Source organism: Cryobacterium sp. TMN-39-2, from assembly GCF_004402745.1.
Taxonomy (GTDB): Bacteria; Actinomycetota; Actinomycetes; order Actinomycetales; family Microbacteriaceae; genus Cryobacterium; species Cryobacterium zongtaii.
In genome coordinates this window covers 1-56513 of record NZ_SOFX01000003.1, presented here as the reverse complement: position 1 = coordinate 56513, position 56513 = coordinate 1, and the positions used below count along the sequence as shown (strand labels likewise).

Annotated in this window: 52 protein-coding genes (1 of these 52 running past the window's edge); 22 read left to right on the top strand and 30 right to left on the bottom strand. The window is 67.9% G+C overall.

The window, feature by feature from the left end; all coding sequences use genetic code 11:
- The 5 genes from E3O57_RS00395 to rpoB form a co-directional block, all read right to left on the bottom strand.
- Positions 1 to 2287: the 5' portion of a bifunctional diguanylate cyclase/phosphodiesterase gene (locus E3O57_RS00395; protein WP_103478896.1), read on the bottom strand. 602 nt of this gene lie to the left of the window's left edge; only the first 2287 of its 2889 coding nucleotides appear in the window; it begins with the start codon at positions 2285 to 2287; its stop codon lies off the left edge, out of view.
- Between the two features lie 205 nt (positions 2288 to 2492).
- The gene (locus E3O57_RS00390) at positions 2493 to 3248 is read right to left on the bottom strand and encodes a hypothetical protein (protein WP_134456541.1); all 756 of its coding nucleotides are present in this window, start codon (positions 3246 to 3248) and stop codon (positions 2493 to 2495) included.
- A 368-nt stretch (positions 3249 to 3616) separates the two neighbouring features.
- Positions 3617 to 4315: a hypothetical protein gene (locus E3O57_RS00385; RefSeq protein WP_103478894.1), complete on the bottom strand. Its 699-nt coding sequence runs from the start codon at positions 4313 to 4315 to the stop codon at positions 3617 to 3619.
- A 114-nt stretch (positions 4316 to 4429) separates the two neighbouring features.
- The gene (locus tag E3O57_RS00380; RefSeq protein WP_088457226.1) at positions 4430 to 8326 is read right to left on the bottom strand and encodes a DNA-directed RNA polymerase subunit beta'; all 3897 of its coding nucleotides are present in this window, start codon (positions 8324 to 8326) and stop codon (positions 4430 to 4432) included.
- Between the two features lie 44 nt (positions 8327 to 8370).
- A complete protein-coding gene (gene rpoB / locus E3O57_RS00375; protein WP_103429995.1) occupies positions 8371 to 11862 on the bottom strand; it encodes a DNA-directed RNA polymerase subunit beta in 3492 nt (1163 codons plus the stop codon).
- Between the two features lie 642 nt (positions 11863 to 12504).
- Here rpoB and E3O57_RS00370 point away from each other — a divergent pair.
- The gene (locus tag E3O57_RS00370; RefSeq protein ID WP_088457228.1) at positions 12505 to 13374 is read left to right on the top strand and encodes a spermidine synthase; all 870 of its coding nucleotides are present in this window, start codon (positions 12505 to 12507) and stop codon (positions 13372 to 13374) included.
- Positions 13375 to 13412: 38 nt separating this feature from the next.
- Here the strand turns inward: E3O57_RS00370 and E3O57_RS00365 are convergent, their stop codons facing one another.
- Positions 13413 to 14324, bottom strand: a complete 912-nt coding sequence (locus E3O57_RS00365; RefSeq protein WP_165787887.1) for a metallophosphoesterase — start codon at positions 14322 to 14324, stop codon at positions 13413 to 13415.
- Between the two features lie 99 nt (positions 14325 to 14423).
- Complete coding sequence (locus E3O57_RS00360) at positions 14424 to 16205, bottom strand: CotH kinase family protein (RefSeq protein ID WP_165787886.1); 1782 nt, start codon at positions 16203 to 16205, stop codon at positions 14424 to 14426.
- Between the two features lie 87 nt (positions 16206 to 16292).
- On the opposite strand from E3O57_RS00360, the gene E3O57_RS00355 reads away from it, so the two are divergent.
- From E3O57_RS00355 to E3O57_RS00345, 3 genes are all read left to right on the top strand, one after another.
- Entirely contained in the window at positions 16293 to 16985 is a 693-nt protein-coding gene (locus E3O57_RS00355) for a hypothetical protein (protein ID WP_241990247.1), read from the top strand.
- Positions 16986 to 17064: 79 nt separating this feature from the next.
- Entirely contained in the window at positions 17065 to 18225 is a 1161-nt protein-coding gene (locus E3O57_RS00350; RefSeq protein ID WP_241990246.1) for a sorbosone dehydrogenase family protein, read from the top strand.
- Positions 18225 to 18716 (top strand): SprT-like domain-containing protein, encoded by a 492-nt coding sequence (locus E3O57_RS00345; protein ID WP_088457232.1) that lies wholly within the window; start codon positions 18225 to 18227, stop codon positions 18714 to 18716. The genes E3O57_RS00350 and E3O57_RS00345 overlap by 1 nt, the downstream gene beginning before the upstream one ends.
- 93 nt (positions 18717 to 18809) lie before the next feature.
- On the opposite strand, the gene E3O57_RS00340 is transcribed toward E3O57_RS00345, so the two are convergent.
- Entirely contained in the window at positions 18810 to 20387 is a 1578-nt protein-coding gene (locus tag E3O57_RS00340; protein WP_103478891.1) for a glycoside hydrolase family 68 protein, read from the bottom strand.
- Positions 20388 to 20776: 389 nt separating this feature from the next.
- Between E3O57_RS00340 and E3O57_RS00335 the strand changes: the two genes are divergently transcribed.
- Both E3O57_RS00335 and E3O57_RS00330 read left to right on the top strand, forming a co-directional pair.
- Positions 20777 to 21634: a choice-of-anchor L domain-containing protein gene (locus E3O57_RS00335; protein ID WP_133159729.1), complete on the top strand. Its 858-nt coding sequence runs from the start codon at positions 20777 to 20779 to the stop codon at positions 21632 to 21634.
- A 4-nt stretch (positions 21635 to 21638) separates the two neighbouring features.
- A complete protein-coding gene (locus E3O57_RS00330; protein ID WP_103478890.1) occupies positions 21639 to 23324 on the top strand; it encodes a glycoside hydrolase family 32 protein in 1686 nt (561 codons plus the stop codon).
- A 6-nt stretch (positions 23325 to 23330) separates the two neighbouring features.
- On the opposite strand, the gene E3O57_RS00325 is transcribed toward E3O57_RS00330, so the two are convergent.
- The 3 genes from E3O57_RS00325 to E3O57_RS00315 form a co-directional block, all read right to left on the bottom strand.
- Positions 23331 to 23885, bottom strand: a complete 555-nt coding sequence (locus E3O57_RS00325) for a 2-phosphosulfolactate phosphatase (RefSeq protein WP_103459128.1) — start codon at positions 23883 to 23885, stop codon at positions 23331 to 23333.
- A gap of 102 nt (positions 23886 to 23987) precedes the next feature.
- Positions 23988 to 25253 (bottom strand): hypothetical protein, encoded by a 1266-nt coding sequence (locus E3O57_RS00320; protein WP_103478889.1) that lies wholly within the window; start codon positions 25251 to 25253, stop codon positions 23988 to 23990.
- A 224-nt stretch (positions 25254 to 25477) separates the two neighbouring features.
- Positions 25478 to 25942 (bottom strand): EVE domain-containing protein, encoded by a 465-nt coding sequence (locus E3O57_RS00315; RefSeq protein WP_088458116.1) that lies wholly within the window; start codon positions 25940 to 25942, stop codon positions 25478 to 25480.
- 25 nt (positions 25943 to 25967) lie between these two features.
- Here E3O57_RS00315 and E3O57_RS00310 point away from each other — a divergent pair, with 25 nt between their 5' ends.
- The 5 genes from E3O57_RS00310 to E3O57_RS00290 all read left to right on the top strand — a co-directional run bounded on the left by E3O57_RS00310 (position 25968) and on the right by E3O57_RS00290 (position 30827).
- Entirely contained in the window at positions 25968 to 26519 is a 552-nt protein-coding gene (locus E3O57_RS00310) for a hypothetical protein (RefSeq protein WP_174776291.1), read from the top strand.
- Positions 26520 to 26523: 4 nt separating this feature from the next.
- Positions 26524 to 27159 carry a DUF1684 domain-containing protein gene (locus tag E3O57_RS00305; protein ID WP_088457238.1) on the top strand — a complete coding sequence of 212 codons (636 nt, stop codon included), beginning with the start codon at positions 26524 to 26526 and terminating at the stop codon, positions 27157 to 27159.
- A gap of 311 nt (positions 27160 to 27470) precedes the next feature.
- Entirely contained in the window at positions 27471 to 29015 is a 1545-nt protein-coding gene (locus E3O57_RS00300) for a DEAD/DEAH box helicase (RefSeq protein WP_088457239.1), read from the top strand.
- Between the two features lie 253 nt (positions 29016 to 29268).
- A complete protein-coding gene (locus E3O57_RS00295; RefSeq protein WP_088457240.1) occupies positions 29269 to 29760 on the top strand; it encodes a GNAT family N-acetyltransferase in 492 nt (163 codons plus the stop codon).
- A 98-nt stretch (positions 29761 to 29858) separates the two neighbouring features.
- On the top strand, positions 29859 to 30827 hold the full coding sequence (locus E3O57_RS00290; RefSeq protein ID WP_103478888.1) for a nucleoside hydrolase: 969 nt from the start codon (positions 29859 to 29861) through the stop codon (positions 30825 to 30827).
- A 72-nt stretch (positions 30828 to 30899) separates the two neighbouring features.
- On the opposite strand, the gene E3O57_RS00285 is transcribed toward E3O57_RS00290, so the two are convergent.
- Positions 30900 to 31487 (bottom strand): NUDIX hydrolase family protein, encoded by a 588-nt coding sequence (locus E3O57_RS00285; protein ID WP_088457242.1) that lies wholly within the window; start codon positions 31485 to 31487, stop codon positions 30900 to 30902.
- A 204-nt stretch (positions 31488 to 31691) separates the two neighbouring features.
- On the opposite strand from E3O57_RS00285, the gene E3O57_RS00280 reads away from it, so the two are divergent.
- The gene (locus tag E3O57_RS00280; protein WP_103478887.1) at positions 31692 to 32369 is read left to right on the top strand and encodes an alpha/beta hydrolase; all 678 of its coding nucleotides are present in this window, start codon (positions 31692 to 31694) and stop codon (positions 32367 to 32369) included.
- A gap of 107 nt (positions 32370 to 32476) precedes the next feature.
- Here E3O57_RS00280 and E3O57_RS00275 read toward each other — a convergent pair whose 3' ends face one another.
- Positions 32477 to 32917, bottom strand: a complete 441-nt coding sequence (locus E3O57_RS00275; protein WP_088457244.1) for a DUF5997 family protein — start codon at positions 32915 to 32917, stop codon at positions 32477 to 32479.
- A 131-nt stretch (positions 32918 to 33048) separates the two neighbouring features.
- On the opposite strand from E3O57_RS00275, the gene E3O57_RS00270 reads away from it, so the two are divergent.
- On the top strand, positions 33049 to 33846 hold the full coding sequence (locus E3O57_RS00270; RefSeq protein WP_103478886.1) for a LysR family substrate-binding domain-containing protein: 798 nt from the start codon (positions 33049 to 33051) through the stop codon (positions 33844 to 33846).
- 37 nt (positions 33847 to 33883) lie between these two features.
- Here E3O57_RS00270 and E3O57_RS00265 read toward each other — a convergent pair whose 3' ends face one another.
- From E3O57_RS00265 to E3O57_RS00250, 4 genes are read right to left on the bottom strand one after another with little or no spacing between them, the layout of a single operon-like run.
- Entirely contained in the window at positions 33884 to 34519 is a 636-nt protein-coding gene (locus tag E3O57_RS00265) for a GyrI-like domain-containing protein (protein ID WP_103459266.1), read from the bottom strand.
- Positions 34520 to 34524: 5 nt separating this feature from the next.
- Positions 34525 to 34911, bottom strand: coding sequence for a VOC family protein (locus tag E3O57_RS00260; protein ID WP_103478885.1), 387 nt, complete (start codon positions 34909 to 34911; stop codon positions 34525 to 34527).
- Positions 34912 to 34945: 34 nt separating this feature from the next.
- The gene (locus E3O57_RS00255; protein ID WP_088457247.1) at positions 34946 to 35788 is read right to left on the bottom strand and encodes an ABC transporter permease; all 843 of its coding nucleotides are present in this window, start codon (positions 35786 to 35788) and stop codon (positions 34946 to 34948) included.
- The gene (locus E3O57_RS00250; RefSeq protein WP_103459122.1) at positions 35785 to 36780 is read right to left on the bottom strand and encodes an ATP-binding cassette domain-containing protein; all 996 of its coding nucleotides are present in this window, start codon (positions 36778 to 36780) and stop codon (positions 35785 to 35787) included. The genes E3O57_RS00255 and E3O57_RS00250 overlap by 4 nt, the downstream gene beginning before the upstream one ends.
- An 84-nt stretch (positions 36781 to 36864) precedes the next feature.
- Here E3O57_RS00250 and E3O57_RS00245 point away from each other — a divergent pair, with 84 nt between their 5' ends.
- The gene (locus E3O57_RS00245) at positions 36865 to 37506 is read left to right on the top strand and encodes a TetR/AcrR family transcriptional regulator (RefSeq protein ID WP_088457249.1); all 642 of its coding nucleotides are present in this window, start codon (positions 36865 to 36867) and stop codon (positions 37504 to 37506) included.
- A 5-nt stretch (positions 37507 to 37511) separates the two neighbouring features.
- On the opposite strand, the gene E3O57_RS00240 is transcribed toward E3O57_RS00245, so the two are convergent.
- The 3 genes from E3O57_RS00240 to E3O57_RS00230 all read right to left on the bottom strand — a co-directional run bounded on the left by E3O57_RS00240 (position 37512) and on the right by E3O57_RS00230 (position 40694).
- Positions 37512 to 38474: a hypothetical protein gene (locus tag E3O57_RS00240; RefSeq protein ID WP_103478884.1), complete on the bottom strand. Its 963-nt coding sequence runs from the start codon at positions 38472 to 38474 to the stop codon at positions 37512 to 37514.
- A 67-nt stretch (positions 38475 to 38541) separates the two neighbouring features.
- On the bottom strand, positions 38542 to 39561 hold the full coding sequence (locus tag E3O57_RS00235) for a hypothetical protein (RefSeq protein WP_103478883.1): 1020 nt from the start codon (positions 39559 to 39561) through the stop codon (positions 38542 to 38544).
- 50 nt (positions 39562 to 39611) lie between these two features.
- Positions 39612 to 40694, bottom strand: a complete 1083-nt coding sequence (locus E3O57_RS00230; RefSeq protein ID WP_133159728.1) for a hypothetical protein — start codon at positions 40692 to 40694, stop codon at positions 39612 to 39614.
- Between the two features lie 180 nt (positions 40695 to 40874).
- On the opposite strand from E3O57_RS00230, the gene E3O57_RS00225 reads away from it, so the two are divergent.
- The 4 genes from E3O57_RS00225 to E3O57_RS00210 all read left to right on the top strand — a co-directional run bounded on the left by E3O57_RS00225 (position 40875) and on the right by E3O57_RS00210 (position 43656).
- On the top strand, positions 40875 to 41546 hold the full coding sequence (locus E3O57_RS00225) for a potassium channel family protein (RefSeq protein ID WP_088457253.1): 672 nt from the start codon (positions 40875 to 40877) through the stop codon (positions 41544 to 41546).
- 229 nt (positions 41547 to 41775) lie between these two features.
- Complete coding sequence (locus tag E3O57_RS00220; protein WP_066597804.1) at positions 41776 to 42276, top strand: CarD family transcriptional regulator; 501 nt, start codon at positions 41776 to 41778, stop codon at positions 42274 to 42276.
- 40 nt (positions 42277 to 42316) lie between these two features.
- Entirely contained in the window at positions 42317 to 43144 is an 828-nt protein-coding gene (locus tag E3O57_RS00215; protein WP_103478881.1) for an endo alpha-1,4 polygalactosaminidase, read from the top strand.
- A 110-nt stretch (positions 43145 to 43254) separates the two neighbouring features.
- Complete coding sequence (locus E3O57_RS00210; protein WP_103478880.1) at positions 43255 to 43656, top strand: SPW repeat protein; 402 nt, start codon at positions 43255 to 43257, stop codon at positions 43654 to 43656.
- A 247-nt stretch (positions 43657 to 43903) separates the two neighbouring features.
- On the opposite strand, the gene E3O57_RS00205 is transcribed toward E3O57_RS00210, so the two are convergent.
- The 3 genes from E3O57_RS00205 to E3O57_RS00195 all read right to left on the bottom strand — a co-directional run bounded on the left by E3O57_RS00205 (position 43904) and on the right by E3O57_RS00195 (position 45595).
- Positions 43904 to 44692 carry a membrane protein insertase YidC gene (locus tag E3O57_RS00205; protein ID WP_103459117.1) on the bottom strand — a complete coding sequence of 263 codons (789 nt, stop codon included), beginning with the start codon at positions 44690 to 44692 and terminating at the stop codon, positions 43904 to 43906.
- A gap of 91 nt (positions 44693 to 44783) precedes the next feature.
- Complete coding sequence (locus E3O57_RS00200; RefSeq protein WP_103478879.1) at positions 44784 to 45131, bottom strand: DUF6412 domain-containing protein; 348 nt, start codon at positions 45129 to 45131, stop codon at positions 44784 to 44786.
- Positions 45132 to 45205: 74 nt separating this feature from the next.
- Positions 45206 to 45595, bottom strand: a complete 390-nt coding sequence (locus tag E3O57_RS00195; protein WP_103478963.1) for a DUF6855 family protein — start codon at positions 45593 to 45595, stop codon at positions 45206 to 45208.
- A gap of 139 nt (positions 45596 to 45734) precedes the next feature.
- Here E3O57_RS00195 and ppk2 point away from each other — a divergent pair, with 139 nt between their 5' ends.
- Positions 45735 to 46592: a polyphosphate kinase 2 gene (gene ppk2, locus E3O57_RS00190; RefSeq protein ID WP_240632267.1), complete on the top strand. Its 858-nt coding sequence runs from the start codon at positions 45735 to 45737 to the stop codon at positions 46590 to 46592.
- 7 nt (positions 46593 to 46599) lie between these two features.
- On the opposite strand, the gene E3O57_RS00185 is transcribed toward ppk2, so the two are convergent.
- The gene (locus E3O57_RS00185; protein WP_103478962.1) at positions 46600 to 46827 is read right to left on the bottom strand and encodes a three-helix bundle dimerization domain-containing protein; all 228 of its coding nucleotides are present in this window, start codon (positions 46825 to 46827) and stop codon (positions 46600 to 46602) included.
- Between the two features lie 96 nt (positions 46828 to 46923).
- Positions 46924 to 47487 (bottom strand): TetR/AcrR family transcriptional regulator, encoded by a 564-nt coding sequence (locus E3O57_RS00180; RefSeq protein ID WP_103459115.1) that lies wholly within the window; start codon positions 47485 to 47487, stop codon positions 46924 to 46926.
- A 92-nt stretch (positions 47488 to 47579) separates the two neighbouring features.
- On the opposite strand from E3O57_RS00180, the gene E3O57_RS00175 reads away from it, so the two are divergent.
- Positions 47580 to 48416, top strand: coding sequence for an alpha/beta fold hydrolase (locus E3O57_RS00175; RefSeq protein ID WP_103459114.1), 837 nt, complete (start codon positions 47580 to 47582; stop codon positions 48414 to 48416).
- Positions 48417 to 48520: 104 nt separating this feature from the next.
- Here E3O57_RS00175 and E3O57_RS00170 read toward each other — a convergent pair whose 3' ends face one another.
- The 4 genes from E3O57_RS00170 to E3O57_RS00155 form a co-directional block, all read right to left on the bottom strand.
- Positions 48521 to 49975: an NAD(P)/FAD-dependent oxidoreductase gene (locus E3O57_RS00170; protein ID WP_103459113.1), complete on the bottom strand. Its 1455-nt coding sequence runs from the start codon at positions 49973 to 49975 to the stop codon at positions 48521 to 48523.
- Between the two features lie 71 nt (positions 49976 to 50046).
- The gene (locus E3O57_RS00165; protein WP_241990245.1) at positions 50047 to 51219 is read right to left on the bottom strand and encodes an AI-2E family transporter; all 1173 of its coding nucleotides are present in this window, start codon (positions 51217 to 51219) and stop codon (positions 50047 to 50049) included.
- 157 nt (positions 51220 to 51376) lie between these two features.
- Complete coding sequence (locus E3O57_RS00160; RefSeq protein WP_103459111.1) at positions 51377 to 53131, bottom strand: pyruvate dehydrogenase; 1755 nt, start codon at positions 53129 to 53131, stop codon at positions 51377 to 51379.
- A gap of 124 nt (positions 53132 to 53255) precedes the next feature.
- On the bottom strand, positions 53256 to 53957 hold the full coding sequence (locus E3O57_RS00155) for a hypothetical protein (RefSeq protein WP_103478878.1): 702 nt from the start codon (positions 53955 to 53957) through the stop codon (positions 53256 to 53258).
- Between the two features lie 83 nt (positions 53958 to 54040).
- Here E3O57_RS00155 and E3O57_RS00150 point away from each other — a divergent pair, with 83 nt between their 5' ends.
- Positions 54041 to 54796 carry a phosphotransferase gene (locus E3O57_RS00150; protein ID WP_103478877.1) on the top strand — a complete coding sequence of 252 codons (756 nt, stop codon included), beginning with the start codon at positions 54041 to 54043 and terminating at the stop codon, positions 54794 to 54796.
- Positions 54797 to 54845: 49 nt separating this feature from the next.
- Here E3O57_RS00150 and E3O57_RS00145 read toward each other — a convergent pair whose 3' ends face one another.
- Positions 54846 to 55901: a substrate-binding domain-containing protein gene (locus E3O57_RS00145; protein WP_341476128.1), complete on the bottom strand. Its 1056-nt coding sequence runs from the start codon at positions 55899 to 55901 to the stop codon at positions 54846 to 54848.
- Between the two features lie 240 nt (positions 55902 to 56141).
- Between E3O57_RS00145 and E3O57_RS00140 the strand changes: the two genes are divergently transcribed.
- The coding region (locus E3O57_RS00140; protein WP_174776290.1) for a class II aldolase/adducin family protein at positions 56142 to 56513 on the top strand (372 nt) is incomplete at its 3' end.

Sequence of the window (56513 nt, the reverse complement as noted above, 5' to 3'; positions counted from 1 at the left end):
AGATCAGCCCACGCTCGGGTCGCCGCCAGCGCGCGAGGGCCTCGGTCGCCACGACTCGGTTTTCCTGCAGGTCCACGATGGGCTGGTACCACGTCTCGATCTCGCCCTGAGCGACGGCGTCGCGCAGAGCCAGCTCGGTGTCGAGCCGCTGGTGAATGCGGTAGCGCAGGTCGTCGTCGAAGACTTCGTATCGGGCGCGGCCCCGTCCCTTGGCCAGATACATCGCCTGATCAGCGTTGCGCAGCAATGACTCGGCGTCGTCATGACCGAGCCCGAATGCTATGCCGATACTGGCGTCTACGGATGCGATCTGGTCACCGAACTGGATCGGCGCTGAGATGGCCTTCTGGAACGCCTCGGCGATCTTGTTGACATCCCCGCTGCGGCCGACATCCGGGCAGATGACCACGAATTCGTCCCCGCCGATGCGGGACACCGTGTCGGTCGCCCTGGCGTGCTGGCGCAGCCGGAGCCCAACCTGCATCAGGACGGCGTCGCCGGCGTGATGGCCGAGGCTGTCGTTGACGAACTTGAATCGGTCGAGGTCGATGAACAACACGGCGACGCCGGTACCGCGACGCGACGCCTGGAGGAGAGCCTGGTTCAGCCGGTCGAGGAGCAGCAGGCGATTGGGCAGGTTCGTCAGCGGATCGTGGAAAGCGAGGTGCTCGACCCGGGCTTCGGCCAGGCGCCGGGCGGTGATGTCCTCGAGTTGGTACAGGAACCCGCCGGCCTGCTCACCCTCGTTGATCTCGGCGATGCTGACCTTGACCCAGGTTTCCTCACCGTCGTCGCGTCGCATCCGACGATCCATGCGGCGGCCCGTCGGGCCGTCGACGCCGACCGTCGCGGATGCTGCGCCGTCCCCGGCATTCGCCGGACTGAACATCGACTCGATGGGCTGATTCACCACCGGGATCAATGATCCGGCCAGGTCGAAGAGCCGTTTGTTCGCCTCGACGACTATTCCGTCCAGCGACACGATGGCTGTTCCGAGCGGCGACGAGGCGAAGGCGGCCTCGAAGCGGGCACTCGCCGCCGATGCCGCGTGTTCGGCAGCGCGCAACGCGGTCACGTCGGTCACGCTGGCAAGGTGCCCGAACACATCGTTCGCATCCGTCATCGGGGCGGTGCTCACCTGCACCCAGTTGACCTGCCCGGAGGGAGTGCGGAATCGCATGGTCGTCTCGTACGCCTCCCCGGCGTCGACGTACTGTTGCCATTCCTGACGCACTCGGTCGGCGTCGTCGGGGTGCATGGCCGCGACCCAGCCGTCGCGCCGCGACTGGCGCTTCGTGAGCCCGCTCAGCTCGAGCCACTGGTCGTTGGCCGAAATGATTCCGCCGGCAGCATCCAGTTGCACGATGCCAACCGGTGCGATCTTGATCAGCGTGTGGAGCGTGTCCGCCGTCTCCGCCAGCTGCCGGGTGCGAGCGTCGACCGTCTCCTCGAGGGTGTGGTTGGCCTCGGCGAGGGCCTGCATGGCCGCGTCCCGCTGGCGATCGAGGGTGCGCAGCCGGCGCGCCGCGATCCAGGCGAGCCCGGTGCCGAGAACTGTCATGACCGCGATCAGGATGGCGACGCCGAACACCGTGTCGTACCAGCCCAGGCGGCGGCCCGCCAGGTCGGCCAGCCCCAGGACGAACGGGCCGAGGAACAAGACAGGAATGACCGGGCGGAGCAGATGCCCCGCGCTGCCCGGGTCGCCCAACAGCGCGATCAGACCGTTGGCGGGACGCTGCAGCAGGATCGACAGCGACAAAACGGCCAGTCCAAGCGCCGAGGGCAGCGCCATGCTCGCGAACCCGCCGACACTGTAGAGGGAGGAGACCCCGTAGGCGTAGCCGAGAATCGCGATCAGGCTGATTATGAGCGTCCCGAAGGCCAGTCCGAGCATCACGCTCGCGCGGGCGAGCCGGCTGGCGACGACGGATGCCCCGAGCAGCAGCAGCGACACCGCCGTGGCCGGCGCCATGCGCGCGGTCTGCCCGTCGAAGTCGATACCCGCAAGCTCGTCAATGCCGAGTGATATCCCGAAGATGTACTCGGCCAGGGTGAGCGCACCGATCATGGCAACAGCGAGACCCAGACCCAGAGTGACTCGGCGCCGGTCCAGCATTGCCACGGCAACAGAGACGAGAATAAAGCCCACGGCGGTCATCGGCTTGATCGTCCACAGGCCGGTGATGGCCCCGGGTATAGCGCCCAGCCCGACGTACCATCCGATCAGGAGGAGCACACCAACCGCTCCGGCGACGGCCGCTCCGGTGAGACTGGCCAACCGCATGATGTGCCTCTGCTCCCGTTGGCAGGAGCGCCACTCGTCATGATGATTCTACCGGGCTGCCGTTCCTCGGACCCCACGCCGTTGGTTGAGCTTGTCGAAACCCGGTGACCATGCCTGTGTTGCGAGGCGGGGTCACGGNGGGGGGGGGGGGGGGGGGGGTCTCGACAAGCTCGATCAGCGAGTGCCGCGGGGCCGCATGGCGGCGTTACCCCGCGCCGCCACCGCCGGGACCGAACACGAAGATGACCGCCAACAGGCCCGCCATCACGGAACCGACCACGCCAAACAGCGCGATATAGAAGACCATCAGGTTGGTCAGCGGGTGAAGCTCGAGCCAGGTGAAATAGTCCGGCTCGCGTTTCGCGAGCGCCCAAGGGCTGAGCTCCCCCTCCGGGACGCGCAGCGTCGCGGGCATTGCCTCGGCGATCGTGAGCAGGTCGGTCATCGTCCACACCCACATGCTCAGCCGCAGCACCGTTGTGTCGCCGTTCCGCAACACCGCCCACTTTTCATCGACGACACCGATCGGCGTTCGGAGTGGCCGATACGGTCTGCCGCCCGACCCCGTGACATCCCAGTACCAGATGATCTCGGTGGTGTTCGTGGGCTCGATGCGGCGCCGCCGACCGAACAGGTCCCGATACTCGAGGTAGCGGTCCGGCGCGATGGTCAGGGAGCGACTGCGCGTCCGGGCGTAGCCGGTGAGGATGAGTCCCGGAACAAGGAAGAACAGTCCGAGCCAGCTGAAAGGGTTCTCTGGCGGGTGGACGAGAAGAACCACGGCCGGCACGGCCCCAACCACGGTTAGGCCGACGCCGGCCCAGGTGCGTGCCTGCTTCGGACGAAGCGTGATCAATCCTCCGCCAGCGGATGTGTCAATCAGCGTGGCGTCGCGCTTATCTGGGTCGTTGCCGATTTGAGTGAAACCGCCGCCGGGGCGCACACGGGCCCGGGGACTCACGATGATTGTCCGGCTTCTTGCTGCAGCCAGTCGGCGAAGGAATGGAGCGTTGAAGCTGCCGCCAGCGGGGCTGCGGGAGCCCGTTCTTCGATGTTCATCCGTGGTGTCCCCCTGGATCGCGGCCATCGCCGTGTGGTGGCGCGGGGCCAGACCCGCTGTGGGATTAGCGTCGCCCGCCCCGGCCGCGTTGAGGCTAAAGGTAGCGGACAGGATTGGTATCAACGGTGGAATCATGCTGGTGGTGGGCGCCTTTTGCCCGGAATGGGGGTGCGCGGTCTCAGCGGAGGTGCGGAGGATAGCGACAAGCTCGACCGCCGAGACGGTCCCGGCCGACGAGGGGCCCGACCGACCACGAAGCCACAAACGGGTCAGTCCCCCGGCGCCATGGGCCAGAGGTTGTTCACAATGTCGAGCGTGTAGCCCTCTGGGCCAGCGTTGGAGTACTCCGTGGCCACCCAGATGCCGTCGCGCAGGAAGTGCGACTCACCGAAGTAGCCCTCGTCGTCGGACCCCTCCGTGGTGCACCGCAGCCCACCCTGCTGTTCGAAGCAACTGTAGCCGCGGTCGGCCAGAAGGGCCTGGATGGTGGCGCTGTCCTCGGCATCCACCCACACCACTGCGGTGGAGACCCCGGCGCCGGACGGCCCCTCTGGCATGCCCCACTGGCAGAGGAGGGAGTCATTCGCCTCGATGACCTGCTGCTGCACGGGGTCGTCCTCGCCGATCCGCATTTCCAGCTCGGGGTCGTTCAGCCAGGCCGGGTTGAGCACCATGCTGCCGAATGCGGCGACCATCTCGGGGCTGTACAGGTCGTCGCAGGATTCCGGCCGAGGCGTGCCCTGGGCGGCCGAGCTGCCCGGGGTGGGGGTCGGAGTGGGTGTGGCCGGCGCCACGGTTGCTGACGGCGTGGGCCGGGCCGCCTCTGTAGCGGCCGGGGTGACCTCGCCACGCGGCCAGAACAGACCGGCGAGGATCGTCGCGGCCGCGAGCAATACAGCGAACACCCCGATGATCACCCACAGCCGGCGATTCGCCGGAGAGGGTGCCGATGAATGCGCAGCGCCCATGAGTGACTTCCTCGCGGTTTCCGCCCAGCATAGTCCGGCCGCCCAGCGGCGTCACCGTTAACGGGGAATGGCCCCCTGCCGAAGCAGGGGGCCATTCTCGGAAATCACACTCGGTTAGTTGTACGTACCGGGGGTGAAGTCGTCCGACGAGAAGCTGTCGAAGTCGACGAAGCTCAGGTCACCCTCGGTGAACGCTGCATCATCGGTGAAGATGCGGTTCGGGTAACGCTCAGCCTTGGCTTCATCCGTTGCCTCGACGTTGACGTCGCGGTAACGGGGAAGACCGGTGCCGGCCGGGATCAACTTACCGATGATCACGTTCTCCTTCAGGCCCATCAGCGGGTCGCTCTTGCCTTCCATGGCCGCCTGGGTCAGAACCCGGGTGGTCTCCTGGAAGGAAGCGGCCGACAGCCACGACTCGGTTGCCAGCGAAGCCTTGGTGATACCCATGACTTCCTGACGAGCCGAAGCCGTCTTCTTGCCCTCGGTGAGTGCGGTGCGGTTGAGTTCGTTGTACTTCAACCGGTCAACGAGCTCGCCCGGAAGCAGGCCGGTGTCGCCGTGCTCCACGACAGTCACCTTGCGAAGCATCTGACGAACGATGACCTCGATGTGCTTGTCGTGAATCGGCACGCCCTGCGAACGGTAGACATCCTGCACGCCACCAACGAGGTGCTTCTGCACCGCACGGACACCCTTGACGCGAAGAACTTCCTTCGGGTCGACGGCGCCGATGATGATCTGCGTGCCGAGCTCCACGTGCTGGCCATCCTCAACGAGGAGGGTCGCGCGCTTGAGCACCGGGTAGGCGATTGCTTCGTCACCGTTGTCGGGGGTCAGGATCACCTTGCGGCTACGATCCGTGTCCTCGATGGTGATGCGGCCAGCAACGTCGACGATCGGCGATGCACCCTTGGGGGTACGCGCCTCGAAGAGCTCCTGCACCCGGGGCAGACCCTGGGTGATGTCGTCTGCGGATGCGGAACCACCGGTGTGGAAGGTACGCATGGTCAGCTGCGTGCCGGGCTCACCGATCGACTGTGCGGCGATGATGCCGACGGCCTCTCCGATGTCCACGAGCAGGCCGGTAGCGAGCGAACGGCCGTAGCAGACCGCACACACACCGACAGCAGACTCGCAGGTCAGCACCGAGCGCACCTTGATGTTCTCGACGCCGGCGGCAACCAGCTTCTCGATCATCACGTCACCGACGTCGTCTCCGGCGTCAGCAACGACCTCACCCTTGGCGTTGACCGCGGGGGCGGCGAGGCTGCGGGCGTAGACCGCGTTCTCCACGTTGGGGTGACGTGAGAGAGCGCCGGCGGCGTCGACCGTGGCGATCGGCAGTTCCAGACCCTTGGTCGTACCGCAGTCGTCTTCGCGGATGATGACATCCTGCGAGACGTCGACGAGACGACGCGTGAGGTACCCGGAGTCTGCGGTACGCAGAGCGGTGTCGGCCAGACCCTTACGAGCACCGTGAGTAGCAATGAAGTACTCGGCGACGGACAGGCCTTCGCGGTAGCTCGAGATAATCGGGCGAGGGATGATCTCACCCTTCGGGTTGTTAACCAGACCACGCATACCGGCGATGTTTCGCACCTGCAGCCAGTTACCACGAGCACCAGAGGTAACCATCCGGTTGATCGTGTTGTCGGCCGGGAAGTTCGCCTGCATGGCCGCGGCGACGTCTTCGGTCGCCTTGGTCCAGATCTGGATGAGCTCCTGACGACGCTCGAGGTCGGTCGTGAGACCCTTCTCGAACTGCGACTGAACCTTCGCGGCCATCTTCTCGTAGGTACCGACGATCTCCTTCTTGTTCGGAGGCGTCAGGATGTCACTGAGCGCGACGGTCACACCGGAGCGGGTGGCCCAGTAGAAGCCGGCGTCCTTGATGCGGTCCAGCGTTGCCGCTACTTCCACCTTCGGGTACCGCTCTGCGAGGTCGTTCACGATGGCCGAGAGGGTGCCCTTGTCGGCAACCTTCTCGAAGTACGGGTAGTCAGCCGGCAGCGCCTCGTTGAAGATGGCGCGGCCCAGCGTGGTGTTCACCAGTACGGTTCCGACGGCCTGACCATCGACCAGCTCAACACCATCGGGCTGAGTGCCCTCGGTGAAGTACAGGTCGCTGATGCGGATGCGCACCTTGGCGTTCAGGTCGAGCGACTTCTGGTCGTGGGCCAGGATGGCCTCCGAGACAGAGGTGAACGCGCGGCCTTCGCCGGTGACGCCGTCCTTGAGCGTGGTCAGGTGGTGCAGACCGATGATCATGTCCTGGGTGGGCAGGGTCACCGGGCGACCGTCAGACGGCTTCAGGATGTTGTTCGAGGCGAGCATCAGGATGCGTGCTTCGGCCTGGGCCTCCATGGACAGCGGCAGGTGCACAGCCATCTGGTCACCGTCGAAGTCGGCGTTGAACGCCGCACAGACGAGGGGGTGCAGCTGGATGGCCTTACCCTCCACGAGCTGAGGTTCGAAGGCCTGGATACCGAGGCGGTGCAGCGTGGGTGCACGGTTCAGCAGAACCGGGCGCTCACGGATGATCTCCTCGAGCACGTCCCAAACCTGGGGGCGGCTGCGCTCGACCATGCGCTTGGCGGCCTTGATGTTCTGAGCGTGGCTCAGGTCGATCAGGCGCTTGATCACGAACGGCTTGAAGAGCTCCAGAGCCATCTGCTTGGGCAGACCACACTGGTGCAGCTTCAGCTGCGGGCCGACAATGATGACCGAACGGCCGGAGTAGTCAACGCGCTTACCGAGCAGGTTCTGACGGAACCGACCCTGCTTACCCTTGAGCATGTCGCTCAGGGACTTGAGGGCGCGGTTACCGGTACCCGTGACGGGACGGCCACGACGACCGTTGTCGAAGAGCGCGTCAACGGCCTCCTGCAGCATCCGCTTCTCGTTGTTCACGATGATCTCGGGGGCACCGAGGTCAAGCAGACGACGCAGACGGTTGTTGCGGTTGATCACACGACGGTAGAGGTCGTTGAGGTCGGAGGTCGCGAAACGGCCACCGTCGAGCTGCACCATCGGGCGCAGTTCCGGCGGGATGACCGGCACGACGTCGAGCACCATCGCGGCCGGCGAGTTGCCGGTCATGATGAAGGCGTTGACGACGCGCAGACGCTTGATGGCGCGGATCTTCTTCTGACCCTTGCCCTCGGCGATCTGCAGGTGCAGGTTTTCGCTCTCGGTGACCAGGTCGAAGGCCTCAAGGCGCTTCTTGATGGCCTCGGCGCCCATGAAGGCCTCGAAGTACATGCCGAAGCGGTCCTGGAGCTCGTGGAAGACGGAGTCTTCCGGCTTCAGGTCGCCGACCTTGAGGGTGCGGAAGTCTTCCCAGACACGCTCGAGGTGAGCGATCTGCTCGTCGAGGGCCTTGCGGACCTGCGACATCTCCTTCTCGGCGGCGTCCTTGGTGCGCTTCTTCTGGTCGCTCTTGGCGCCTTCGGCCTCCAGTGCTGCGAGGTCGGTTTCGAGGCGCTGCAGGCGGTCGGCGATGCGGGAGTCGCGGCTGCCTTCGAGGGTCTTGATCTCGAGACGCAGTTCGTTCTCCAGCCCAGGCATGTCCTGGTGGCGACCGTCTTCGTCAACCTCGATGACCATGTAGGCAGCGAAGTAGATGACCTTTTCGAGGTCCTTCGGAGCCATGTCCAGCAGGTAACCGAGACGCGAGGGAACACCCTTGAAGTACCAGATGTGGGTGACCGGGGCGGCGAGTTCGATGTGGCCCATGCGCTCACGGCGCACCGACGACTTCGTGACCTCTACGCCACAGCGCTCACAGACGATGCCTTTGAAGCGCACTCGCTTGTACTTGCCGCACGAGCACTCCCAGTCGCGGGACGGTCCGAAGATCTGCTCTCCGAAGAGACCGTCCTTTTCCGGCTTGAGTGTGCGGTAGTTGATGGTTTCGGGCTTCTTGACCTCACCGTGCGACCAACGACGGATGTCGTCAGCGGTGGCCAGGCCAATGCGAAGCTCGTCAAATGTTGTTACGTCGAGCAATTTCTCTCCTTGGAAAGTTTTCGAGTATTCGTCAGTGGCCTGGTTTAGATGTCGTCGATTGACGACGACTCAAACCGGGTGGAAATGTTGATGCCCAGTTCCTCCGCTGCGCGGAAGACCTCGTCATCCGTGTCGCGCAGGCTGACTGCGGTTCCATCGGCCGAGAGCACCTCGACGTTCAGGCACAGCGACTGCATTTCCTTGATCAGAACCTTGAAGCTCTCGGGGATACCGGGTTCCTGGATGTTCTCGCCCTTGACGATGGCTTCGTACACCTTGACGCGGCCGAGGATGTCGTCCGACTTGATGGTCAGGAGTTCCTGCAGGGCGTAAGCGGCTCCATATGCTTCGAGCGCCCACACCTCCATCTCACCGAAACGCTGTCCACCGAACTGCGCCTTACCACCCAGCGGCTGCTGCGTGATCATGGAGTACGGGCCCGTCGAACGTGCGTGGATCTTGTCGTCGACGAGGTGGTGCAGCTTCAGGATGTACATGTATCCGACCGCGATGGGCATCGGGTACGGCTCGCCGGAGCGGCCATCGAACAGCTGCGTCTTTCCGGTCGAGTCGATCAGGCGGTCCCCGTCACGAGTCAGAGTCGTCGAGTCGAGCAGACCGGCGATTTCTTCCTCGAGCGCGCCGTCGAACACCGGGGTCGCGACCTTGGTGTTCGGGGCGGCGCTGTGCGCGGCTTCGGGAAGACGGCCGGCCCACTTGGGCTTACCCTCGACCTGCCAGCCCTGCTTCGCGATCCACCCGAGGTGGGTCTCCAGCACCTGACCGAAGTTCATGCGGCCCGGGATACCCAGCGGGTTCAGGATGATGTCAACCGGGGTTCCGTCGGCGAGGAACGGCATGTCCTCGACCGGCAGGATCTTCGAGATGACACCCTTGTTGCCGTGACGACCGGCGAGCTTGTCACCCTCGGTGATCTTGCGCTTCTGGGCGATGAAGACGACAACACGCTGGTTGACGCCCGAGCCGAGCTCGTCGTCGCCATCCTGCGAGTCGAAGACCTTGACACCGATGATGGTGCCACGCTCACCGTGGGGAACCTTCAGGGAAGTGTCGCGAACTTCGCGGCTCTTCTCGTTGAAGATCGCGCGCAGCAGGCGCTCCTCGGCGGACAGCTCGGTCTCGCCCTTCGGCGTGACCTTGCCCACGAGGATGTCGCCGGGGCGAACCTCGGCGCCGATGCGGATGATGCCACGCTCGTCCAGGTCTGCAAGCAGGTCCGGGGAGACGTTGGGCAGGTCGCGAGTGATCTCTTCCTTGCCCAGCTTGGTGTCGCGCGCATCCACTTCGTACTCTTCGATGTGAATCGAGGAGAGAACGTCGTCCTTCACCAGGTTCTGGCTCAGGATGATGGCGTCCTCGAAGTTGTGACCCTCCCATGACATGAATGCCACGAGGAGGTTCTTTCCGAGTGCGAGCTCACCGTTGTCGGTAGCGGGACCATCGGCGATGACCTCGCCGGCCTCGATACGCTCGCCGGCGTTGACGATGACGCGGTGGTTGTAGCTGGTGCCCTGGTTGGAGCGGCTGAACTTGCGCAGGTAGTAGTCCTGCGTTCCGCCCTCGTCGAGCTGGATGGTGACGACGTCAGCCGACACCTCCATGACCACACCGGACTTCTGTGCGGTGAGCACGTCGCCGGCGTCGATGGCCGCGAAGCCCTCCATACCGGTTCCGACCAGCGGGCTGTCACTGAGCAGCAGCGGCACAGCCTGACGCTGCATGTTGGCACCCATGAGTGCGCGGTTAGCATCGTCGTGCTCGAGGAAGGGGATGAGCGAGGTCGCGACGGAAACCATCTGGCGCGGCGAGACATCCATGTAGCCGATGTCTTCTGCCGGGAAGAGGTCAACCTCTCCACCCTTCTTACGCGCGAGAACACGGGTCTCGGCGAAGCGGGCGGCCTTGGTCAGCGGGGCGTTGGCCTGCGCGACGATGTACTCGTCTTCCTCACTTGCGGTGAGGTAGTCGATCGTCGTGGAGACGACACCATCGATGACTCGACGGTACGGGGTCTCGATGAAACCGAAGGCGTTGATCCGCGCGAACGAGGCGAGCGAACCGATCAGGCCGATGTTCGGGCCTTCCGGGGTCTCAATCGGGCACATGCGGCCGTAGTGCGACGGGTGAACGTCTCGCACCTCGACACCTGCGCGGTCACGGGACAGACCACCCGGGCCCAGCGCGGACAGGCGACGCTTGTGCGTCAGTCCGGCGAGCGGGTTGTTCTGGTCCATGAACTGCGACAGCTGCGACGTACCGAAGAACTCCTTGATCGCGGCGACGACGGGGCGCACGTTGATCAGGGTCTGCGGGGTGATCGCTTCGATGTCCTGCGTGGTCATGCGCTCGCGAACGACGCGCTCCATGCGGGACAGACCGGTGCGGACCTGGTTCTGGATGAGCTCGCCGACGGCGCGGATACGACGGTTACCGAAGTGGTCGATGTCGTCGATGTCGATGCGGATGTCGGTCTCGACGCCGTCGCGGGTGCCGCGGATCGTGGTCTGGTTGTCGTGCAGCGCAACCAGGTACTTGATCGTGGCCAGGATGTCCTGCAGCGTGAGAACGGAGTCGGTGAGCGGCGCCTCGAGGCCCAGCTTGCGGTTGATCTTGTAACGACCAACCTTGGCCAGGTCGTAGCGCTTGGAGTTGAAGAAGAAGTTGTCCAGCAGCGCACGCGCGGCCTCGGCGGCGACCTGTTCTCCCGGGCGCAGCTTGCGGTAGATGTCCTTGAGGGCTTCTTCCTTGGTGAGGATGTTGTCCTTCTCAAGGGTGAGCTCGATGGACGCGAAGCCCTTGAACTCCTCGAGGATCTCTTCGGAGGTGAGTCCGAGGGCCTTGAGGAACACCGTGACGGACTGCTTGCGCTTGCGGTCGATGCGAACGCCGACCTGGTCGCGCTTGTCGATCTCGAATTCGAGCCAGGCACCACGGCTCGGGATGACGCGGGCGGAGTAGATGTCCTTGTCGGAGGTCTTCTCCTGTTCGCGGTTGAAGTACACACCGGGCGAACGCACCAGCTGCGACACGACGACACGCTCGGTGCCGTTGATCACGAAGGTGCCCTTGGGGGTCATCAGCGGGAAGTCGCCCATGAACACGGTCTGGGTCTTGATCTCACCGGTGAGGTGGTTCATGAACTCAGCGTTCACATACAGCGGTGCGGAATAGGTCTTGCCCTTTTCCTTGCACTCGTCGATGGTGTACTTCTCCGGCTCGAGCTCCGGGTTGGTGAAGGACAGCTGCATCGTCTCGCTGAGGTCCTCGATCGGAGAGATCTCCTCGAAGATCTCGTCGAGACCGGTGCGAGCGTTCAGGTCGTGACGACCGGCAGCCTGGGCCTCGGCGAGGCGAGCTTTCCAGATGTCGTTTCCGACGAGCCAGTCAAAGCTCTCGGTCTGCAAGGCGAGCAGATCGGGAACCGTGAGGTTGTCAGAAATCTTTGCGAACGAAAGACGGCCAGCAGCTCGTCCGTTCTTGGGTGAATTGGTGGTTGCGTTGCGCGCAGCAGCCAAGGAAGTAACCTCCGTGGACCCCGTCAGGTCTAATCACTGTTAGTAATTTGGTATGGACTCCGCAGATCCTGAGCAGGGATGTCCATCCTGAGATATGAGGACATCCGGCTCAGAAATGTGCTGCAAGGTGGCTTGAGCACGCAAAGCCGACCGCAATATGAAGGCAGAGTTAAATCTGGGAGCGCAAAGGTCAACTATATGCCGTTGTTGCGCCCGTGTCTACTGGAATGTTGACCTTCGCCAAATTCTCAGGTATAACCCGGTTTCACCGGCCGGCTGGAGCGGCGGGCGGGGTGTTGAGTTGCTCCATTGTGCCTCATCCGGCAGCGTCCTGCTGCGGCCATCGAGCGCGTGTCGTCTGTATGGCGCAGCCATCCGCTCCGGGTGTGGCCGCCGACTTGCCAGTTGGCGCCCTGTGGCGGGCCCTGAAGGGGCGTCAAGTGGCACCTCACCGCAACGACGGCCGCATCGTGGCCCCCGATTTGCCGCAAAGTACCCCTTCAGCACCCGCTAAGGGTGCTTTCGGCGCAAGTCGGCGGGCGGGTTCTGCGCGACTTGCCGCAAAGTGCCCCTTGCGGGCCCGCTAAGGGTGCATTTGGCGCAAGTCGGCGCACGGATGCGCGGGGCTGTCAGACTGGGGGGATGAGCAGGGGCGAGCACGAACATCCGACGATCACACTGAAACTGAGCGGGCACCAGGCCGTCATCGAGCCGGACCGGTTCACGCCGGGCAGCTACCAGCTGGTGGTGGACGGCACCCCGCAGTCGCACGTGAACATCGACAACCCCGACGAGTTGTTCTTCGAGTACATCCAGCGCATCGGGCACGTCATCGACTTGATCGGCGACCCCGGCGAAGCCATCACGGCCGTGCACCTGGGCGCCGGCGCGCTCACCCTGCCCCGCTATGTCGAGGCGACCCGGCCCGGCTCCCGCCAGCAGGTTGTGGAGATCGAGAGCGACCTCATCGACTTCGTACGCGCCGAACTGCCCTGGGACAAGCGCGCCAACCTGCGGGTGCGGCACGGTGACGCCCGCGAGGTGCTGGGCAAGTTGCCCGCCGGGCTGCACGGCTCGGTGGACCTCGTGGTCGTCGACATCTTCTCGGGCGCCCGCACCCCGGCGCACGTGACCAGCCGAGAGTTCTACGAGCTCGCCGCTCCCCTGCTGTCGCCGCGCGGCGTGCTCGCGGTGAACGTGGCGGATGGGCCGGGCCTCGCGTTCGCCCGCAGCCAGGCCGCCACGCTGTCGGCCGTGTTCGGGCACGTCATCGGCCTCGCCGAGACGCAGGTACTCAAGGGGCGCCGGTTCGGCAACATCGTCTTCGTGGCCGCGCACACCCCGCTCGACCTGCACTGGGTGCCGCGGCTTCTGGCCGGCGGCCCGCATCCGGCCAAGGTCGTCGAGGGCGCCGAGCTGGCCCAGTTCATGTCGGCCGCGTCGGTGTCCACGGATGCTACCGCCACGCCGTCGCCGCTGCCCGGCCGCACCGTGTTCCAGATCGGCAACTGAGCGCCCTCGCTCACGGTTCTCAGGACCAGGCCAGCGCGCTAGCGGCTGAGCCGGATGGTGTCCCCCAGCGTTGCCGTGCCCTCCGCATCGGGACGGTAGTACTGGAGCACGAACTCATCGGCCGTCGCCTCGATCACGCTCGCCCCGGTCCCCTCCAGGCAGAGCCGACTTCCCTCTCGCAGTTCGACGGGACACACGCGGGCGTTGGCCGTACCCCCGATGCCGGCTGTGAGGTAGTGCAGACCATCGACCACGACGTCCTCATAGATGTGCTGATGGCCCGCGATGACAATATCGGCCCCCCACCCGGCGTAGTCCCAGCCAGCGGTGGGCCGCATCTCCCGGTTATCTTCGTGGACGCCGGAGGTGTAGGCGGGGCGGTGGAACAGCACCACGTTCCAGGCATCCGGTCGCTCGGCACGCTGGTCAGTGAGCGTTTCCTTCAACCAGCCCCGCTGGATCTCCAACTCCTCTGGGGTGGTCTCGCTGTCCAGCACGATCAGGGTGACGTCGCCGACATCCTGTGTGTACCAGCGCTGCTGCTCGTCGGCGGCCGTGCTGAGGTACGGGAAGGCCGCACGATAGGCGTCGAGGCCGGCACCCACATCGGAGTAGTCGTGGTTGCCGAGCGTGGGCCACAGAGGTGGCGCGCCCCGCCCGTCCTCGCCTTGCTCGAAGTAGCCCCAGACCGATTCGGCATACGGAGTGCAGTCCACTTCGTTCTGGGTGTTGTCTCCGGCGGTCACGATGGCGTCCACGCCCCAGGAGGCGACCTGATCCGCCGTCCACTGTTCTCCGGCGTCGCACGTCCCGAAGTCGGAGATCAGCGCCAACCGGGTCGGCGGTGGCGGAGACGGCTCGGTGCTTTCGGAGGGTCTCGGGTCGGAATTGGCCGGGGGAACGAATACGCATCCGGCCAGGACGAGAACGGCAGCCGCGGAGGCGACCACGCCCGCCACTGTGCGGCGGGCGCTTCGGCCATCCACTGCTCTCGTCTTCCGAGTCCTCACGTGCGACAGACCCCAATTCGGCTCAACACTTCGTCGCCCCTAGGGCAGCGCCGGAAGGGTGGGCGTCGCCTTGGCCAGCAGGCGCACCTGGATCGCCTCGATTTGCTTGGACTGACCGGTCGTGCCCGCAGAGGCACCATTGCTCACCCACGGCTGCCAGCCGATGTCCTGCACGTGGGTGCGGTACGAGATGTCGTACTGGGAGGCCAGCTCCCCGGTCAGGCGGAACTGGATTCCCTCCATCTGCAGGGCTCGCCCGGTCGTCCCGATGTTGGAGGTAGGACGCCAACCCATCCAGCCGATGTTCTGAACGTGGGCGTTGGCCTCGATGTTCGCGACCGCAGGGGATCCCGGCGTCTCGACGACGAGCGATTCCATCTGCCTGAACTGGCCAAGGGTGCCCCCTACCTGGCCGGTGTTCACTTTGCGCTGCCAGCCGACATCCTGCAGGTGGGCCTTGTACCGGAGCATCGGTGTGGCGCCCTGTTCCTTGATCAGCATCGTGGCGCGCGTGGCGAGCCAGTCGCGGAGGTAGCCGACCTCGCCGGCGTAGGTGCTGTGGTAGTTCTTGCCGAAACCGGCGATCAATAGCGTCGGCGTGCCCAAAATCGGCCACACGGCGAAGTTCGCAGCGGCGGAGGCCGCGATTTCGCTCTCCCAGCGGGTGATCTTGGCCGGCATCAGACCGACCTCGTGGGAGATACCCGCTTGCCACAGCTCGTTGGCGCGCTGGACGAACTCCTTGGAACGGAACAGGTCGAAGTAGAAGCCGTTGCCCTGCTGCCGCAGAATCTGCGCATTCTTCGCGTAGTCGGCCTGCGGATCCGAGCCGAGATGCAGCGCGCGGTCGTAGTTGCCCAATGCGCTATCGAAGTCCCACACCGGTCCGGCGAACAGCTTGCTGGCAGGTCCGTTTTTGTAGAAGTAGACGCTTGACTGCGTGATCTCAGGATTGGCTGTCTGTTCGAACACGTAATAGAACTTGACGAACGAGTCAACGTCGATCAGGGCGCTCAGCGCCACCCAGTCGACCTGCGGCGCCGCCAGGATCGCGTCCACCCTGTTCAGGGCGTTCTGGATGTCGTTCCAGCCGGCCTGGGTCTCGGCTGGAAGCGGACCCCCGTCCGGAACGCCGGCCTTCGAGTCCTTCAGGACGAACAGTGACCTACTGGTCGCGGTTCGGAAGTTGTAGGGCTCGGCCAGGCCATAGTTGTTGTCCAACTCGACCATCACGCCCGTCGGGTCAGTGAGGTCCACGCGGTTCGTCTTGACCTCGGTCTTCTCGCTGATCAGATAGTTGCCGAGGTAGGCGCCGTTGACCCTGAGGTCGACCCATCTGGACTCCGGCGAGTAGGCCAGCCCGATCGACGTGGCCAGCTCGAAGGCGGCCTTGTTGCGCATCAGCGACGCATCGGCTGCGTTCGCGAGAAGAATCCACGTCTTCGACGGGGCCATGCCCAGAACAGCGGTGTTCTGTTCGAACTTGATCTGGTACGGCTTTTTGGCCAGGTTCCAGGTGTAGTTGCCACGGCCCTTGATCTCGCCGAGAGCCGGCACCGAGATGCTGTTCACCCCGGCAGGGTCCTCGACAGTCATCGTTGTCGCGACCTTATTGTCTTTGGATGCGTGCACGTAGCTCAGCGTGTTGCGCGAGGCGTCTGGGTCGCTGAGGGTGATGTTCAGGGTCGGCAGGTTCGGTGTCTGTGGTGCGGCGGTGGCGTGTGTCGGGTCACCGACATTGACGAGGGTGATGGTGAGGGCGGCGGTCATGATGACGACCAACGCTCGCAGGGCTAGGCCCTCGCGAGACTGTATCTGCATTAGAGAGGCCTTTCGTGTGGTCCCCTCAACACAGGGACATAAGCCGGATAGCGAGTCGGCGTCGGCGTTGACGACGATGCCCGTCTGGTGGCACACCATACGCCCAACCTGAGAATCCCTCATGCCTCTTGCGCAGATGAAAGCTCGGGACATACCCCCGATCGGGCGTCAGCGCCTCGCCACCGGGGTTACTCTGGAGGGGAACCCGACCTCCCCGCGGCACCCCACGGCCGCCCTGTCAAGGACATCATCCTGACCATCATCACTGGCTACGACGCCGTCACCCTCCGGGAAAAAGTCGACCTTCCTGCCGCCGCAGAACGTCTCGACGACCTCGGCCAACTCCGCAGCCTCTCGGCGCTGAACGAGAAGGTCACCCTGCTGCGCTTGCTCGACCGCCTCGACGAGGCGTTCGAGATCGCCAACCAGGCATTGCGCCAGGCCCGGTTCACCGGTGACCGGCAGGACTTCGTACTGTGCCGTATCCGCCGTGCCCAGGTGATGCAGTTTCAGGCCAAGCTCGAGGAGGCCGCGTCCGAACTGACCCAGTGCGTGCTCGAGTCGGAGACGCACGAGTGGAACCTCACCGCCGCGTTCGCCCGGGAGACTCGCGGCAAGGTGCACTTCGAACAGGACGACCTCGACGGCGCCCTGGCCGACTTCACCGCCGCGGTGTTCCTGCGCGACAAGTCCGGGGCCTCGCCCGATGAGCTGGAGAGCGCCCTGATCGCCGTGGCCGTCGTGGAGTCCTTCATCGGCGAGCGCCGCGCCCTGCGCTGACGCCCCACCGCGCACCGCTCCCGGTGCCGGGGCATGGATCTGACCAATTCCAAGAGTTTCGTGGCATTCTGCAGGAGATATGCATCACAGACGGGTTTGGGCCGGCGTGGTCGCCGCGGGCATGGTGACAGTGCTGTGCGCCTGCACGGCGAGCGCTCCCCGGCCCAGCGCCAGCACCAGCACGCCGGCGCGTCCCACTCCGGCGGCGACCGCCCCGGCGGCGGACGCGACGCCCGTGCCGGTGCGTCCGCTGGGTGAGCCCGTCGTGATCGCGGAGGGGTTGGACGCTCCGTGGTCGATCCTGCGGTTGCCCAGCGGCGCCACCCTGATCAGCGAACGTGACACGGCCCTCCTGCGCGAGCTGCTGCCGGACGGTGGCCTGCGGGACGCCGGGACCGTCGCCGGGGTCGAACCGGTGGGCGAGGGCGGGCTGCTCGGGCTGGCGTTCCTGGCCGCGGGCGACGGCGCGGCCGACCCGGCCGCCCCCGATGCCGGCTGGGTCTACGCGTACTTCACCGCCGCATCCGACAACCGCATCGTGCGGATGCCGCTGACCGGCACCGCGGGCGGCCTCGGTCTCGGCGAGCCGGAGTCGGTGCTCAGCGGCATCCCCTCGGCAAGCAACCACAACGGCGGGCGCATCGGGTTCGGCCCGGACGGCCTGCTCTACGCCACCGTCGGCGACGCGGGCAAGTCCGGCAACGCGCAGGACCTCGGGTCGCCGGGCGGCAAGATCCTGCGCATGACCCCAACCGGGCAGGCCCCGGCCGACAACCCGTTCGGCAGCCTGGTCTACTCGTACGGCCACCGTAACCCGCAGGGCCTCGCCTGGGACTCGTCCGGGCAGCTCTGGGCCAGCGAATTCGGTCAGAACACCTGGGACGAGCTCAATCTGATCACCGCCGGCGGCAACTACGGTTGGCCCGAGGCGGAGGGTGCAGGCGGCGGCGGCGCCTTCATCGACCCCGTGCAGCAGTGGTCCACCGATGAGGCGAGCCCGAGCGGCCTGGCCGTGGTGAACGACACCCTGTTTCTGGCCGCGCTCCGCGGCGAGCGGCTGTGGCGCGTCGATCCCTCCACAGGCACCGTCGACGGGTGGTTCGTCAACAGCTTCGGGCGCCTGCGCGATGTGGTGTCCGGGCCGGATGGCACACTGTGGTTCGTGAGCAACAATACGGATGGCCGCGGCGCCCCCTCCCCCGGCGACGACCGTCTTTACCAGGTGCAGGTAGGGCCCTGATGGCCGACCTGGTTCGGGTGCGCCACTGGGCGGACGCGCTGATAACCCTGCACCTTGACCCCAGCTGGTCCTTCGACTTCGACAACGCCAAGAAGCGCGCGGGGCTGTGCAACTTCACCGCCAAGAAGATCACCGTGTCCCGGTACCTGGCCGCCCGGTACGGCGACGACGAGATCCACCAGATCCTGCTGCACGAGGTGGCGCACGCCCTGGCCGGCGCCCGGGCCGGGCACGGCCCCGTCTGGCGGAGCGTGGCCCTCGGGCTCGGCTACGACGGCAAGCGCACCCACGACGGCGAGATCGCCGACGACCTGGCGCCGTGGGTGGGCACCTGCTCCGCCGGCCACACTCACTACCGGTACCGCCAACCCACTCGTCCGCTGGCCTGCGGGCTGTGCGGCCGCGGCTTCACGGCCGCGCACGTGATCACCTGGACCCGGCGCGAGATCACCCCGGCCGCCCGACGCCGGGCCGCCGCCGCCGCCCGCTGACGTCCACGGGCGGGACACACCTCGATCCCCGCCGCGGCAGCCGCGGTGGGGATCGAGGAATCAGCCGACGCCCGGGATGGGCGCCTTCTGGTGCTACCCGATGGGACGGGGATCGGGCGTGTCCGGGACATCCGCGATTTCGTTCGCGGGGATGTCGGCGTATGCGCCCAGCCCGTCAGTGCCGTAGCTGCGGTCGACGAGCACCTCAGCTCCATTGATGTCCACCCTCACCGTCGGCGCCAGCGTGCCGCCTCGACGGAAGTCATCCGACGTTCCGATGGTGTCGATGAAGGACTGAACCAGGCCGTCGGGCATGACGTAGTGCGAGTACGCCTGGAACTGCCCCGGGTGCTGGTTGAAGTCGGGCGCGAAGGGGAACCCGGCCGCATAGTTGAGGTTGGACGGGCTGCCCAGGGCAAGACCCGAACCCCGGTTGACCGGCTCGAAGTCACTGCGCACGCCGTTACCGACGAAGCCGTACACACCTTCGGGACCGTCGATGCCCGGCGCGAACGTCGAACGGTGACTGATCGTGAAGATGTAGTACTTGCCGTCCTTCATATAGATCTGAGGACGTTCCGTCTGGTCGGTCACACAATTCGCTGACAGGATCGGTGGCAGGAAGTGCCACTGGGTCAGCGCCTTGTTGTCCGCGACCGCCAGGCCGACGTTACCCATCCGCAGGTTCGCGTCAGACGCGATCTCCGGCGGACCGCCCGGAACCCCCTCCCCGACCGGCACCTCACGTTGCGGATCGGCGGGATCGTAACCGAGGTCCTCTGCCGTGCACTCGACCGCCTCGCGGTCTCCTGCCGTGTTGCCCTCGAAGACCATGAAGGTCTTGCCGGGGTGAGCGGGATCCTCGAAGGTGAACGGGTCACGGAAGTTCACGGACGAGTTCTGGTCCTTGGTTTGGTACAGGGTGCCGTCTGGAACCAGCAGCTGGTGCTGGTCGCGGAAACCGGTGAGCCACACGCCGGTGTCATCGGCGAAGATCCGACCCTCGGTCTGCACGATACGCGGATCGGCCGGCTTCACGTCCTGACCGGCCGCGTCGCGGTAGAAGGCGACCGCCGTGTAAAACGTACGCAGCTTGTTGCCGGCGAAGATCCGGGTGGAACCGGACCATTCCGTCTGATGGCTGAACGACTGGTCCTCGTAGATCGCCCCGGAGGCGCCGTCAGGGAAAACCAGACCGCCGTAGGTCCAACCGCCGTTCTCCGGCCTCTGCTCGATCGGAACATCCGCCTTGCGGAAGAAGAAGCCGAGCTTGGCGTAGGTGTGTCGCTCATCAAAACCCAGATTGCGATCAGCGACCAGCGAGAAAATCACCTCCCACCCCTTGAAGCTGAGCTGATCGGCTTGACCGTTGGTCAGGGTCCAGGTGTCCCAGACCCACACCTGCCCGCCGCTCATGTCGGGGAAGCTCTGCGGGATGGTCGGCATGGTGTATTCCTCGGGCATCGAGTTCTCCCGCGGTGGTGCGCTGGGGTCACTCATTGCCTTCAGCTGCCGCGCGTCAGCGCGCGTCCAGCGTGAGGTGAAATCCGCCTCAGGCTCATAGGCCTGTTGGCTGTGCGGTGTGGGATTGGGAAAGCCCGGGTTGACGGGAACGAAGTCCGCCGCCTGGGCAGGAAGTGTGCCTAGGGCCAATGTGCCCGCGATGAGCATGGTGGCGGAGAGCAGGCCAATGGCCGCTCGCCGCGCTGGCCGGTATTGAATTTTCACGATGTCCGCTTTCGATCAAAGTTGGATGATCGACCGCTCAATGACGCTTACCCCAGGGCCAACCATCTGCCTCCCATCACGAAAGGTCAAGCGTTATTGAGAAAAAGTCAACACTCCAGTCCGGGCTCTCGGCAATGTTGAGGGAATTTCAAAGCTTGAGATGCGCGTGATACTGCGGCAGGGGTCCCCCAGGGCACTCTCGCACCGAAATGGCGCTCTTGACGGTGGTTCTGGCACAGGCGTAACCTCCACGGAGATCTCTCAGGTGGCGTCTCTCCCCAGAAGCACCATCCATCGCGGTCGTCCCCCGACGACCCAACACCTGGAGAATCATGGATACCAAAACATCACGGCGCGCGGGCACCCTAGGACGGGGCCTTACCGCCGGCGTGGCCGCCGTTGCCGCCATACTGCTGACGGCCTCTCCCGCCCTCGCCGCCCCGTCCGTGTCAGTGTCGACACTGCGCGAGGTCTCCGCAGCGCAATTGGCCGATTCGCTCGCCGGCCGCGGGCTTAGAGTGCAGGACGCCACGTTCGCGGGCGTCGACGTGCAGGCCGGACTGTACAAGGCTCCGATGCTCGAAAAACGGAATTCGTCCGGCGTCGCGCTCTCGACAGGGAGCCTCATCAACGCGGATCCACAGTCGGATGCCGACGTCGACTTCACCAGATCCTCGCTGATCGGACCCAATACGAGCCTGACGACAACGGGCGACTTCGGTGGAGCCGGCGATGCTGACCTCACCGCGCAAGCGGGAGTCTCCAGCTACGACGCCGCCGTGCTGACACTCACCGTGAAGCCCAAGCACAAGCATCTTTACCTCGAATATGGATTCGGCAGCGAAGAATATGCGAACTGGACCGCCCAGGGATACAACGATGCGCTCGGCATCTGGGTGAACGGCCAGCTGTGTTCCACCGTTCCCCGCACCTCGGAACCCGCCGGAGTCAGCACCATCAACCCGACCGCCAACCCAGAGCACTACGTGCCCAACTTCACCGACCGCACGCCGGGCACCCTGCCCACGGAAATGAACGGATTCACCAAGCCGCTCCAGTGCCACGCGAGAGTCACGCCCGGCACACCGGTCACTGTGAAGATCGCCGTGGCCGACACCCTTGACGGCCAACTCGACACGACTCTGCTGCTCGCGGCAAAGTCGCTCTACTCCAGCCCTTCGCGTCGCTGACGACATGGAGAGCTCGCCGGCCACTGCCGGGACCCCGACGGGAAAGAACGATGGGAAGAAGCGGCGTGCCCGCCTCATCGTGATCGCCTCCGTCGTGGTCCTCGCGGTGGCCGGCGCCCTAACGTGGGCGCTGCTGGCGCGGCCTACCGCCCAGCCACCCGTCACGTCGTCGCAGACGCCCGCGCCTCAGCCCACCGACGCCCGGCAATTCGAGCGACCGACTGACTGGTCCGACTACCGCCCGGCGTTGCACCTCACGCCTGCGCACAACTGGATGAACGACCCGCAACGCCCGTTCCTCCTTGACGATGTGTGGCATTACTACTACCTCTACAACGCCGACTACCCCAACGGGAACGGCACCGAGTGGTACCACGTCACCTCCACTGACCTCGTGCACTGGAAGGACGAGGGGGTGGCGATCGAGAAATACGGCAACGGCCTCGGTGACATCGAGACCGGAAGCACGGTCATCGACGTCGACAACACCGCCGGTTTCGGCGCCGGAGCGGTCATCGCGATCATGACCCAACAGGCCGACGGCATCCAGCGTCAGTCCCTGTTCTATTCGACGGACGACGGGTACACCTTCACCTCGTACGAGGCGAACCCCGTGATGGAGAACCCTGGGACGACGGATTTTCGCGACCCGAAGGTGATCTGGGATGCGGCCGGTCAGGTCTGGGTCATGGTGCTCGCCGAGGGAGCCAAGGTCGGCTTCTACACCTCGCCGGATCTCACCGAGTGGACCTACGTGTCGAGTTTCGAGCGGGACGACCTGGGCACACTGGAGTGCCCCGACCTGTTCCAGATGTCCGTGGACGGGGACCCGGCGAACACCCGCTGGGTGCTGGCCGCCAGCGCCCACGGCTCGAAGTACGACAAAACCACCGGTTTGGCTTACTGGACGGGAGACTGGAACGGCACATCGTTCACGCCCGACAGCGAGGCTCCGGGCTGGCTGGATGACGGGGCGGACTTCTATGCCGCGGTGACCTGGGACGACCCCCGCGAGAGCGCCGAGGAGAGACTGGCAAGCCGTTACGTGATCGGCTGGCTGAACAACTGGGGGTACGCCGGCGACCTGCCCACGACGGACTGGCAGGGCGGGATGTTCTCGATCGTGCGCAGCATCCGGCTGGTGGACCTCGACGGTGCCGCGACCCTCGTTTCGCAACCGGTGGATGCTCTTTCCGAACTCGGCGGGGAGGCGATAACCGCCGAAACGACTGTCCTGCCGCCCGGCGACTCGGATACTCTGCCGCAGCCCGGGACCGGTTCCTATCGGCTGCAGGTGACCCTGTCGCCCGACGAGGCCGGCCCGGCGCGGGAAGTGCGGTTGAAGTTCAAGGACGGCGGCGGCCATTTTGTCACCGTCGGCTATGACTTCGCGCTGCAGAACGTGTTCATCGCCCGGGATGCCGATGCGGCCGCAGCCACCATGCCGGAGCTGTACCGGGCGGTCCGCGGGGTGTCCAGCCCGCTGCGAGATGGCGCCGTGGACCTCGACATCTTCGTCGACTATTCCTCCGTGGAAGTGTTCGCCGACGGCGGCCGGCAGACCCTCAGCTCGCTGGCTTTCGGGGAGCCGGGCGCCAACGGCCTTCGCGTGGAATCCGTTGACGGCAGCACGGTGGTCAGGTCACTGACCCTGACTCCGCTGGCCGTCGCGGCTCCGGAGCGCCAGTAGCTGCTCTCAGGCGGGGAAGGTGAAGTCGGTGACGACGGCGACCGCGGCATCCGTGGCCGGGGCCAGTGCGGCGGCGACCGCTGCGGTCCGGCCGGTTTCAGCGAGGGCCTGACCGGTTTCGGAGGCATTCACGAGGTGCTTCACGGCACGCTTGAGGCCCACGAAGCTCGCGGCCGCGGCGGCGGCTTCGGGCGAGCAGTGGTCGATGCCCCGTTCGGCGAGGGCGTCGATCACGGCGCCGGCCACGAGCAGGTCTTCCATGGCGAAGCGGATGGTGCCGTCGGCACGGCGCTCCCCCACCGCGACGACCCCCACTGAGAAACGGTCACCCTTCTCGGTCTGGCGGGCCAGCGCCCAGTCGGCCACGAGGGTGCTCGTGGCGAGGTCGGCCGCGATCACGGTGTGTGCGCCGAGCGGCGTGGGGAAGCCGCGCGCGACATCCACGGCGGGCAGGGCGTCGGCGAGCACGACCACGTCGGCCTCGGCGGCGAGGGCCTGGAAGCCGGCGACGCCCCAGTCGAATCGGACCTGGTACTTGATCTGGGGCTCGGCGTCGCTCACCGGTTCAGAATACCGGGCGCGGTGCTCTCCCGGCCGGGATTCTCGTCACCGGGCGACACTGTCGGCGGGCAGAACCACTCCCAAGGTGGGCAAGTCGGCGAGCTAGCGGGCGTCGTAGTGCGCGAGGGCGTCGGCGTCGGTGGCGTGGGTCATGGCCCGGCGGGCGGCGTCGAGCGCGGTCACCGGGTCGGCTTCGGCCTCGGCGAGGGCGAGCTGGCGTTCGGCCTCGGCCAGGCGGGTGCGGGCGCCGGCGCCGACCCGGCCGCGGTTGGCGGTGATGAAGTCGCGGGTGATGCCGATTTGACTGCGTGCGGCCAGCCGGGCGCCCACGTAGGCCTCGCGGGCGTTGTCGCGGCGCAGCTGCCGGTTGCGGGCCTCGGAGCGGGTGACGTCGAGGCCGTCGAGGGCCTCGCGCAGCCGGGCAAGGTCGGCGGACGGGTCGCTTACCCGGCCGGGACGACGGAGCTCCGCGACCACCGCATCCGAGGCGGCGATCACCCGGTTGAGGTCGGCGCTGGCGTCGGACTCCTCGTGCCTGTCGCGCAGTGCCCGCGCCTCGGCGAGTTCGGTCTCGGCCGCGGCGAGGGCCGTGCCCAGGCTGGCGAAACCCACGTGCAGCTCGTCCTCCCCGGTTTCGATGGCGTCCAGCAGTGCCGTGGCGGTGAACAGGGCCTGCTCAGCGGCGCTGACCTGCTCACCGACCGGTTCCGTGACCCCGGCGACCAGGCGCGCGTCGGCGGCATCCGCGGCCCGGAGGCCCACCTCGATGGCGGCACGGGCGCGTTCGACGTTGTCGCTGATCGAGGCGAGCGCCGACGCGGAGTAGCTGGTGGCGAGCCGGGTGAGGGTGGCGGCGCCGCCGGCGAGCCGGTCGGTGGCCCGGTCGAGGCGGCGGCGCAGCCGCTCGAGCTGCAGCGGGGCGTTCTGTTCGACGACCCGTTTGGTGTCGAATTCGCGGGTCTGGGCGTTCAGCCGGTTGGTGGCCTCATCGGCGAGCCGGGTGATCTGCTCGGTCCACTGCCGGGTCTGAGTGTCGGTGTCCGGCACACCGTCGTCGAGTTTCTGCTTCAGCGCGAACGCCTCGCGCAGCTGGCGCTTGGAGACGTCGAGGGCGGCGGCGAAGTCGGCGGTGGCCCGCTCGCCGAACTGCGCGATCGCGAAACCGAGCTCGTCGGTGGCGGCCTCGATGAGGTCATCCGCTCGCACCAGGCTGATCGCCGCGGCGCGCGCCCGCTCGGCGATCTCGGCGTTCTCGGCCGCACGGATGCTGCGGGCCTTGCGCCGGGACGCCGACACGAACAGCCAGATGACGCCCACGACCACACCGAGGACGATGACGGACGGGAGCCACCACAAAGCATCAGTCATGCGGCCATCCTATTGAGCGAAGCTGGTGGAATGGCTGGTGGCAGGCCGGTCCCGGCCGCGTTTCGGACGGCGCCCGGAGGGAGCGGGACCACCCCGAGACCACCCCGAGCTGCTCACTGCACCTCCTGCGGCCCAGCGCGCCCGCTATAGCGGGCGCGGCCAGCCATACGAGGTGCAGCGAAGCCTCACGGGCGCGAGGCCGGGCGGGCGGCGGGGCCGCGCTGCTAGCGGCGGCGGTCGTCGGCGCTGGGCCGACGCATCTGCGCCCGGATCAGCTCGAAGTCGTGCCGGCTGATCTCCAGCAGCCCTCGGCGCAACTGCCGGCCCCAGTCGGGGTCGTCGCGGGTGAGGTCGAGCACCTTCAGCAGCGGCCGGATGGACGCGGGCTCGGCGGCCGGATCGTATTGCACTCGTCGCCGCCAGGGCCGGTACTCGCTGCCGGAGTCGCCCACCTGCACCACCACGTTGTCGCTGACATAGCCGATCGCCGTGAACTGCCGCAGTCGCTCGCCCTCGAATTCGGTCTTGGGCGAGTAGTAGACCAGCCCGTCGGATTCGTTCATGCTTTCGAGGATCTCGCGGGCGGCGAAGTTCATCTGGGCCAGGCCCATGGCGACGCTCCGCAGCACATACTCCTGCTGCACCACCCCGAGCCAGTACCGAATCGCCACGTACCAGTTGTACTGCATCGCTCTGACAGCACAGACTGAGAGCATGCGCGTACTCCTGAAAGAGATCCTCGACTGCACCCCGGATGCCGCCTGGCGGGCCCTGGCGAGCCCCACGGTGTTCCGCGAGGTCAGCGGCCCGCTGATGAGCATCGCCTCCCTCGAAACGGAAGGCTTCCCCACCCGCTGGACGCCGGGAGAGCACCCGGTGACCATGAGCGGTCTGGGCCTGGTGCCACTGGGCGAGCAGATGATCCGGCTGGAGATGCGCACCACCCAGGACGGGGTGCGCATCGTGCACGACAACGGCAACGGCGTCTCCGGCGCGATGAAGACGCTCACGCACTGGGACCACCGCATGGCCATCTCCCCCGACCCGGCCGGCACCGGCAAGACCCTCTACCGCGACCAGCTGATCTTCTCCGCCGGTCCGGCCACTCTGGCGGTGTGGCCCGGCCTCTGGGCGTTCTGGCAGCTGCGGATGCGTCGACTCAAGGCCCTGGCGCCCACCTGGCAGTACGACCTGGGCGCCGACGATCCCGCATTCGTGGCCGCGGGCGCGGCCGAGGGCCCTGACGGGAACGACGGGTTAGCCTGACGGTATGAGCACAAGCATCGGAGCCCTGCAGATCGCCGACTGGCGCCGCCGCGTGTTCGGGCTTTACGGCGGGGTGCGGCAGCTGAGCGCGCGCAAGCCGGCCGCCGGCCACGAACTCTGGCGCTCCGGGCGCGATGAACTCTTCGCCGGGCATCCGGCGTCGCCGCTGCTGCCGGACGACAGGGCCGCGTTCACCGGGCTCACCGTCGCAGCTTACGACCCGGACTGGCGCTTCGAGGTGGAGGTGCACCGGGCAGCGGAGCCGCTGCGCATCACGGTGGAGACCGGCACCGACGGTGTCGTGCCGTTCGACCTGGTCGGCTCCGTGCGGCTGCCCTACATCGGCTCCCTCGACCTCTGGCGGCTCGCCAGCTACGGCGGCGGCCTGTTCCTGCCGCTCAAGGACGCCCTCGCGGGCAAGTCCGGCGGCACCTACGGCGGCGGCCGCTACCTGCTGGACACCATCAAGGGCGCCGACCTCGGTCCGGGCACCGGCGACGACAGCCTGATCCTGGACTTCAACTTCGCGTACAACCCGTCCTGCGCGTACGACCCGATGTGGGCCTGCCCGTTGCCGCAGGCCGGCAACATCGTCACCGCCGAGGTGCCGGTCGGCGAACTGTACCTGCCCAGAGACTAGAGTCGAAAGTCCCGGCCAGCCACTGATACGGCTGGATTCTGGCGTCGCGCTTGACAGCATCCGCTAGAGTAGGGGTACTTGTGAGTGCGTAGTTGCGCTCACTGCGTCGTAGAACGCCCTCTTCTTATCGACGGCCGCCTCGCCCGAGTACGACTCGTTGCTGGCGGCCCTCTCGATTTCCGAATGAAACCTTCTTACGGCGAACGGATGTGCCCATCGGCACCTTCGCCATGTGAATCCTCCTGGCTCCGGCCGTCGCTCTGTGCGTCACCGGTTCGAGCGAGGAGACTGATGCCCCGAAAGGCACCACTTTGTCTGAAACTTCCTTTGGCGCGCTTGGCGTGCCCGCTCCCCTCGTTGCCGTGCTCACCTCGCAGGGCATCGACAGCCCGTTCCCGATCCAGGTCGACACCCTGCCCGACACCCTCAAGGGCCGCGACGTCCTCGGCCGCGGTAAGACCGGCTCTGGCAAGACCCTGGCCTTCTCCATCCCGATGGTGTCCCGCCTCGGCGGCAAGCTCGCCGGCGGCAAGCGCCGCCCGGGCCGCCCGCTCGGCCTGATCCTCGCGCCGACCCGCGAGCTGGCCACCCAGATCACCGCGGCGCTCACCCCCCTCGCCGAGGCCTACGGCCTGAACACCACCACCATCTTCGGCGGCGTCTCGCAGAACCGTCAGGTCGCCGCGCTCAAGGCCGGCGTCGACATCGTCGTGGCCTGCCCCGGCCGCCTCGAGGACCTCATGAAGCAGGGCTTCGTGAACCTCGACTCCGTTGAGATCACCGTGCTCGACGAGGCCGACCACATGGCCGACCTGGGCTTCCTGCCCGTCGTCACGCGCATCCTGGACAAGACCCCGTCCAGCGGCCAGCGCCTGCTGTTCTCGGCCACGCTCGACAACGGCGTGGACAAGATCGTGCGCCGGTTCCTGCACAACGAGGTTCTGCACTCCGTCGACGAGGCCACCAGCCACGTCTCCGCGATGACCCACCACGTGTTCGAGGTCGATGGCGCCGACAGCAAGAAGGAGCTCATCGAGAAGCTCGCTTCGGGCAGCGGTCGCCGCATCCTCTTCATGCGCACCAAGCACCACGCCAAGAAGCTGGCCAAGGCGCTGACGGATGCGGGCATCCCCTCCGTCGACCTGCACGGCAACCTGTCGCAGGTGGCCCGTGACCGCAACCTCGCCGCGTTCAGCGCCGGCGACGTGAAGGTTCTCGTCGCCACCGACGTGGCCGCCCGAGGCGTGCACGTTGACGACATCGAACTCGTCATCCACGTCGACCCGCCCGCAGAGCACAAGGCGTACCTGCACCGCTCGGGCCGTACCGCCCGCGCAGGCAGCGCCGGTGACGTCGTCACCATCGTGCTGCCCGCGCAGAAGCGCGACACCGACCAGCTGCTGCGCAAGGCCGCCATCACGGTGACCCCGCAGCGCGTGAACGCGTCGTCGCCCGCCGTTGTCGCCCTCACCGGTGACGTGGCCGCGTACGTCAAGCCGGTGCCGCGTGTCGAGCAGCCGCACGGCCAGTCGCAGGGCGGCCGCTCGCAGGGCGCCAACGCCCAGCGCAAGCGCGTCAACCGTGACGAGCGCGACAACGGCGGCCGCGGTTCACGCGACGCCGGTGGCCGTGGCGGCCGCAGCGGCGATGCCGTCGCCGCCGGTGGCGCCCGTCGAGACCGCACCGAGCGTCCGGCCTCCTCCGGCCGCAGCCACGCTCCCCGCACGGGTGGTTCAGGTTCGGGCACCGGCGGCTCCGGCCGCTCCGGTGGCCTTCAGGTCGGCGGACTGGTGCGCGGCTCCGGTTCCACCGGCGGCGGCGCCCGTCGTTCGGCTCCACGCCGCGCGCAGGGCTAGTCAGCCCGTACTGCTTGTACGACCCGAACGGGCCGGCTCCTCACGGGGCCGGCCCGTTCGTCGTTCCCCGGCCCCGGCTGCATAACTCCTGCAGAGCTCTGCCCGGCCGGGGTTCCGCCGCGTGATTCCGGGGTGCCACCGGCGCATCCGTTGAAAGTGCAGGAGTTGCGCTCGGGCCGGGCCGGCGAGGGGCAGGGCGGGGCCGGCGGTTGGATGGTTCGGCGGGGTCGGTGGCCGGGGTTAGGGTCGAAGTATGAACACCACCGTTGTTGTTCGGCCCGTCACTGAGACGGATGCCGACAGCCTGGGCCGCGTCCACGCGGCTTGCTGGCACGAATCCTATGACCACATCCTCAGCCAGGCTGCACTGTCGCAGCTGCACCCGGAACGCCTTGCCCAAATGTGGCGCCGCTTCTCGGTGCAGGGCCCCGGCTACCGCCACGTCGTGGCCGAACTCGACGGCGAGATCGTCGGTTTCGCCGGCAGCGGCCCCGGCCGCGACGCCGGCAAGCCCACCGAGCACGAGCTCTACTTCGTCTACCTGCTGCAGGCCCACCAGGGCACCGGCATCGGCCAGGCCCTCTTCGACGCCGTCGTCGATCCCGGCCCCACCTACCTCTGGGTCGCCGCGGACAACCCTCGCGCGCACCGCTTCTACGCCCGTAACGGCTACCTGCCCGACGGCCAGGAGCGCACCGAAGAGGTGCTGGGCGAACCATTCCGCGAGGTGCGCCTCGAGCGTTAGCAGCCGGCCACCCAGGCCCTGAGCCGAGCCCGATCCCGCCCAGCGGGGTCGGGCTTTCGCGCGCCCACCAGCCACGCCCGGCACCGTAAAATCAGGGGATGCCTACGATTCCTGTGATCCTCGACGTCGACACCGGTGTCGATGATGCCCTCGCCATCCTGTTCGCCGTCGCCCACCCCGACATCGAGGTGCTCGGCATCAGCTGTGTCGCCGGCAACGCCTCGCTCGAGCGGGTCGTGGAGAACACCCTGCGGATCCTCGATGTCGCCGGAGCTCCCGACATCCCGGTCGCGGCCGGCGCCCGCCGTCCGTTGATCTCGCCGGCCCGCAGCGCGTCGCACGTGCACGGCGAGGGCGGTCTGGGCACCGTGCACCTGCCGCCGGGCGAGCGGACGCCGGCGCCGGTCAACGCCGTCGAGCTGATGCGCCGGCTCATCACCGAAAGCCCCCGCCCGGTGACCGTTGTGGCCCTGGCCCCGCAGACCAACCTCGCGCTGCTGCTGCGCCAGTACCCCGACCTGGCCGAGAACATCGAACGGATCGTGTTCATGGGCGGCTCGGCCAGCGTGGGCAACGCCACTGCCGTGGCCGAGTTCAACGTGTGGCACGACCCCGAGGCGGCGGCGATCGTGCTCGACGCGGGCATCCCCACCTTCATGTACGGGCTGGACGTCTTCAACCAGGTGAGCGTAGACCGCGACCTGGCAACTGCGCTGGAGACCGGCGACTCCGGCTACGGGCGGGTGGTCGGAGCGCTGCTGGCGAACCGGGTCGCCCGCAGCGAGAACAGCGCGGCCGAGTACACCGGGCTGATCGGTGACGCCGGGGCGCTTTGCGCGCTCGTCGACCCGGATGCGCTGACCACCCGGCTGCTGCCCGTGCGGGTGGAGCTCACCGGGTGCGGTCGCGGCCAGACCATCGTGGACCAGCGTCGCCGGGTGGGCGAAGACATCCTGCACGGCACCGCGGGCGCCTGGGAGGTCGTGGAGGTCGCCCTGGACGTGGACGCCCCACGCTTCGCCCGCCTGTTCCTCGACACCCTGGGCCTCTCCCCCCTCGCGAACTGAGAGAAAAGCCCCAAAAACTCGCCCGCGAAGGTGCTTAAGTCACAGTTCGCGGATGCGGGTGGATGCGGGGGGTCAGCGCAGGGCGCCGACCGAGGCCAGGGCCATGCGCAGGAGGCCACCGCGGCCGCCTTCCATCTCGGCCGAGACGGCGTCGGTGGCCGCCTCCTCCGGGGTCATCCAGGTGAGCTCGAGTGCATCCTGGCGGGGGTCGCAGGTGCCGGTGACGGGCACGACGTAGGCCAGCGACACGGCGTGCTGACGGTCATCCGTGAACGCGGTGATACCGGGCATCGGGAAGTACTCGGCCACCGAGTACGGCACCGGGCTCGGCGGCAGCTGCGGAAACGCCATCGGGCCGAGGTCCTTCTCGAGGTGCCGGAACAGGGCGTCGCGCAGGGTCTCGCCGTAGAGCACCCGGCCGGAGACCAGGGTGCGGGTCATTTTGCCCTCGGGGGTGGCGCGCAGCAGCACACCGACCTCGACGACCTGGCCCAGACCGTCGACGCGCACGGGCACGGCCTCGACGTACAGCAGCGGCAGCCGCTGGCGGATCTCGGCGAGCTCGACATCGCTCAGCCAACCCGGGTTCGAGTTGGGCGGCGGTGCGTCATCCCCGCCAGGCGTCCAGTCCGGATCGGGGTCAGGGGTGCGCACGCTCATAGTTCATTCTCACTCACGAGAGCCGCGGATGCACCACCGGGGTCCGCGAGTCCGCTCGCCCCGACCCCGCGAGCTGTGAGAAAAGGGCACTTTCGTGGGCCTTAGGTCTCAGTTCGCGAGACCCCCGCGGGTCTCGGGCGGGCGTGGAAGGATTGAGGGAGTCGGCGCTGTACCTGCGTCGACACCGACGTGAGGAACCGACACATGGCCACCAGCATCCGCCCCGAGCCGATCGATCCGGCCGCCGTGCTGTGGTCGGCCGCCGCACCCGACCGGGTGGGGCGCCCGCTGCTGCTGGTGCTGCACGGTTATGGGTCGACCGAGGGCGATCTGTTCGCACTGGCGCCGCACTTGCCGCTGCAGCCGACGATCGCGGCGCTGCGGGCTCCGCTGCCGGCCGGTCAGGGTTGGTCGTGGTTTCCCATCGGGGTGCCCGGCGATCCCGTCGGTGACGCTCTCGACGCGGCAGCGCTCGGCATCATCGAGTGGCTCGACGCCCTCCCCGAGCAGCCCACGTCCATCGGCCTGCTCGGCTTTTCGCAGGGCGGCGCCATGACGCTGCAGCTGATGCGGCACGCGCCGGAACGGTTCGCATTCGCGGTGCAGCTGTCCGGGTTCATCGGCAGCGGCACGCATCCGGGCGACGCACGGCTCAAAAAGCTCGCGCCGCCGGTGTTCTGGGGCCGCGGCACTCTGGACCCGGTGATCCCCGAGGGCGCTGTCGCCCGCACCCAAGCCTGGCTGCCGGCGCACTCCACACTCACCGAGGGCATCTACGAGGGAATGGGCCATTCCATCTCGCAGGCCGAACTCGGCGAGATCGTCGCGTTCCTGCGCGAGCAGTACGCGGCTCCGGCGACGCCGGCGGTGCCGACCGCCTGACCGGCGCACCCCGGCACGGATGCCCCGACGTGCCCCCGAACGGACGAATTGCCCCGTCCCAACGGAGCAACTCGTCCGGGGCGGGGCAACTCGGTGAAACCAGAGACCTAGGAGTTCTTGCGGGCGGCCTTCTCGTTCTGTGCGGCGAAACGCTCGGCGTGCGCCTTCTTGCGGGCCTTCTCAGCATCGCGGTCCTTCACGCGGATCTGTTCCTCGCGCACCTCGAACTGGGTGGCGCGCTCGGTGACGAGCCAGGCCGGCGGCTGCTGCAGCAGTGCCTGGATCTCGGCGCTGGTCAGCGGCTCGGTGACCTCACCGCGCACCAGGCCTGAGATCGACACGCCGAGCTTGGCGGCGACGACCTGCTTAGGGTGCGGGCCGTTGGCGCGCAGCTGGGTGAGCCACTCAGGCGGGTTCGCCTCGAGGGCGGCCAGCTCGGTGCGGGACACCGGCGTGGACTGGAACTCCTCGGGTGCTGCTTCGAGCAGAATCCCGAGCTTCTGGGCAGCCGTGGCCGGCTTCATGGTCTGGGGCTTCTTCTCGCTCATGGTTCCAGCGTATAGCCTGAGAGCACTATGGTTTCGGTGTCCTGCGCCCGGACACCACCAAAACGGCCCGCCGCCGGCACGTCGCACGCGCCCGCGGAGCCACCACCCACACTGATTTTGCACACGAGAGGATGCCGGTGACCTTTTCCATTGCCTTCGTCGCCGGGGTCACCCCCACCAAATGGACCCGCATCTGGGCCGAGCGGCGCCCGGAGGTCGAGCTCTCGGTCTTCCGCACCAGCATCGCCGATCAGGAGCTCGTCCTGCGCGACGGCCGCGCCGACGTGAGCCTGGTGCGCCTGCCCATCGATGAAGACGGCCTGAGCCTGATCAACCTGTACAACGAGATCCCCGTGCTGGTGATGGCGAAGGATCACTTCCTGGCCGACGCCGACAGCGTGGTCGTGGCCGACCTGGTCGACGAGCACCTGCTGCAGGATCCCGACGACGTCCCCGAGTGGCGCGACGCGGCCGTAGAGGTGCGCGACGGCAGCCGCCGCCCGCTGCCGCCGATGCGCGACATGGACGAGACCATGGAACTGGTCGCCGCCGGCGTGGGCATCGTCATCCTGCCGCACTCGGTGGCCCGCCTGCACAGCCGCAAGGATGTCGTCTCCAAGCCGGTGGAGGACACCGCCGAGAGCCGCATCGCACTGGCCTGGCGCACGGTGGACACCACGGCCGACGTGGAGGAGTTCATCGGCATCGTGCGCGGCCGCACTCCGGACAGCTCACGCACCAACGCGGTCGCGGCCGGCGACGAGCCGGTGAAGAAGGAAAAGAAGACCGCCAAGGCCAAGGCTGCCGCCAAAGCGGTGCGCGCCGCCGCGGCCGCGGCCAAACCGGCCACCGCGCGCAAGACGCAGAGCGCCGGCCGCACCCGCAACTCCCCCAGCCCGCAGGCCGGCAAGCGCCGCGGCGGTCGCTGACCCGCAGCCGAGCTGCCCCGGTGGGTAACTCGCGGAACTATGCGGGCGACACCGGCTGCCGCACCACGGTCTTGAGCTTCTCCGGCGCGACGCGGCGCGGGTCGCCCAGGTAGACCTCGTGGTGCCGGCCGCGCTCGCGGAGGCCCGCCTGCGGGAGCACCTCGCCGTGCAGCCGGGCCAGCGCCGGCGCCTCGTCGTCGTAGGAGCCCACGTGCAGCAGTTGCGCGCAGAGTCCCTCGTCGAGCCGCTCTATGCGCACGCGGTCGAGGGCGGGCAGCGTCTTCTTCTTGCCGCGGGCCGCCGTGATGGCCTCCTCGATCGCCCCGTCGCTCACCCAGTCCGGTTGGCTGATCAGCATGGTCCAGCTCCACGCGGCCTTGTCGCGGGCACTGAACACGGATGCGTCGTCGGCGTACCAGAGCCCCTCCAGCGGGCCCACCACCAGGTCGCGGCCGCCACCGCGCTTGCTGGTGAACTTCACCGTGTACGACACCGCGTAGAGCGCCTCGACGGCCTCAACGTAGGCCGGCGCCGTGTTCGGATTCCCCGACCCGTCCACGGCGAGGAAGCGTTGCGGCGGCACCACCAGCGTCTCCCAGTCCCGGTTCTTCGGGGCGTACACCGCGCGCAGTTCTCGCTTCACGTCGTACGGCGCGGTCGCGACCTCGGTCACCAAAATCAGGCTTCCATCACTGCGATGACGTTGCCGGCCGGGTCGGCGAACCAGCCGCCGGTTGGCATCCCGCCGCCACGTACGATTCCCCGCTCGTCCTGCTCGAAACCGTCGTAGCGCAGCATTTCCACACCACGTTCCACCAGAGCATCCACCGACAGCTCGATGTCGGCCACTGCGAGGTTGAGGATGGTGAACACCGCGGGTTCGTGGTCCTCTTTGGGGTAGACGATCACCATCGCGCCGCCCGGCAGGGTGATTTCCAGCAGGCCCATCGGGTTGTCCACGACGTCGAGTCCGAGCACATCCCGGTAGAAGCCGCGGGCTGCCTCCAGGTCCGGCACGGCGAACCCGCTGAAGCCACGCAGGTAGGTCAGTTCTGATGCTGTCATGATCGGCTCCCTCTGGTTGATTTTCCGAACCCGGTCAGCGGGAGCTGATCGAGGCGAACTTACGGATGCACAATGGCACGAACACCACGAGCAGCACAACAACCCCGATGAGCACGGTCAGCACCGGATTCTGCAGCGTCCAGACATCCGGCACCGGAGCGCTGCCCTCGTTGCCGAACAGCTCGCGGGCGGCCTGCACGAGCGCTGACACCGGGTTGAGTTCCGCGAAGACCCGCAACGGGTCGGGCAGGGTCTCGATCGGCACGAACGCGTTGGAGATGAAGGTGATCGGGAACAGGATGATGAACGAGGCGTTGTTGATCACCTCGGGTGAGCGCACGCTCATGCCCAGCAGCGCCATCACCCAGCTGAACGCATAGCTGAACAGCAGCAATAGCCCGAGCCCGGCGAAGAACTCCCCCATCGACGAGTTCACCCGCCAGCCGACCAGGAAGCCGGTGGCCATCATGATGATCATCGAGATGGTGTTGAGCACCAGGTCACCGTTGGTGCGGCCGACCAGCACCGCCGACGAGCTCATCGGCAGGCTGCGGAACCTGTCGATGATGCCGTCCTTGAGGTCCTGGGCCATGGCCGACCCGGAGAAGGTGGAGCCGAACACCACCGTCTGGGCGAAAATGCCGGCCATCAGGAACTGCACGTAGTCGGTGCCCTGCACCGCGATGGCGCCGGCGTACACCTGGCTGAACAGCAGCACGAACATGATCGGCTGGATGACGGCGAACACCAGCATGTCCGGGGTGCGCTTGATCTTGATGAGGTTGCGCTTGGTGGTCGTCCAGCCGTCCGAGTACCACAGCGACAGCGGGTTCCAGGTGGGCGGCGCCGGGGCGGGCCGGGTGGCGGTGGCGGTCATTTCACCTTCTCCATCTTGTCGTCTTCGTTTTCGCCCGCCGCCATGTCGGCCTTGTGCCCGGTGAGTTTGAGGAACACGTCATCGAGGGTGGGCCGGCGCATGCCGGCGTCGTGCAGTTCGATGCCGGCGGTACGCAGGTCGGCGAGCACATGTTGCAGCGCCGGCGGGCCGTCGGTCACGGCCACGTCGAGGCCGCGTCCGTCGCTGGAAACCTGCGGTTCACCCGCTCCGTACCGGGCGAGCACCTCGCGGGCGGCGGGGGCGTCGGCCGCGTCGACCAGGGCGATCACCACCCGGTGGCCGCCGATCTGCGCCTTGAGCTCGTCGGAGGTGCCCTCGGCGATGACCTTGCCATAGTCGATGACCGCGATGCTGTCGGCCAGCTGGTCGGCCTCCTCGAGGTACTGGGTGGTGAGCAGCACCGTGGTGCCGTTGTCGACGAGCTTGTTGATCACGCCCCACAGCGCGATCCGGCTGCGCGGGTCGAGCCCGGTGGTCGGTTCGTCGAGGAAGAGGATCTTGGGGTTGAACACCAGGGCGCCGGCCAGGTCGATGCGTCGCCGCATGCCGCCGGAGAAGCCCTTCACCGGCCGGTTACCGGCCGCGGTGAGCTCGAACAGGTCGATCAGCTCCTGCGCCCGTCGCCGGGAGGCCGCGCCGCCGAGGTGGTAGAGCCGGCCCACCATTTCGAGGTTCTCGAAGCCGGTGAGGTTCTCGTCGACGGCCGCGTACTGGCCGGAGACCCCGATGATGCTGCGCACCGCCTTCGGGTCCTCGAGCACGTTGATGCCGTCCACGACAGCGGTGCCGGTGTCGGGCCGGATGAGGGTGGTCAGGATTTTGACCACCGTGGTCTTGCCGGCGCCGTTGGGCCCGAGGATTGCCTTGACGGTGCCGCGCGGCACGGTCAGGTCGAGTCCGGCGAGCGCGTGCACCGGTCCGGACTTGGATTTGTAGGTCTTGGTAAGCCCGAAGGCTTCGATGATTGTCATGCCATACCCCTGCCGTCGGATGGCTACACTGATATGTGTACGTTGTGCACATGTGAGCTTTTATCGTAACGAAACGGATGCGCGTTGACAACGGGTCTCGGCAATTCTCCGGCGCGAACTTCGTACCGGCATGGCGACCTGCGCCGCGCCCTCATCGAGGCCGGCGTCGACCTGGCCGGCGAGGGCGGGCCGTCCGCTGTGGTGCTGCGTGAGGCCACCCGGCGGGTCGGGGTCACCCCCAGCGCGGCGTACCGGCATTTCGCTGACCGGCAAGCGCTGTTGGATGCCGTGTGCTCGAGCTGCCAGGCGCTGGTGGCGGGGGCCATCGAGGCCGATCAGGCGCGCATCCCCGCGACGGACGCGACAGAGTCGGCCCGGCTGCGCTTTCGCGCCGTGGGCACCGGGTATCTGCGTTTCGCCCTCGAGGAGCCCGGCCGGTTCCAGACCGCGTTCTCGGCGTCGTCGGACCTGGAGAGCGCCACCAGCTCCGCGCGCGCCGGCGAGCGCGGCCTCACCCCGTTCCAGCTGCTCACCGTCGCGCTCGATGATCTGGTGACCGAGGGTCTGCTGCCGGCCGAGCGCCGGCCGGCGGCGGAGTTCCTGGCCTGGTCTGCCGTGCACGGGCTGGCGGAACTGTTCATCGACGGGCCGCTGCGGGCCCTGCCGGACCCTGTGAAGCAGACCCTGATCACCCGGGTGATCGACATGGTGGAGCAGGGGCTGTAGCCGCCTCAGCCGGCCGCTGCCTCTGAGCCCACCTCCACGCTCCCGTCGGGGCGCCAGGTGAGGTAGGTATTCAGCGGGCCCGTCAGCGAGCCGTCGACCGGCGACGAGAAGATCCCCTCCGCCCGCCAGTACAGCCGCAACCCCGTCGCCGGGAACTCCTGCTCCAGGGTGCACGTCGACAGATAGTCCAGGGTCTGGGGCACCACAATCAGGCAGACCATGTTCGAGGTCGTGCGGGCGACGTAGTAGACCAGCTGCGGCACGGATCCCGCCTCGACCGAGCCCATCGAACCCAGTTGCCGCAGGGTCGGCGGGTCAAACACCTCAGGGAGCGGGATCGCGGGCAGGTCCTCCGGCGTCTGCTCCCGCTGGAAGGCCGACAGCGCGAGGGGTGGTGAGGTGCTGGCAGCGGTGGGCGAGGGCGTCGGCGCGGGCGCGCCGCCCGGCATGGTGCCGGCGGAGAACTGTCCGCCGACGATCACGCCCACCAGCACCGCGGCGATGAGGCCGCCGATGAGCAACAACCGCCGTCGCGCCGCGGCGGGACGAGGCGCATCCGCCGCTGGCCAGTCATCCGCTTCGCCGACCGCGTCGGGTTCGGCGGTGTCTCCGGGGCCACCCCGGTTGTCGGCTCCGGCGAGCGCCGCGCCGACACCTGTCTGCGCAGCGATCACGGCCGCATCGATGGCGCCGGTCTCCCGAATGATCTCGGCCTCGAGCCTGCGCAGGTCCTCGTGCACCCGATGATCGCCCGCGGCGTCGGCGTCCGCCGCGAACACCCGGTGCTGCAGAGCACGCACTCGGGCCAGCGGCGCGAGCAAGCCGCCCGGCGACGTGTCGAGCGGATGCGACGCCCACCACAACGCGTCGAGAACGTCCCAGCTCCCGGCGTGGTGAGAGCGCACCGCCTCGAGGAATTCGGGGTCGTTCAGCGCCAGGTCGTACAGGTCGTCGTGGTGCTGTGCCACTGGGTCCCCCTCATCGCTGGGCACAGCCTGACACACGGGCCGGCGGTGCGCTCACCCCGCTGCGGGGCTACGGGCCGGTGGGCGAGCGGAGCGTCATTTCCGAGGTGACCTCACCCGTGCGGCCCCAGATCACGGTGACATCACCGATCATGTCGCCCATCTCGTCCTCCACGTAGAAGTCCGGCGGCAACTGCGCGAGGTAGTCAGCGCTCTCCCAGGACAGGCGCAACCCGATCGACGGATATTCGGACTCGAGGGCGCAGGTCGACAGGTAGCCGCTGCCCTCCGGAATCGCAACGAGGCAGATCAGGCTGCCGCTCGCCCGCACCGCGTAGAACGGTGACCGCCCCACCAGGTTCGGGTCCTCCGCCCACCCCGCCGAGCCCAGATATCTGAAGGAGTCCGGCTCGAAGGTGGCGGACATCGCCTGCGCGGGGATGTCCTCCGGACGCTGCTCCTGCGCGAACAGCGCCGCCGGGTTGCCGGGTGTCTCGGCGGTGGCGCTCGCGGACGGCGCCGGCGACGAGGCCGCCTCGGTGAGCCGGCTGCCCAACACCGCGCCGATCACGGCTGCCGCGACCAGGGCCGCGGCCACGATCGCGGAAGGCAGCAACCGTCGGCGCGCGGTGCGCCCGGTCGGGACCTCGGCGGGCGTCGCCGGTGCGGGTGAGTCGCCGGTGCCCTCGGTCGGGTCGGCGGATGGGTCGAGGTGCGGCGGGCCGTCGGCTGGCGGGGCGGGCTGCCCCGGGTCGGCCGTGCGGCGCCTGAGGTCAGCGTGGGCGGCGGTGATCGCGTCCGTCGCGGCCGAGCGTTCGGCCACGATCTCGGCCTCGAGCTCCCGCACGACCTGGGCCACAGCGTGGTCGCCGGCAGCGTCGCCATCCGCCGCGAAGACCCGGCGTTGCAGCTCCCGCAGCCGGTGGATGGGCGACGGGCTCCCGCTCGGGGCGGGGTCTTCAGGGTGCCACTCCCACCAGAGCGCATCGAGCAGGCTCCACCGACCGGTATGGGCCGCGGTCGCCGCCGCCAGGAAGCGCTGATCAGCCAGCGCCTGGTCATACGGGTCGTCGTAGACGTTCTCAACCAATGAAACCCCCATCATTGTTGCACCCAGCCTGTCACACCCCGCGGCCGGCTTCAGGGGACCAGCGCCCGGCCCGTGCCCCGCGTCTCGATCGTCGAGTCCCGCATCCAAGTCACCGTGATGTCCATCACCATCGCCGTCCGGCCGTTCTCTTCCACCGGAAGAACGTCGTTGCTCTGCCAGGACGGGCGGAGGCCGCCCCGGGGAAAGTCCGCCTCGAGGGTACAGGTGGTGAGATAGCCGGCGCCCTCGGGCATCGCCACGAGGCAGATCGTGTTCGACGCACCGCGCGCGGCGTAGTAGGGCGAATCCGTCACGCCGTTGGCATCGACGTCCCGCCACCCCGCCGAGCCGAGATATCTGAACGAGGCGGGGTCGTAGGCCCCCGGCAGCGGCACCCGCGGGATGTCCTGGCCGGTCTGGACCCGGGCGAAGACCTGGGCCGCCAGCACCGGCACGGTCGGGGTGCGGGTGCTGGTTGCGGTGGGGGTGGGTTCCGGGGCGCCGGACCGACTGGCGCTGGTCACCTGGCTGCCCACGAGGGCTCCGAGCAGCAACGCTCCGACCAGGCCGGCCAGCAGCAGCAGGCGGCGGCGCGGAGGCACCCACCGGGGCGTGCTGCCGACGATGCTGCTGCTGCTGCTGCCGACGACGACGTGAGGGGCGAACGGCGTCCAGGTGGCCGGCTGCTCGGTGCCGGACGACTCGGTGCCCGGCTGCTCGATGGCCGGCGACTCTGAGTCCGGCGGCTCGCGACCCGCGTGCGCTGCAGCGAGCGCCGCGCCGATGTTCGCCTGTTCTTCCCCGATCTCCTCTTCCAGCTCACGCACGGCATCGGCCACGGCGCCGTCGCCGGCCGCGTCGCCATCCGCCGCGAACAACCGGCGTTGCAGGCTGCTCAACCGGGCGACGGGTGAGGGACTGCCGCTCGGGGCCGCCTCGGCGGGATGCGTGCACCACCAGAGCGCGTCGAGCACCGGCCAGTGGCCCCGGTGGGCCGCGGTCACGGCGCGCAGAAAGTCCGGATCGGTCAGGGCGCGCTCGTACGGGTCATCGTCACGCCGCGCCTGTGCCACGAGACTCCCGTCATTGATGCGCACATCCTGCCACCATCCGACCGATCCGGCCCCGGGCATCCGCCGGCCTTGCCCGGTCGGCGCGAGAAGGACACCGTGCGGTTTCCGCTGAAACGCCCGGTGCCCTACGCGCTGGTCGAGCGGCTCACCCGCGCCCTCATCGCCGCGCGGGCGACGTAGAACCGTCGGCGCGGCCCCGCCGCCATTGGCCGGGTCACCGGCCGGTGGCAGGATGCCCGCATGATGGCGACCGGCATCCGTACCAACCCGTGGGGCGGGCAGCGCCAGACACGCTGGCAACAGGCGGTGGACTGGCCGCTCACGATCGCAGCCATCCTCTTCCTGGTCGCCTATTCGATCACGGTGATCGGCGATGTGGATGTCGCCACCGCCGACCTCCTGCGGCTGCTGATCCTGGTCAGCTGGGCGCTGTTCCCGGTGAGCTACCTCGTGGAGATCGCCCTCGCCGACCACCCCTGGCAGTGGGTGCTGCACCATCCGGTGAACCTGCTCTTCGTGTTGCTGCCGCTGCTGCGGCCACTGCGGCTGCTGCGGGTCGTCGCGCACAGCAACGTCTTCCAGCAGTCTGCGGGCACGGCCTTCCGCGCCAGGGTGCTGGTCTACCTCGCCGGCGCCGCGACCCTGGTCACCTACATCGCCGCCCTCGCCGTACTCGAGGCCGAACGAGCGACCCCGGACGCCAACATCACCTCGTTCGGTGACTCCTTCTGGTGGGCCGCCGTGACCATCACCACCGTCGGCTACGGCGATTTCACTCCGGTCACCCTACGCGGGCGCACCATCGCCACCGCGCTGATGCTCGGCGGCGTGGCCGTGCTGGGTGTCCTCACGGCCACCCTCTCGTCCTGGATCGTGCAGCGGGTGTCCGAGCTCGAGGACCGCCACAAGTAGCCGAAACCCGGCCGCGGACTCGAATAGGGCCAGCGAGGCGGGAATGATACACTCTCCGAATACCCTTAACGAACCGCTGTGCCATTTTCAGTCGCGTGTTGTATCCAGTGAGTTGCCCTGGGTGCGTCGAATCGGCTGTGGCAGCACCGCGGCGGAGCACGGCCGGCGCCCCGCGCCGCCGTCCGGGTGATACGTCAACCACGCTCAACGAATTATGAGGCTGCATCAGATGATTTTCGAAGTCGGCGAGACCGTCGTCTATCCCCACCACGGCGCGGCAACCATCACCGCGGTCGAGACCCGCACGATCAAGGGTGTCGAGAAGCGTTACATCACGCTCACCGTCCACCAGAGCGACCTGGCCATCAACCTGCCCATCGACAACGCCGAGCTCGTAGGCGTGCGCGACGTCATCGACGCCGCCGGTGTCGAGGCCGTCTTCGACGTGCTCCGCAGCGATGTCGAAGAAGAGCCCAGCAACTGGTCGCGTCGCTACAAGGCCAACACCGAGAAGATGGGCAGCGGCAGCGTCTATCGCGTCAGCGAGGTCGTTCGCGACCTGTGGCGCCGCGACCGCATCTCCGGCGTCTCCGCCGGCGAGAAGCGGATGCTCATCAAGGCCCGCCAGGTTCTCGTCTCCGAGCTCGCGCTCGCGCAGAAGTCCACCGAAGAAGAGGCCTTCGTCACCCTTGACGACGTGCTGAACGCCAGCGTCGCCGAAGTCGCCTAGTTCACCACCTCTGTAGTTCATCACCTTGACGCGTCGCCGGATGCGCAGCCTGTCTGCTGCCGCCCGGCGGCGCGTTTGTGTTGTCGGGGTGCTGGTGGGCCTGGCGCTGTCCGGCTGCGCGTCCGGCCCGTCGCCCGCATCCGGCCCGGTGCCGCCGCCGGTGGGCGGTGGCCTCGACTATCAGCTCGGCGGCGCCTACGACCCACCAGCCGGAGTGGACATCGTCGTGCGTGACAGCACCGATGAGCCCGCGGCCGGCCTTTACTCGGTGTGTTACCTGAACGGTTTCCAGACCCAGCCGGCAGACTCCCAGCGGATACTCGAGGATTCGCCCGAGCTGATCCTTACAGCCGGCGGCGGGCCGGTGCGCGACGAGAATTGGCCGGACGAGCTTCTATTCGACACCGGCAGCGCCGGGAAGCGCACCGCACTCGCCGCGCTGCTGCTCCCCCTACTGACGAACTGTGCGACGTCCGGCTTCGACGCCGTGGAGATCGACAACCTCGACTCGTACACCCGGTCGGCCGGTCTGCTCACCGCCGAGGACAATGTCGCGTTCGCACGCATCCTGGTCGCCGCCGCGCACGACGAGGGCCTGGCGATCGGCCAGAAGAACGCCGCCGACCTGGCGGAGCCCCTCGCCGAGCTGTTCGACTTCGCCGTCGCCGAGGAATGCGACCGTTGGCAGGAGTGCGGGCTCTACCGGGCGGCCTACGGCGATCGGGTGCTGGCCATCGAATACACCGACGACCTGCGCGTTGACTTCGCCACGGTCTGCGCGGTCCCTGACCGGCCGCGGTCGATGATCCTGCGCGACCGCGATCTCGTCGTGACCGGCGCACCGGGGTACGTATACCAACGCTGCTGAGGCTGCTCCGCCGACCGGGTTCGGTGGGGCGACCAAACCATCCGGCCGACGGCGGCGAATCAGTGTCGTGAGGCAACGGGCCTTGCGGTTCACACTTCAGGAGCTCCCCCATGCGATTCATTCCCACCAAGGTCCACGCGGTCCTCGACTACGTCGTTGCGATCGCCCTGATCCTCGCCCCCACCATCTTCATGTTCGAAGAGGTCGGCGGCGCCGCGGTCATCGTCCCCCGCGTCCTCGGCGTCGGCCTGATCCTCTACAGCCTGTTCACCCGCTACGAGCTGGGCCTGATCAAGGTCATCGGCATGCCGATCCACCTCGTCTTCGACGTGCTGGCATCGATCGTCCTGATCGCGTCGCCGTTCCTGTTCGGCTTCGCTGACGAGGCGCCGAACGCCTGGCTGCCGCACATCGTCGTCGGCATCGCCGTGATCCTCGTCGTGCTGTGCTCGAAGAGCCAGACCGGCGTCAGCGTCTCCGGCACCAAGGCGCACGCCAACAGCGTCGCCTGACCCGCACTGCCCTCGACTGCGGCAGGCGCCCCCGGCACTGGGAGCGCCTGCCGCTTTTTCGCGCCCGGACACGCCGAGTTGCCGCAAGATGCCCCATCCGACCGTGCTTAGCGGGATCTTGCGGCATGTGGATGAATAACCCGCGCTCGACTTGCCGGAAAGTGCCCCCTCGGGCGCGCGCATGGGGCGTTTTGCGGCAAGTCGACGGCGCGCCACTGTCCCTACCGCGGCGGGCTGGTCCGGCGGACTAGCGCGCCGGACGCAGCATCCGCCACAGCAGCGCTCGCTCGGTTACGCCCCAGAGCGCGCTCACCGTGAGGTAGATCGCCGCGGCCAGCGGCACGAAGGCAGCGAAGACCACGCTGATCAGCGGCAGCCAGCTGAGCACACCGGTCATGGTCGCCTGGGCGGCGGGCGAGAGCGCACCCGGGGCGGCCGGCGACGCCGCGCCAGGGGCGGGCGCGGCGGCGGATACGGCTCCCTGGGCCAGCATCAGCCGTCGGCTGAGCAGCTGGGCCACCAGCAGCACGCCGAGCAGCACGCCGCCGACCAGAAGCACCGTGGGGGTGGGTCCGGCACCCCAACCGGTGAGGATGCTTGTGCCCAGCGGACTGCCGAACAGGCCACCGGCGAGAAGGGCGTTGTCGTGCCCGTTGATGGTGCCCAACACAAACAGGCCGTAGACGATCGAGAGGATCGGCGCCTGCACCAGCAGGGGCAGGCACCCGGCCAGCGGCGAGGCGTTCTCGGCGGCGTAGAGGGCGGCCGTCTCGCGTTGCAGCCGCTCCGGGTTGGTGCCGTGCAGCCGCCGCAGCTCGGTCAGCCGCGGGGCGAGGCGTTGGCGCACCTGCTGCGCGCGCGCTTGGGACACCCCCACCGGGATGAGCAGCAGGCGCAGGGCGAGGGTGAGCACGATGACGGCGAGGGCCGCCGCGTTCGCGGTGGCGAACGGTGTGAGGAACAGGGTGAGGTTGTGCAGAACGGCGTAGGCCGCGTCGAGCACGGCCGCGATGGGGCCGAAGGCATAGATGTCCATGGAAACTCCCGGTCGGAATACGGAAAACGAGGAACCGTATGGTCGCGACAGGGCGGCGGGGCACCCGGCGGGTGCGGCGCGAGAGAGCTCCCTAGGCGACCGGGAGGGCGCGGCCCGGGGCGCGCGGCTGAGGCTTGCCTGGCGCATCCGGAACGCTTTGGCCGACCTGGGAGGCCAGCTCGGGGTAGGGCCGGGCGACGGGGGTGGGGGCGCCGGTGAGCACCATGACCAGCATCGCGAGCACCTGCTGGGCCGCGCCGGTGACGGCCACGGCCGAGGCGGCCAGGGTGAACAGCGCCGCGAGGGCGAGCAGCTCGCCGAAGCCGCGGCCGCCGAGGGAGAGCGCACCGAGGCCGAACCCGGAGCCCAGGCTCAGGCCGAGTAGCACCGACAAGCGGGCGGTCGGCGACGCCGGCGGCATCAACGTGCGTGCGCGCATCCGGGGCCCCTTTCTTGCGGTCGACCCGGCCAGCCTAGCCGGATGCAGCGCGCCTGCGCTCAGCGCGGCCGGACTCAGAGCGCCCGCATCGAATTGTTGCGCTTCTCGTGGGTGAGCTCGGCCAGGCCCAGGTGCTCGAGCAGCGGGGGCAGGTACATGCCGAAGCGACCGCGGTAGCCCTTGCGCAGGCCGTACCAGCCGCCGACCGGATTGTCCGGGGACCGGCCCCACGCTTCGACGCTGCCCTCCGGGGCGGTCTTCTGTTCGTCGCTGGCGCCGAGCGGCACCCAGTCGCCCTGCTCGACCAGCCAGGCGTGCAGGTCGTCGATGGCCCTGGCCTGATACTTCAGGGTCGTGGCGCCCACCTGGCAGACGAGGTCGTCGCCCTCGCGGTACATCGAGTACGTCGAGGTACCGGGGGCGGTCGTGAGCTGCCAGGGCTCGGCAGGCGTTCCGTCGGTCATCAGGGTCTCCATTCGTCAGCGAATGCGGGGAACCCACCGGCTCCCTTCGGCCCCAGCCTAGGCCGGGCGCCGCGAAACGCCACGGCGCCGTCACGCCACCGAGTACGCTGAGCGCACGTGAATCAGGGAGGACCCGCGCATGGCGAAGAAGGATGCATCCGCCACACCCCGCATGGACAAGAAGCTCTACGAGGGCGAGCTGCGTCGGCTGCAGTCCGACCTCGTGACCATGCAGGAGTGGGTCCGCGAGTCCGGCGCCCGGATCGTGGTGATCTTCGAGGGTCGTGATGCCGCCGGCAAGGGGTCGGCCATCAAGCGGGTCACCGAGTACCTCAATCCGCGCATTGCGCGCATCGTGGCGCTGCCGGTGCCCACCGACCGCCAGCGCGGCCAGTGGTATTTCCAGCGCTACATCGAGCATCTGCCCACCGCGGGCGAGATCGTACTGATGGACCGGTCCTGGTACAACCGTGCGGGCGTCGAGAAGGTGATGGGCTACTGCACGCCAGACGAATACCGCCGGTTCCTGCACCAGGCTCCCCTGTTCGAACGGATGCTCGTCGAAGACGGCATCATCCTGCTCAAGTACTGGTTCTCGGTGTCCGATCGGGAGCAGGAACTGCGCTTCCGGTCACGGCTGAACGATCCGATGCGGCGCTGGAAGCTCTCGGACACCGATGTGCTCTCGATCACCAAGTGGGTGGACTATTCGAAGGCCAAGGACGAGATGTTCGTGCACACCGACATCGCCGAGGCACCCTGGTGGGTGGTCGAAAGCGAAGACAAGCGCGCCGCCCGCCTGAACATGATCAGCCATTTCCTGTCGATGGTGCCCTACGAGCAGATGGAGCCGCCGCCCGTGCACATCCCGCACCGGCCGCCGTCGTCGGACTACGAGCGGCCACCGCGCGAGCTCACGCGCCCGGTGCCCGATCACGCGGCGCGCATCACCGAGCTGGCCGCGGAGGCCAAGGCCAAGAAAAAGAAGAAGAGCTGACCCGGGGTCAGCCGATGGTGCGGGGTCGGGCGGGTCCGCGCAAGCGCGCCTTGGCCCCGTGCTCGATCAGCACCGGGACGTAGTCGCGGATCGGCTTGCCGTCGAGCAGGTGGCGTTCCTCGGTGACGACGCCTTCGATGACCGACCGCGGCCGATCGGGAAACTTCTCGGCGAGCCTGTCGATGACTTGGGAGACGGCCTGGTCTTCGTGCTGCTGACGTTCTTGAGTGTCCACGGGATCAGTTTGCGCCGACGCCCGCACCCGGGTCAACTTCGGAGATACTGAACGCCCCACCCTGCACGGACGTGCGCGCCCGCGTCGCGACGATGGTCAGGCCGCGCGGGCCCCGTCGAGCAGGGCCTCGGCGGCGGCGCGGGCCGATCTGGCGGCATCCGGGGTGCCACAGATGGCCGCGGTGGTCTGAGCGCCCTCGGCCAGCAACACCAGCATGGGTGCCAGCTCGGCCGGGGCGCCGGCCGCCGCGACCAGCTTCCCGACGTAGCCCTGGAAACCGACCTTCTGGGCCCGGGCGGCCTCGGCCACGGCCGGCACCGTCGCACCGAGTTCACCGAAGGCGTTCACGAATCCGCAGCCCCGGTAGTCGTCGCTGACGAAGCACTCGAGCAGATAGTCGTAAATCGACAGCACCCGCTCGCGCGGGGTCGTCGCGGTCGCGGCAGCGCGTTCCAGGCCGGCGGACCACTGCTCGTGCCTGCTGTGCAGCACGGCGAGCACGATCGCCTCCTTCGACGGGAAGAGGGCATAGAGCTTCTTCAGCGACAGCCCGGTCTCGGCGCGCAGTTCGTCCATCGACACGGCCTGGATGCCCCGGCTGTAATACAACCGGTCGGCGGCGGCGGTCGCGACTTCACGCGGGCTACTTACAGTGTTCACACAAACCTCACTTGCATTGAGAACGTTCGTTCTCTAGGCTAGCAAACAGATCGGAGAACGCACGTTCTCTGACAGACGAAGGAGACCATGACATGTCGTTCATCACGGTTGGCACAGAGAACAGCACCAACATCGACCTCTACTACGAAGATCACGGAACCGGCCAGCCGGTGGTGCTGATCCACGGCTTCCCGCTCGACGGGCACTCCTGGGAGAAGCAGTCTGCGGCCCTCCTCGACGCGGGCTACCGCGTGATCACCTACGACCGCCGCGGCTTCGGCCAGTCCAGCCAGCCCACGGTCGGGTTCGACTACGACACCTTCGCCGCCGACCTCAACGTCGTGCTCGAGACCCTCGACCTGCGGGACGTCGTCCTGGTCGGCTTCTCGATGGGCACCGGCGAGGTCGGTCGGTACCTGGGCAGCTACGGGTCCGACCGGGTGGCGAAGGCCGTCTTCCTCGCCTCCCTCGAGCCGTTCCTGCTCAAGACCGACGAGAACCCGGGCGGCGCCGCGCCGCTGGAGTTCTTCGAGGGCATCGTCGATGCCGTCAAGGCCGACCGCTACGCGTACTTCACCGAGTTCTACACGAACTTCTACAACACGGCCGAGAACCTCGGCAGCCGACTGAGCGTCGAGGCCCTGCAGAACAGCTGGAATGTGGCCGCCGGCTCCGGATCGTTCGCGGCGGCCGCGGCCCCGCTGACCTGGATCACCGACTTCCGTGCCGACGTGGCGAAGATCACGGTGCCCTCTCTGATCGTGCACGGCACGAGTGACAACATCCTGCCGATCGACTCCACCGGCCGGCTCTTCGCGAAGGCCCTGCCTGCGGCCGAGTACGTCGAGATCGACGGCGCCCCGCACGGGATGCTGTGGACCCACGCGGCCGAGGTCAACGAGGTTCTGCTGGCTTTCCTGGCCAAGTAGGCGGCACCCCTCGACCACCGCAACTGTTGCCCGTGCGGACGACTGTGCCCGGCGTACCGGGCGCACCTGTCCGCATGGGCAACGGTTGGGCCTAGGGGCATGCCTCAGGGGCGCTGGGCGGGCGGAGCCTCAGCCAGGAGGGTGCGGGCGGCGAGGCCGATGATGGCGCTGTAGGTGGGGTAGGCGAACCGCACGTGGGCGAGGGTCGCCACATCCACGCCGGCGGCGATGGCCGTGGTCACCGACTGCACCACCTCGATGGCGTTCTCGCCCACGGCGTGTGCACCGAGGATCAGCTCCCGGCGCCGGTCGGAGATCAGCATCAGGAACCCGCGTTCCCTGTCGTCGATCACCGCTCGGTCCAGGCTCGCATACGGCACCGTGGCCACCACGCAGAGCGGGTCACGGGCACGTGCCTGCTCCTCGGTGAGCCCCACCCCGGCATAGTCGGGATCGGTGAACCCGCCCGCGGGCAGCAGGTGGTGCGGGGTGCGACGGTTGGTGCCCAGCACCGCGTTCTCGGCCGCGGCCTCACCCTCGAACTGGGCGGCCTGCACGAGCATGTCGCGGCCGTTCGCGTCGCCGACGGCGAAGATGTGCGACACCTCGCTGCGGAAGTACTGGTCGACGGGAATCGCGGACCGCTCCGTGGCCACGCCCGCGTTAGCGAGGCCCAGGTCGTCGACATCCGCCGGCCAGCCGGTCGCCATGATCACGGCATCGAACTGCCCTGACACCGGTTCACCGGCCGCACGCCAGGTCAGGAGGATCGAGCCATCCGGCTGCTTCACCAGCGACTCGACGGTCTCGATGCCGGTCTCCACCCGAGTGCCCTGCTCGCGGAACGCCGTGGTCACCCCGGCGGAGACGGCGGCGTCCGAGGCCATCAGGATCCGCGGTGCCACATCGAGCAGCGTCACCCTCGAGCCGAACGAACTGAAAATGGTCACCAGCTGGGCGCCGGTGTTGCCGCCGCCGATCACCGCGAGGCGTTCGGGCAGGGCGGGCAGGGTGAGTACGTGTTCGGGCACCGTCGCCAGGTCGGCGCCGGGGATCGGCAGCCGGCGTGAGTGACCGCCCACGCAGATCAGGATGTTATCGGCGCTGATGCGGCGGCCGCTGTCGAGCTCCACGGTGTGCGGGTCGACGAACCGGGCCCGTCCCTCGAGGACGAGGTCGATGCCGGCGGCGCTGAACCGCTCGGCCTCGCGTTTGATCGACCGTACTCTGTCGACGGATTCGGTGACTCTGGCGGCCGTGGTGCGCCAGTCGAATCGCTGGATGACGGCCTCGATGCCGTAGGTCTCGGCGGTGCGCACCTCGCGCATCAGCCTGGCCGCCTTCGCGAGCGCCCGGGTGGGCACGCAGCCGGTGTTCACACAGGTGCCCCCGGTGCGATCGGCCTCGACGACCACGACCCCGGCCCCCAGCTCGGCCGCGCGGAGGGCAGCGGCCGTGCCGGCGGGGCCGGCGCCGATCACCAGCACGTCGTAGTGCGAGCGGGGTGCGGTGGCCGCGGCGGAGCCGGCCGGGGAGGAGACAGTGGGATCAGCGGGCATGGGAACCTCCTGGCAACAGAACGGAGCACCGACTCTGCCAGCGGGTCCTGAGAAAAGCCCCTGACCGGCAGCTAGGCGGGGCCTGGCACACCCTTGGTCGGCTTGCCCTGGCTGGACTTGGCCGCCCGGCCGGCCTTGCGCAGGGCGCGCTGGCGGGCATCCTCGACCTTCATCAGGGTGCGGGTTTCATCGAGGTCGCCGATCAGGGGGCGCCACCAGGCGGCCGCGGGGTCGGCATCCACCAGGATCGTTCGGATCAGCAAGGTGAGCGGAATCGCCAGGATCGCGCCGATGGCACCGAGCACGATCGCCCAGAACAGCACCGAGGCGAAGGTGAGGGATTGGCTGAGGGCGACGGCGTTGCCGACCACCCGGGGCTGCACGATCGACTGCACCACCCCGTTGACGATCGCGTAGATCACGATCACGGGCAGCGCGAGCTCCCAGCCGCCGGTGAGGAACGCGAACACCGTGGGCGGGATGATGGCGATGAAGTAGCCCACATTGGGGATGAAGCTGCACAGGAATGACAGCAGCCCCCAGAGGAACGCGCCCGGCACCCCGAGCAGCACGAGCGCCACGGCGTTCAAGACACCTTGGACGATGCCGAGGAGGGTGGTGGCCACCATGTAGCGGCGCACGCTGGAGGCGAAGTTCGTCAGGGCCTCCACCAGTGTGGGTCGGGTCGGCCGCAGTTGGGTGAGCAGGGTGGGCAGGTAGCCGGCGTCCGCCGCCATCAGGATCAGCATGGTCAACACGATCACGAGGGCGACCGTGATGTTGGTGATGCTGCCGAAGAGTCCGGAGACGACCGAAGCCAGATTGCTCGGGTCAAGGCTGTCCTCGACGGCCTGCACCTGCGCCGAGCCGAATCCGAGGCTCGCGAGCCAGTCGGTGATGGTGGTGGCGATGTCGCTGATCTGGCTGGAGAACTGGGGCAGCAGGGTGGCGAATTGGCCCAGGGCCAGGCCCAGCGCCGCCACGAAGGCCGCCAGCACGATGAACACCGTCGCGACAACGGATCCCGTGGCCAGACCCCGCGGCACGCCGCGCCGTTCCAGGCTCCGGCGCACCGGGTGGGCGCAGATGGTGAGCACCAGCGCCAGGAGGATCGGCGCCGCGATCCCGGCTAGGGCGGCCAGGCCGAAGACCGCCACCGTGGCACCGCCCAGACCGACGAGGATCGACGTGCTGCGGTGCGACGAGACCGGCGGACCGACGATCACCGGCTCGTCGCTGGCCACGCCTGGGGGGTGCGCCTCGTCCCTCTGGGGTCGGTTCCTGGATCGGCGTCGCCACATGGGGTCCCTTCCGCATCGGTTCGCGTCAGGCACAGTGTCCTCCCCCGCAGCCCGCCGCGGCGTCACCCGTTTCGGGTGAGCCCGCGGAGTTAGGCGGGCGTCAGAGCCCGGGTAGGTGCCGGATGTTGGACCGCGCCATCTGCACCGCCTCACCCACCCCACCGTTGAGCACGGTCTTCGACAGGGCCAGCGCGAAGCCCTTCACCTGCTTGGCGGTCACGTTCGGCGGCAGGGACAGCGCCAGCGGGTCGGTGACGATGTCGACCAGGGCGGGCCCCTCGTGGGCGAAGGCGGCCGTGAGCGCGGACCGCAGCGCCGCGGGGTCCTCCACCCGCACGGCATGGAAGCCGAGCGCGGTGGCCACGGCAGCGTAGTCGACGGCGGGCACGTCGACACCGAAGTCGGGGTACCCGTCGACGAACATCTCCAGTTTCACCAGGCCCAGAGTGGAGTTGTTGAACACCACGACCTTCACCGGCAGCTGCTGCGCGGCGATGGTGATGAGCTCGCCGAGCAACATCGCCAGTCCACCGTCGCCGCTGATGGTGACCACTTGGCGGTCGGGGTAGGCGCTCTGGGCGCCGATCGCCTGCGGCACCGCGTTGGCCATCGACCCGTGCAGGTACGAGCCGATCAGCCGGCGACGCCCGTTGGGGGTGAGGTACCGGGCCTGCCAGACGTTGCCCATGCCGGTGTCGGCGGTGACGATGGCGTCGTCGGCGACGAGCTCATCGAGCATGGCCGCCGCGAACTCCGGGTGGATCGGGCGGCCGTGGTCGACATCCGTGTAGGTGCCGACGACCGAGCTGAGCAGTTTCCCGTGCTTCTTGAGGGTGCGTTCGAGGAAAGCCCGGTCGGTCTTCTTCGTCACCAGCTCGGTGAGGGCCGCGAGCGTGGCCGCCACGTCGCCGTGTACCGGATGGGTGACGCTGACCCGACGGCCCAGGTGGGACGGGTCGGTGTCGACCTGGGCGATGACCACCGTGTCGCCGTCGGGCAGGAACTGCTCATAGGGGAAGTCGGTGCCCAGAAGCAGCACCAGGTCGGCGTCGTGGATGCCGGCGTGCGCGGCCCCGTAGCCGAGCAGCCCGGTCATGCCCACGTCGAACGGGTTGTCGTACTGGATCCATTCCTTGCCCCGCAGGCTGTGCCCGACGGGCGCGGCGACGAGGTCGGCGAAGGCGATCACCGCGTCGTGGGCACCCGCGACACCGGCCCCGGCGAAGATCGCGACGGTCTTGGCCCGGTTGATCGCGTCGGCCAGGGCACGCACGTCATCCGCTGCGGGCACCACGGTCGGTCGCCCCGGCAACACGAAGCGGGGCACGGCGCCCTCGGCATCGAGTTCGGCGACGTCACCGGGCAGGGTGACCACCGATACCCCACCCAGGGCGACCGCGTGCCGCATGGCCGCGTTGACCACCTTGGGCGACTGCTCGGCGGAGGAGACCAGTTCCCGGTAGTGCGAGCACTCGGTGAAGAGCCGGTCCGGGTGGGTTTCCTGGAAGAAGCCGCTTCCGATCTGACCGGTCGGGATGTGGCTGGCGATGGCCAGCACCGGCGCTCCGCTGCGGTGTGCGTCGTAGAGTCCGTTGATCAGGTGCAGGTTTCCCGGACCGCAGCTGCCGGCGCACACGGCGAGGCGCCCGGTGAGCTGGGCCTCGGCGCCGGCCGCGAAGGCCGCGGCCTCCTCATTGCGCACGTGCACCCAGTCGATGCCGCCCTTGGCGGCTCCGCCGGTTCGACGCACGGCGTCGACGACGGGGTTGAGGCTGTCCCCGACGATGCCGTAGATACGGCGCACCCCGGCGTCCACGAGTTGGGCGATGATCTGGTCTGCGACGGTCTGAGCCATCGGTCAAGTAAACCCCGCGCGCCCGGCGCGGCGATATCCCTCGAGGGCACAGTCAGCGAACTCTCAGCGGCGCTGGACTTGGCTCACGGGGTAACGCCAGGGGCGTCAGCGTACCGAGGTCGGTCTAATCGCCCGCGGATACCGCGACCGGCATGACGTCCCAGACCACGGGTGCGGGGTAGAACGGATTTACGGCGGGATCAGGCGCCGAGAATGCCATGCCACCCAGGTTGTGCCAGCCCAACCCGACCACTGTGGAACCTTTGGGTGCCGTGTACAGCACACAGGCGAGGTACTCGTCGGGTCCCCGGTCCTCGTCGAGGTCGAACCGCTCGAGCTCGAACGGGCAGATCGTGTTCGCCGTCAGGGAGCCCATGTATTCGCGCTCCACGATGCCGCCTTCGGTGCCGTCGTCGAGCACCGGACGCAGGAGCGGGGTCGTGTAGGCGGTCACGCTGCCGGTGACCCAGCGGTACTGAATCACGGCGAAGAACGGGGTTTCCCCCGCGAACCCCGCACCGTTGTCGAAAACGTCCCAATAGGAGGGTTCTCCCTCGACGACACCCAACACGGTTGTCTCGATCGCGTCCCCCGGCACGCCCTTGTAGTTGGACTGCGGAAGCAGGGCGATCTCGCCGACCCCGAGGTGCTGTCCGGGCGTGGCCGTTGGCGCCCTGTCGACCGGCATGGCGACGGTGTCGAACGGCATCGCGGGTAACTGGTCGTCGTCGGCATTCCCCGAGCAGCCGGCCAGCAGAACGCCGACGGCGAGTGCGCCGACGAGCGGCAGCGCGGCCCCTCGACCCACCAGTTCACGAAGTCTCATGTGTATCCCCCTGTGGCAAACATCGCAGCGCCTCGGGACAAAAGCAATTCCGGGCAGGGGCATCGTCGTGGGAGGCTTACCGCGTGAACGGAAAACTGGCTGGCGGATTTGACGGCGGTGCCCATCTGGTCGACGGCACGATTCGTCGAATTCCCGGCCCGTGGACACCGGCCGTGAACGCCCTTCTGCAGCATCTGGCATCCACCGGTTTCGTCGGAGCGCCGCGCCCGCTCGGCTCTGACGCGCAGGGCCGCGACGTGCTCAGCTATCTCGACGGTTCGACCGTCGGCAACCTCCGCCCGTGGCCGCGCTGGACCCACAGCGACGGAGCGCTCCTGGATGTGGGCGACTGGCTCAGGCGGTATCACTCCGCCGTCGCCGACTTCGTCCCGCCCGCAGGGTCGCGGTGGCGCGAGGGCCGGACGTGGAAACCCGGCTTGATCATCGGCCACAACGATGCGGCGCCCTACAACGCGGTCTGGAATGCACACGGGCTCGTGGGTTTCGTGGACTGGGACATGGCCGGCCCGACCACGAGCGCCGAAGACCTCGCCTGGGTCGTCTTCTCCTGGGTGCCGCTCCACGAACGTCACCTCGTTGTTGACGAAGGATTCACCGCATTCGGCGAGCGCCGGGCTCGTTTGGAGTCGATTCTCCGGGTCTACGGGTGGGGCGGAACGACAGACGATGTGCTCGAGCTCATCCGTCAACGCGTGCAGACGCAACGGGACATCATCCGCTCAGTGGCCAGCAGCGGCGACGAGACCTATCGAAGGATGCTGGCTCACGGGGTCGATCTCACCCTTCAGTCCGCGTTGGGTGAGCTCGATACGGTCTGATGGCGTCGCTCGTGGGGATCGACACTGCGGGCCCCTGCAGGACTCGGCGTCAGCCGCGGGTGCGGGGTGCCGTGGTGCTGTCGCGCACGATCAGCTCCGGGGCGATCGCGGGAATCGTCTCCGCGGCCTCGCCACCCATCAGCTGCAGCAGACGGTCGACCGCGAGGCGGCCGACCTCGTCGAAGTCGAGCCGGATCGTGGTGAGTCCGGGCTGGAAATACCTGGCCTCGCTCATGTCGTCGAAGCCCACGACGCTCACGTCGCCAGGCACCGACAGGCCACGTTCGGTCAGGGCCTTCATGATGCCCAGGGCCATGGAGTCATTCGCGGCGAGCACCGCCGTGATGGCCGGGTTCTCGGCGATCAACAGTCCGGCGCGGTAGCCGGATTCAACGGTCCAGTCTGCCGTGGAGAACTCGGGGTTCACCGGGCGGTGGGCGACGGCCAGCTCGGCCAGCCAGCCGGCGCGGCGAGCGTCCGACGCCATCCAGCCCCGCGGTCCGGCCACGTGCCACACGGTGTCATGCCCGAGGTCGAGCAGATGCCGGGTGGCCAGTCGCGCCCCGAGCCCGTCGTCCATGGTCACGGCGTGAGAGCTGGCCGGCGCGCCCTGTTCGAAGCGGACGATGGGCACGTCCAGGTCCAACCCGTTGAGTACCGGGGCCGCGGCGGACATCGGTGCCAGCACGACAATCCCGTCCACGGAGTCACCGAGCAGGGTGTCCACGGCCGCCCGGACGTCATTCGAATCGACATCGGAGATGCTCACGAGGCTGGTGGCGTAGCCGTTGCGGCGCGCCTCCTCTGCGACGCCGAAGAGCACCATTGTCGAGCCGTGCACCGGCAGGGAATAGCTGAGCACCCCGAGGTTCATCGAACGATTGGTCGCCAACGCGCGCGCAGCCGAATTCCGGTTGTACCGCAGCTGGGTGATCGCCCGTTCGACCCGTTCCCGCACCTCGGGCCCCACATTGCTGTGGCCGTTCACGACCCGCGACACGGTTTGTTGGGACACTCCGGCGAGCCTGGCCACGTCGATCATGCGCACACTGCGGTTCGCCGGGCGCTGGCTCTCGCCCACCGGGCTCACGGGAGAAGTCGACATCGGTCAAGAATACCCTCATGGAGTGCGGGAGCGCACTATCAGGAGGTATCTCTGGTGCTTCGCCCAGTGACGGATGTCGGTCGAAATTCACTTGTTCATCAGGTAGCGTGCCCCATCGACTGCCCGCTGGAAACCAGAAACCGTCGTGATAGTGCGCTAACATTAAGCGCTGATAGTGCGCTAACATACAACCGCGTGATAGTTGTCTCAAAGCGCAACACAACGAAGGTGGAATGCTAAATGAGTTCCTATGAACCCGAGGTCGAGGTCGCGATCGCGCGTGTGCGGGCGGATATCGCTCGGCTGCACGGTGAGCTGACGGCCAATGGCTTGGTGGTGTGGACCGGCGGTAACGTGTCGGGTCGGGTGCCGGGCGCGGACTTGTTTGTGATCAAGCCGTCCGGGGTGGATTATGCGGATCTGGCGCCGGAGAACATGATTCTTTGTGATCTGGATGGCAGTGTCATTCCGGAGACTCCGGGTGCGGACCGGTCGCCGTCGTCGGACACGGCCGCGCACGCGTATGTGTACCGGAACATGCCCGAGGTCGGCGGGGTGGTGCACACGCATTCCACTTACGCGACGGCGTGGGCTGCGCGTGGTGAGGAGATC

What these genes read in the sequence shown, in the direction of transcription:
- E3O57_RS00385 (WP_103478894.1), bottom strand. Translation starts at nt 4,315, where the DNA reads ATGGGCGCTGCGCATTCATCGGCACCCTCTCCGGCGAATCGCCGGCTG.
- E3O57_RS00370 (WP_088457228.1), top strand. Translation starts at nt 12,505, where the DNA reads ATGAGCAGGGGCGAGCACGAACATCCGACGATCACACTGAAACTGAGC.
- E3O57_RS00360 (WP_165787886.1), bottom strand. Translation starts at nt 16,205, where the DNA reads ATGCAGATACAGTCTCGCGAGGGCCTAGCCCTGCGAGCGTTGGTCGTC.
- E3O57_RS00350 (WP_241990246.1), top strand. Translation starts at nt 17,065, where the DNA reads ATGCATCACAGACGGGTTTGGGCCGGCGTGGTCGCCGCGGGCATGGTG.
- E3O57_RS00345 (WP_088457232.1), top strand. Translation starts at nt 18,225, where the DNA reads ATGGCCGACCTGGTTCGGGTGCGCCACTGGGCGGACGCGCTGATAACC.
- E3O57_RS00340 (WP_103478891.1), bottom strand. Translation starts at nt 20,387, where the DNA reads ATGCTCATCGCGGGCACATTGGCCCTAGGCACACTTCCTGCCCAGGCG.
- E3O57_RS00335 (WP_133159729.1), top strand. Translation starts at nt 20,777, where the DNA reads ATGGATACCAAAACATCACGGCGCGCGGGCACCCTAGGACGGGGCCTT.
- E3O57_RS00330 (WP_103478890.1), top strand. Translation starts at nt 21,639, where the DNA reads ATGGAGAGCTCGCCGGCCACTGCCGGGACCCCGACGGGAAAGAACGAT.
- E3O57_RS00320 (WP_103478889.1), bottom strand. Translation starts at nt 25,253, where the DNA reads ATGACTGATGCTTTGTGGTGGCTCCCGTCCGTCATCGTCCTCGGTGTG.
- E3O57_RS00315 (WP_088458116.1), bottom strand. Translation starts at nt 25,942, where the DNA reads ATGCAGTACAACTGGTACGTGGCGATTCGGTACTGGCTCGGGGTGGTG.
- E3O57_RS00310 (WP_174776291.1), top strand. Translation starts at nt 25,968, where the DNA reads ATGCGCGTACTCCTGAAAGAGATCCTCGACTGCACCCCGGATGCCGCC.
- E3O57_RS00305 (WP_088457238.1), top strand. Translation starts at nt 26,524, where the DNA reads ATGAGCACAAGCATCGGAGCCCTGCAGATCGCCGACTGGCGCCGCCGC.
- E3O57_RS00295 (WP_088457240.1), top strand. Translation starts at nt 29,269, where the DNA reads ATGAACACCACCGTTGTTGTTCGGCCCGTCACTGAGACGGATGCCGAC.
- E3O57_RS00290 (WP_103478888.1), top strand. Translation starts at nt 29,859, where the DNA reads ATGCCTACGATTCCTGTGATCCTCGACGTCGACACCGGTGTCGATGAT.
- E3O57_RS00285 (WP_088457242.1), bottom strand. Translation starts at nt 31,487, where the DNA reads ATGAGCGTGCGCACCCCTGACCCCGATCCGGACTGGACGCCTGGCGGG.
- E3O57_RS00280 (WP_103478887.1), top strand. Translation starts at nt 31,692, where the DNA reads ATGGCCACCAGCATCCGCCCCGAGCCGATCGATCCGGCCGCCGTGCTG.
- E3O57_RS00275 (WP_088457244.1), bottom strand. Translation starts at nt 32,917, where the DNA reads ATGAGCGAGAAGAAGCCCCAGACCATGAAGCCGGCCACGGCTGCCCAG.
- E3O57_RS00270 (WP_103478886.1), top strand. Translation starts at nt 33,049, where the DNA reads ATGCCGGTGACCTTTTCCATTGCCTTCGTCGCCGGGGTCACCCCCACC.
- E3O57_RS00260 (WP_103478885.1), bottom strand. Translation starts at nt 34,911, where the DNA reads ATGACAGCATCAGAACTGACCTACCTGCGTGGCTTCAGCGGGTTCGCC.
- E3O57_RS00255 (WP_088457247.1), bottom strand. Translation starts at nt 35,788, where the DNA reads ATGACCGCCACCGCCACCCGGCCCGCCCCGGCGCCGCCCACCTGGAAC.
- E3O57_RS00250 (WP_103459122.1), bottom strand. Translation starts at nt 36,780, where the DNA reads ATGACAATCATCGAAGCCTTCGGGCTTACCAAGACCTACAAATCCAAG.
- E3O57_RS00230 (WP_133159728.1), bottom strand. Translation starts at nt 40,694, where the DNA reads ATGCCCGGGGCCGGATCGGTCGGATGGTGGCAGGATGTGCGCATCAAT.
- E3O57_RS00225 (WP_088457253.1), top strand. Translation starts at nt 40,875, where the DNA reads ATGATGGCGACCGGCATCCGTACCAACCCGTGGGGCGGGCAGCGCCAG.
- E3O57_RS00220 (WP_066597804.1), top strand. Translation starts at nt 41,776, where the DNA reads ATGATTTTCGAAGTCGGCGAGACCGTCGTCTATCCCCACCACGGCGCG.
- E3O57_RS00215 (WP_103478881.1), top strand. Translation starts at nt 42,317, where the DNA reads ATGCGCAGCCTGTCTGCTGCCGCCCGGCGGCGCGTTTGTGTTGTCGGG.
- E3O57_RS00210 (WP_103478880.1), top strand. Translation starts at nt 43,255, where the DNA reads ATGCGATTCATTCCCACCAAGGTCCACGCGGTCCTCGACTACGTCGTT.
- E3O57_RS00205 (WP_103459117.1), bottom strand. Translation starts at nt 44,692, where the DNA reads ATGGACATCTATGCCTTCGGCCCCATCGCGGCCGTGCTCGACGCGGCC.
- E3O57_RS00200 (WP_103478879.1), bottom strand. Translation starts at nt 45,131, where the DNA reads ATGCGCGCACGCACGTTGATGCCGCCGGCGTCGCCGACCGCCCGCTTG.
- E3O57_RS00195 (WP_103478963.1), bottom strand. Translation starts at nt 45,595, where the DNA reads ATGACCGACGGAACGCCTGCCGAGCCCTGGCAGCTCACGACCGCCCCC.
- ppk2 (WP_240632267.1), top strand. Translation starts at nt 45,735, where the DNA reads ATGGCGAAGAAGGATGCATCCGCCACACCCCGCATGGACAAGAAGCTC.
- E3O57_RS00175 (WP_103459114.1), top strand. Translation starts at nt 47,580, where the DNA reads ATGTCGTTCATCACGGTTGGCACAGAGAACAGCACCAACATCGACCTC.
- E3O57_RS00170 (WP_103459113.1), bottom strand. Translation starts at nt 49,975, where the DNA reads ATGCCCGCTGATCCCACTGTCTCCTCCCCGGCCGGCTCCGCCGCGGCC.
- E3O57_RS00160 (WP_103459111.1), bottom strand. Translation starts at nt 53,131, where the DNA reads ATGGCTCAGACCGTCGCAGACCAGATCATCGCCCAACTCGTGGACGCC.
- E3O57_RS00155 (WP_103478878.1), bottom strand. Translation starts at nt 53,957, where the DNA reads ATGAGACTTCGTGAACTGGTGGGTCGAGGGGCCGCGCTGCCGCTCGTC.
- E3O57_RS00145 (WP_341476128.1), bottom strand. Translation starts at nt 55,901, where the DNA reads ATGTCGACTTCTCCCGTGAGCCCGGTGGGCGAGAGCCAGCGCCCGGCG.